This is a genomic window from Aureimonas altamirensis (assembly GCF_001463885.1).
Lineage (GTDB): Bacteria > Pseudomonadota > Alphaproteobacteria > Rhizobiales > Rhizobiaceae > Aureimonas > Aureimonas altamirensis.
This window is the reverse complement of sequence record NZ_BBWQ01000018.1, coordinates 340,059-382,702: the sequence shown is the minus strand read 5'-3', so window position 1 is coordinate 382,702 and position 42,644 is coordinate 340,059. Positions and strand designations below refer to the sequence as shown.

The following is a 42,644-nucleotide window of genomic DNA, read 5'->3' as shown; positions in this document are numbered from 1 at the left end:
ACAACAAACCAGCTTCCCAATACATCATACAGAAACACACGCATCACAAAACGCCCCGCCCCAAAGCGGGGCCGTTCGCGTTTGTACTCCATCAAAAGCCAAGACGCGAAAGCGAAGCCGTTCGCGTTGAGGTCTACCTCAAGTCGGATGCGCGAAAAGGCACCCCCTCAAATCCCGTAAGGCGGGGAAGGGACCGCGGAACCCTTCGCGTGATAGGCGAAAAAAGCTAAACGTTGGATGTAAAGACGCTATTCCGAACTGGAATGATGCGTCGCCTCTGGAGTATATCGGGCAAGCGCTCCGCGTCTCCCGAGGTCTTGTCGATGTTGCTCCCACGAAGTCTGATGCCATCCTTTCAGGAGATGCGCGCCTTCGAGGCTACAGCGCGTCACGGCAGCTTCACCACTGCCGGCAGAGAGCTGAGCCTGACCCAAAGCGCGGTGAGCAAACAGGTGCGGCAACTCGAGGATACGCTCGGCGTCCAATTGTTCATCCGCTTGCCGGGGGGCGTTGCCCTGACGCCGCATGGCGAGCGCTTTCTGCTGTCGGCGCGTCGCATCCTGGACGATTGCGAAAAGGCGACCCACGCGATCGTGTCGTCCGTGGGGAGCCAGCGGACACTGCGGATCGCCGTCCTTCCCACCTTCGCGTCACGATGGCTTATTCCGAGGCTGCCGGCTTTCATTGCACGGCATGACGGCGTGACTGTCGAACTCACCACTGAACCCAAGCCATTCGACATGGTCGAACGGTCGGTGGACGTCGCCATTCATTACGGCGCGCCGGCGTGGCCCAACGGCGATGTCACCTTTCTATGTCGCGAGCAGATCGTGGCGGTCGGAAGCCCGGCCTATCTGAGGGCAAATCACGTGAAGCATGTGGACGATCTTCAGCATGCCACGCTGCTGCAGCAGGCAACGCGTCCACACATCTGGCAGCAATGGTTTGCGTCCGTGGGCGCGGAGCATCCATACCCCTATCGTGGGCCGATGTTCGACCAGTTCGCGATGACGAGCCAAGCGGCGGTTGCCGGTATGGGCATCGCGCTGGTTCCGACATTCCTGATCGAACGGGAACTGGTCCGGGGCGAACTTCAAGCCTTGCCCAATCCACCATGGAGCGGGCCGGGCGCCTATTACCTCGTTACGCCGGTTGCCGCCGCAGGCGACGCGCTGGTTGCCGACTTCGTCGACTGGATGCTGGGTCAGGTCAGCTATCGGCCGTCCGACAAGGCGGATATGTCGTCGAGGATATCGGACCATTCTGCGTCGTCCAACGCGACGAGATCGAAGGCGCGGAGATAGAACACGCCTTCGGATGCCAGAAAGGCAAGACGCACCCGACGGGCTTCCTCACTCGCCACATCAAGGCCGGCGAGGCGGCTTGTGTACCAGGCGCGCGTTTCCGCGATCTGGGATGGCGTCTGCAGCAAGGCCGCCATCATTGCGGAGGATCGCGAATGCTCTGCCGCGTCCGTCTTCCGGTTTGCCTCGACATGGCCGCGCAAGGTGGCAATGGCATCGGCCTGCGGCCCGGCAAGCCGATGCACGGCCGCGTCGAACCCCTCGCACCACCGCTGCAACATGGCGTTGATGAGACTGTCCTTCGAGCCGAAGCAGTATTGCACGCCCCCCTTGGTGATCCCGGCTTCGCGGGCGACCGCCTCTATCGTCAATCCGGACGCGCCGGTGCGTTGAACGACGGCTTCCGCGGCGTCGAGAACCTTGTCCCTGTCGATCGTTCTGGGTCTGCCGGCCATATTGCCTCTTTATTTCCATACGCACGTATTTATATTGCCGCTGACCCGATCGCAATCCATGGCGGAGCGAGGGCATGATAAGGGTTTACCCAGATGGCTACCGGCAATCGCTGGCTTGTTCTTGCGATCGTATCCAGCGCCTTGTTCCTGATTGTCGTCGACATGACGGTACTCTACACGGCCCTGCCGCGGCTGACACATGATCTGGCCGCCAGTGCGTCTCAGAAATTATGGATCGTCAACGCCTATCCGCTCGTCGTTGCGGGCCTCCTGCCGGGGCTGGGCACCCTTGGCGACCGGTTGGGTCATCGACGGCTGTTTCTGTCGGGCCTCATCGTCTTCGGCATCGCATCCTTGTGTGCAGCCTATTCGCCGACGCCGGAAGCCCTGATCGCAGCGCGGGCGCTGCTGGCCGTCGGTGCTGCGATGATGATGCCAGCCACGCTGTCGATTATCCGCCTGACCTTTACCGATGATGACGAACGCTCTTTCGCAATCGGCATATGGGCTGCGGTTGCCTCCGGCGGCGCAGCCTTCGGCCCCGTCATCGGCGGCGTGATGCTGGAGTATTTCTGGTGGGGATCGGTTTTCCTCATCAACGTGCCGGTCGTTGCCGTGGCATTTGTCCTTGGGTACCTGATGGTACCGGCGCGGCGCGGCGATAGCAGCCGCAAATGGGATATCGTGGCATCGGCGCAGATCATGGTGGCCTTGATCGCCCTTGCCTTTGCCATCAAAGAGGCGGGCCGGCGCGAGGCAACGTGGGAAGCTGTCGTGGCGGGCGCTGTCGTTGGCGTTGTCGCCATGGCGCTCTTCGTCCGCAGGCAGCGACGCAGCCCTGCGCCGCTGATCGATTTTTCGCTGTTCCGCATCCCACGGTTCTCTGCCGGCGTTGCGACCGCAATGGCCACCGCCGCAGCACTTGTCGGAATCGAACTCATTCTCAGCCAGCGACTCCAACTCGTTCTCGGCTATTCTCCGCTGCAGGCCGGATTGCTTATCCTGCCGATCCCGGCCGCTGCCTTTATTGCAGGTCCATTGGCCGGGCTTGCCCTGCCGAAACTGGGGGCTGACCGCACCTTGTGGCTTTCCCTCGGCGTCGCGGGCCTCGGCCTGGCGCTGTACATATTCAGCTTCGGCGGTGCTGCATCCATTTGGCTTGGAGCCTTGGCGGTCATGGGGTTCGGTATCGGTGCAGCGATGACCGCGGCATCCAGCACGATCATGATGAGTGCGCCGGAAAGCCGGGCCGGCATGGCCGCATCGGTAGAGGAAGTGTCTTACGAACTCGGCGGGGCCATCGGCGTTGCGATGATCGGAAGCCTGATGTCACTGGTCTATACGGCAAGCCTGGCGCTGCCTCAGGGGCTGACCGGAGACATGACCGTCATGGACAGTCTGGACGAAGCGCTCATCGCCGCGGAGCTTCTGCCGGCGGGGGAAGCGGAGATCCTGGCCGCGCTGGCCCGGTCCGCGTTCGATAATGCCTATCTGGCCGTCGCGGCGATGGTGACCTTCCTGCTGCTTGCCACCGCGCTGGGAGTGTGGGCCATGACCCGCAATCAGGCCGCGTCGCGAACGACGACGACATAGGGGGTGGCTCCTGGAGTTCCGACCAGTTTCACCTTCCCACGTTCATGCAATCGCGCCAGGAGGCTGAGTTCATCATCCGCAAACGAGTCCAGGCTGACGGCGCCGCGTTCCAGGCCGGAACCGCTGATAAGCTTATTTTCACGGGTGGTCATACTGCCTAAACCTCCACTCCCGACTGATTTGGGCCGGGCCGCCGCCATTGTGCGGCGCAACGGGGCTTAAGCTGGGACGGGGGAGCCTGAAGACCAGCGACCGATCGTCACGCGTCAACTATAGGATGAGCAGATCGTTGATCAGAAAACCTTTTCACCGTCCTTGGTGATGCTTTCGAGACGTTGCTTCCCTGACGCGTTTTCCTTGCGGCGTCGGCCGGACCACTAACGCCTGCCAAGCGCACGGGCTTCGAGACATCGGTCTGAATACGACCGTCATCTTCGAGGCGATGAAACCTGCGTCGCTTGACGAAAAATGGGGTACGTATCCTATGCAACGCCAAGTGGCGCTTCTCGCTTTCCAAGCGAGCGGTCTGGTTTCATGGAGCAGGCAATGCAGATAGCAATGGTGGGTCTGGGCCGGATGGGCGCCAATATGGTGCGGCGGCTGATCAAGGCCGGGCACGAATGCGTCGTTTACGATGTCAGCGCGGAGAATGTCGCGGCGCTCGAAAAGGAAGGCGCGATCGGCGCCGGCTCCATGGCCGAGATGATCGGCAAGCTTGAGGCGCCCCGCGCTGTCTGGCTTATGCTGCCTGCCGCCATTACCGGGAAGATCGCCCGCGAAGTGGCCGGGCATCTGCAGCCGGGCGATACGATCATCGACGGCGGTAATTCCTACTACCGGGATGCCGTGGACCTGGCGGCCGAGTTCGCGTCCCAAGAGATCGGCTTTGTCGATGTAGGCACGAGCGGCGGGGTGTGGGGGCTCGAGCGCGGCTATTGCCTGATGATCGGTGGCCCCAGGGAAAGCTTTGCGCGGCTGGAGCCGATCTTCGCGTCGCTGGCGCCTGGCAAGGACGGCAATGGTGCCGAGCCGGGTTCGGGCGACACCGCGCCGCTCGGGTACCTCCACTGCGGGGCAAGCGGTGCCGGCCATTTCGTCAAGATGGTGCATAACGGCATCGAATATGGGCTGATGGCGGCTTATGCCGAAGGGCTCAACATCCTGAAGGCTGCCGATGCCGGCAGCAAGGCACGCGCCGCGGATGCGGAAACCGCGCCCCTTCATGATCCGCAATATTATCAGTTCGATATCGATGTCGGCGGCGTCGCCGAAGTGTGGCGGCACGCGAGTGTCATCAGTTCGTGGCTGCTGGATTTGACCGCGTCGTCACTGAAGGCCGACCCGGAGCTGGCGCAATTCGGAGGCAAGGTTTCGGACTCGGGCGAGGGGCGCTGGACGCTGCGGGCGGCCGTCGAGACCGGCGTGCCCGCGCCGGTCCTGTCCTCTGCGCTCTTCGGGCGCTTCGCATCCCGCGATGGTGACGAATATGCCAACAAGCTGATCTCGGCCATGCGCTACGCCTTTGGCGGGCACAACGAAAAGCAGTGAGGGGCAGCCATGCGCAGGACTTCCTCGGACGCCCTTGTCGTCTTCGGCGTAACGGGCGATCTCGCTCATAAGATGATCCTGCCCTCGCTCTACCAATTGGTCCGGCGCGGGCACCTCGACAAACCGGTTGTCGGGGTGGCGCTCGATGACTGGACGATCGAGCAATTGGTGGAGCGGGCGCGCGATGCGGTGACCCAGCAATTCGGCACGGTGGACGAGGCCGTGTTCGGTAAGCTTCAGGGCCTCCTGCATTATGTGTCCGGTGACTATAAGCAGGAAGCGACCTTCGAGAAGCTGCGCGCCGCTTTGGGCAACCACAAGCATCCGCTGTATTATCTTGCCATACCACCCTCGCTGTTCGGCACGGTGGCGGATGGGCTGAAGGCGGCCGGGATCGCCAAGGGCGCGCGGCTGATGGTCGAAAAGCCATTCGGCCGCGACCTGGCTTCGGCGCAAGCGCTGAACGCCACTTTGCACAAGGTGTTCGAAGAAGATGCGGTGTTCCGCATCGACCACTTCCTCGGCAAGGAAGCGATCCAGAACCTTCTCTACATCCGCTTCGCCAACGCTTTCATCGAGCCGATCTGGAACCGCAACTATGTCGAGAGCGTGCAGGTGACCATGGCCGAGAATTTCGGCGTCAAAGGTCGCGGGCGTTTCTACGACGAGGTCGGGGCCATCCGCGACGTGGTGCAGAACCATCTTCTCAACGTGCTGCTGCTGCTTGCCGTCGAGCCGCCGGTCAACAGCGAATCCGACGATCTCAGCGACGAGAAGGTACAGGTGCTGAAGGCCATTCGGCCGCTTCGGAAAGAGGATGTCGTACGCGGCCAGTTCGACGGCTATCTCAACGAGCCGGGCGTTGCGCCGAAGTCCGCGCGCGAAACCTTTGCCGCGCTGCGCTTTGCCGTCGATACCTGGCGCTGGGAGGGCGTGCCCTTCTACATCCGGGCCGGCAAGGAAATGCCGGTCAAGGCAACGGAAGTGATCGTGCGCTTCCGTCGGCCGCCGATTGCCGTCTTCGATGGTTTTCCGAAGAACCAGGCCAATTACGTGCGCTTCCGCCTGGGGCCGGAAGTGGTGACCGGCATCGGTGTCCGCCGCAAGAAGGCGGGCGGAGATATGGTGGGCGAGGCGGTGGAGCTTACCGCGCTCGACGACACGACCGACGACATGATGCCCTATGAACGGCTGATCGGCGACGCAATGGACGGCAAAAGGCAACTCTTTACGCGGCAGGACGCAGCGGAACTGGCCTGGCGCATCTTCGACCCCATCCTCGACGATCCCGAGCCACCGGCACGCTACAAGCCCGGCACATGGGGCCCAAAGGCTGCCATGCGGGGGTTCGAGCCGCCGGGCGGGTGGGTGGACCCGGAGGCATGATGATGGAGGACAAAAAAGTTCTGGCCGTCGATATCGGCGGCTCGCATGTGAAGATCCTGGCCAATTCCGGCGGCCCGGTGCGCAAGATCGTTTCGGGCCCGGCCATGGATGCCGAGACCATGTCTGCCGCCCTGGAAACCTTGTGGGATGGGCTCGATTTCGACGTCATCTCCATGGGCTATCCAGGGCCCGTGGTGCACAACAGGATCCTGTCGGAGCCTCACAACCTCGCACCGGGCTGGGTCGGGTTCGACTTCGAAACACACCTCGGCAAGCCGGTGCGGATCATCAACGATGCGCTGATGCAGGCGATCGGCAGCTATGATGGCGGCCGCATGCTGTTTCTGGGGCTCGGCACCGGGCTTGGTGCGGCAATGATCGTCGAGAATGTCGCCCAGCCCATGGAGCTGGCGCACCTGCCCTACAAGAAGGGGCGGAGCTTTGAGGACTATCTCGGCGAAGCGAGCCTGGAAAAGCGCGGGCAGAAGAAGTGGCAGCGGCATGTGTTCGACGCCGTCGAAGCGCTGACGGCGGCGCTGCAGCCGGACTATGTCGTGATCGGCGGTGGCAATGTCGACCATCTGGACGATTTGCCCCCCAAGGCCAGACGCGGCGACAATGCCAACGCCTTCAAGGGCGGGTTTGCGCTGTGGACGGATGAAAAGCTGGTTGTTTAGGCCCGGAGCGCAATGGAAAAGTCTTGCCCCTTCCACCTGCCATTGCCATCGCGGAAGGTGAAGTCGAGCGCCTTGCGCCCGGCAAGGTCGGCGGCCGTCAGCAACACGCAGTGCATACCGAAACCGTTGATGGTGGAGTCACGGTTCTGGGCCCCATCCCAACCATCGAAGCCGAAGTGCAACGTAAAGGGCGCATCGGCTTCTATGGAAATTGCCTTGCCCGCTGCGATGGACGCGAAGGGGCTTGTTTCCCGCCAGTGCCAGATTGCCGCCGCAGGCCGTTTGCCTGCGTAACGGGAAGCGATTGCGTCGAATAGTTCGGCAGGGCGGCCGGTGTTCTGCGTGACCAGCAGCTTCAGAAGCTCACCATGGGCCCAGACGAGGGGCATGGCGCTGCCCGAAGGCTTGCCGGGGATAAGGCCACGTTCGGGCATGGCTTCGCCATCCCAGACCTGTTCGGGGATCAGCCCGCCTTTACCCACCATGCGCAGCATGGAATTGAGATAGGGCATCGGGTCTTCCCCGCTCAGCGCCGCGTAGTGCCCACGCTCGCCGGCAAGCAGCGGCCAGGGGCGGCCTATGCCCAGACCATCGAATGGGGCGCCGTCCTCATGCTCGCCATAGCCGTCGCCATTGTAGCGGTAATAGGCAATGCCGGTGGGCAGTTCGACGCGCAGCCTGTCATCGATCAGCCTGACCGTATCGACGATGCGCCTGTCGTCGGCGGCACGCAGGCCGGTGCGCACCAGGTACAGGAATTCCAGGCCGATGAGATCGCCCGCAGGCGTTTCGCCGTGCTGCACATTGCGGCGGCTGATGATGCCGTCGATGCCGCCGTCGCAGGTGCGCGGGCCGAGGCGAATGTAATAGCCGGGCAGTCCGAGGTCGGCGCCGAGATGGCCATCGACCGAATAGGTCCACTCCTCGATACGCTCGTTCCAGCTATCGGCGAGGGAGAGGATATAGTCGCGATCCTCGTCGCTGAAATAGTCGGCCGAGACCACCAGTGCGACGATCAGCATGGCGAGGGTGAAGGGGCTGGCGCCGGCGTTTTCTTCCCAGCGGTCCTGATCGCTCATCGGGCCATTGTGGACGATGAAGCGTATGGCGCTGCGCACCATGGCCTCTTCGGGCGGAGAGTTGGTGAGGTGGCCGACGGCCCGCAGTTTTGCCGCCAGCATGACGGGAAGCGCAACCTCGTCCATCTGCTTGCCGCTCCAGTAGCCGCGGCCATCGGGGAAGTAGTTTTGCGCCCAACTGCCGTCTTCGGCCTGGGTGCCTATGAGGTAGTCGAGCGTCCGGCCGGCATCGTCATAGAGCCCGACGGTGATTAACGCGAAGGCGGCCTCGACAGCGTCGCGCGTCCAGACGAGGTGGTAGCCGCCGGCATCGTCGTGGCTGTAGCCCCAGGGCACGGAAAGGCTGGCCACCATGGCGCCGGCATAGGTGCGGTCTTCATGGCACTTGATGACCATGGCAGAGCGGCGGGCGGCTTCCTCGAGCTCGGGCGAGGCATAGGGGATGCGAAGGTTGCCGGCCCAGTCCTCCCAACTCGTCATGAAGATGTCGCGGCTTTCCTCGTAGGAGTCGGCCAGGCTGGACCGGGCGAGCGTGCGCGCCCCCTCGATCGTTCCGGAAAAACCGAGGGCGAGAATGCCATTGTCCGAGGCGAGTTCGCCTGTCAGCGCAACATTGCCGCCACGCGCCTCGGGATAGGTCCAGCTCATTTGGCCATTGGCTGAGAAGTCCTGCCAGCCATCGGAGGTGCCGACAAACCCGGCGCTGGTGCGCAGGAAACCACCATCGGCACGCAGGCAAAGCGACGTGGAATTGTGGCTGGCCGACAGATCGGCGCCGGCCATCGCATCGTTGTCGCGGGCGCCATCGAGATGGGGCGCAAGAAGCACATAGAGCCTCGCATCGACGCCCGACAGCGCATAGCGGATAAGGAGGCAATCGCGCAGGGGATGCGGCAGGACTTCGAGTTCGAGCCGATAATGCTCGCCCTCATGCACCACGGCCGGCAGCGGGATATAGGGTTTGGGCAGCGAGAAGAGATAGGTATCGACGCGCTTGAGTTCGGTCCAGCCACCCTTGTGCCGGACGATGAAGCCGAGGTCGCGGATCTGCGGGCGCCCGGTGGACGGCCAATAGACCTCGTTGACGATGCCGTGGCCGAGTGTGGCCCAGACCCGGCTGGCGCCGAGCCCTGTCGTGATCATGTCCTTGTCGCTGGAAGACCAGGTCGGGTCGATGCCCGGAAAACCGCCAACCTGGATATCAGCCATCTGATCCGTTTCCACCCTTTGTCGTATGGGCCGCGAACGGCGCGGCTGTCCGCCGCGCTTTGGGGAAATGCCCATATCGACAGTACATCGCCCAGAGCTACATTTTGGCAACCGCCAGGGCAACGGCCGACGTCCGGTTTTCGACGCCGAGCTTGCGGAAGACCGCTTCCAGATGCTTGTCCACCGTGCGGGGTGATAGATTAAGGATGGTGGCGATGTCGCGGTTCGACTTGCCCCGCACCAGCCAGATGAGCACTTCCGCCTCGCGCGAGGTGAGGCCGAAATCCTGCCTGAGCACCTCTTCGGGTGCAATCGCCCGCGTGGTTTCGAGAAGCTCGAACAGATATTCCGACGGACCGCATGCGCCGAGATGGTTGAGCGTCAGCCCCGCCGCCTCGACGACTGCACCCGGCAAAAGGCTGTGCGGATCGTCGACCAGCGTTGCGCCTGGCTGCAACTGGTTTCGCGCTTCGGCCGAAACCCATGTGACCCGGCCTTGCGCATCGGTGGCCACGAGGTGGCGTCCGCTGGTTTCCAGCGCTTGCTGCACAAGGCGCGAGCGGCTGGCATTGCGGCCATGGACCTTGATCCGCGCGATCACCTCGGCGACGGCGAAAGGCTTGGTCACGTAATCGACGCCGCCAACGGAAAAGGCGCGCACGATGTGCTCCGTCTCGTCCAGGCCTGTCATGAATATGACCGGGATGCCGGCGGAGCCTTCGTCCGCCTTCAGGGCCCGGCACGTCTCGAAACCGTCACGGCCCGGCATCAGCGCGTCGAGCAGGACGATGTCGGGCTTGACGCGGGCCACGATGCCAAGGGCCGCATCGCCGGACCGCGCCACCAGAACGTCCGCGCCTTCGCGCTCCAGCGTTTCGGTCAGGACGGCAAGGCTGTCCGGAGAATCGTCCACCACCAGTACGACGATGCGCGACAGGCTAGGCATCGGCACGGCCGGCGCCGAGGTCGCCGACCCCCTCGACAAGCGCAAGGCAGGCGTCGAGATCGTAGAGATCGAGGCGTGAGCGGACCTGCGCGACGAAGCGTTCGGTGCGCGGGTGGGCGAGGGCGATGGCATCGAGCTGGACATGGGCGCCTCTTGCGTGGCCGATCCGCAGTGCGTCCGCAAGTTGCGCGCGTGCCTGCGGGCCGGGAATTTCGGATGGTTCCAACGGGCTGTTCAGGATAGCGGGCGGCATTGGCAACGCTGCTTCGCACACCCATTCCAGCCGCAGCAGACGTTCGATCGAGGACAGAAGCGTTTGCAGGGACAGGGGTTTCGATACCCAGTCGTCGCACAGACGCGCGTCCGGGATGGCCGGCCGCCGGTCCGCCGAAAGCATGATTAGCTTGGCCGTGTTGCCCTGCATCCGCAGCCGCCTCGACAACTCCCAGCCGTCCATGCCCGGCATGTTGACGTCGAGGATGAAGAGGTCGGGTTCGGTCAGCTCGGCCATCTGCAGGCCGGCGGCGGCGCTGTCCACGGTGAAAAGCGTAAAGCCGAGCGGCTGGAGGATGTCCTCCAGCAATTGCCGATGCGCCGGCTCGTCGTCGACGGCAAGGATGGTGCGCCGTGGGCCGAGATAGCCTGTCGGGTGCCCCCGCAGGCTTTCGGCCATCCGCGGTGCCGTATCGCTGGCCAGCATCAGCCGCACGGTAAAGCTGCTGCCGACGCCAAGGCGGCTCTCGACCTTCATCTCGCCACCAAGAATTCCCACCAGAAGTTTGGTGATGGTCAGCCCGATGCCCGAGCCGGGCGCACCATGGTCGCCGCGCTCGAAGGGTTCGAAAATACGCTCCAGATCGTCTGCCGGGATGCCGGGACCGGTGTCGATGACGGTGAATTCCGCCGTCTGGCTGCGATAGCGAACGCGCAGGATCACCGTGCCTTCGCGTGTGAACTTGAAGGCGTTGGACAGAAGGTTGATCAGGATCTGGCGCAGCCGCTTTTCGTCGCCACGCACATGGTCGGGCACCGTCCCCTCGCGCACCAACAGGAATTCCAGTCCGACATTGCCGGCCTGCATCCGGAACATCTCTTCCAGCTCGCCCAGAAGCGCCGTCAGCGAAATCGGGTCGCGGTAGACCTGCAGCTTGCCGGCCTCGATGCGCGAAATATCCAGAAGGCCGTCGATAAGCCCGGCAAGATGCTCGCCGCTGCGGCGGATCACCTTGACGCCTTCGCGGCGGCGGGCCGGCAGCGTTGTGTCTTGCTCCATCAATTGCGCGTAGCCGAGAATGGAGTTCAACGGCGTGCGCAATTCGTGGCTCATGCCGAACAGGAAGCGCGTCTTGGCCAGGCTGGCGGCCTCGGCACGTTCCTTGGCGGCCTGCAACTCGATATCCGTCTGCCGATGCGCCTTGATCTCGCGCGTCAGCGCCCGGGTCTGCCGGCTGGTTTCCTCCTGTGCGACGCGCCGGCTGTGATGGGCCAGCACGAACAGCCAGGAAACGATGCCCTCCACGATGGCGAAGACAACGAAGACGCGGACGGCAAAGCCGGTGATGGCGTCGGTTTCCTCCGGCCGGTCTAGTGCGGCCTGAAAGGCGATGAGGGCCAGGATGCCGCCCGTCAGCGTCATCATGGTGGCGAACACGGCCAGATAGTGCCCGCGCGGAGAATCGGCGAAGGCCGCCAGCCGCCGCGAATGCGCCCGCAGCAACGAGACGATCTGCTCACGCAGGCGGCTGTCCGTCTTGCACATGTCGCGGCAGCGCGCATCGAGTGTACAGCAGAGAGAGCATATGGGGCCGGAATAGGCCGGGCAGGTGGCCATGTCCTCGGGCTCGAAGCTGTTTTCGCAGACGCAGCAGCGCAGTGATTGCGCGCCGTTCCAGCTATTGGTGGGCGCGCGTGCGATGTAGGTGCGCCCGCCCGTCGCCCATGCGATGAGCGGGGATACGGCAAAGGCCGTGACCATCGCGACATAGACATGCAGGGCCGCCAGCGTTGCGCCGAACAGGCCCAGATAGGCCAGCGTCGAAGCCAGGATGCCGGCTCCCATGGCTCCGAAGCCGACGGGGTTGATGTCGTAGAGATGCGCGCGCTTGAACTCGATCGGCTTGGGCGACAGGCCGAGCGGCTTGTTGACGACGAGGTCCGCCGTCAGCGCGAAGACCCACGACACGGCCACGATGGCATAGAGGCCGAGGATCTGCTCCAGCGCCTGGAGCACCCCCATTTCCATCAGCAGGAGCGCGATGGCGACGTTGAAGACAAGCCATACGACGCGTCCGGGGTGATGATGCGTCAGGCGGGAAAAGAAGTTCGACCAGGCGATCGAGCCCGCATAGGCATTGGTGACGTTGATCTTCATCTGCGCCACCACCACGAAGATGCCGGTGGCGGCAATGACGATGGCCGGATTGTCGAACATGGTGGCGTAGGCCACGCGGTACATTTCGGTCGGGTGCCTGGCCTCCGACGGGGCAAGGCCGTAGGACACAGCAAGGACCGCAAGGAAGGAGCCGGCAAGGATCTTGGCGGCGCCGATGACGATCCAGCCGGGACCGCCCGCCAGGAGTGCCACCCACCAGCCGATGTTGCGCTGCCCCTTTGCCCTCTCCGGCATGAAGCGGAGATAATCCACCTGCTCGCCGATCTGCGCCGTCAGCGCGAACAGGATGGCGGATGCCGCGCCGAACATGGCGACAGGCGAGACATGGGCCGCGACCGTGCCGGAATAGGCCGTCCAGTCTGCCAGGCCGATCGGCGCCGCGATGGCCAGAAACACAAACGGCGCAAGGTTGAGCACCAGCCAGAAGGGCTGGGTCACGATCTGGAACCGGCTGATCATGTTCATGCCGTGCGCAACGATGGGGATGACTGCGACCGCGCAGACGATGTAGCCCGCCCACAGCGGCAGGCCCGTCATCATTTCCAGCGCCATGGCCATGATGGCCGCCTCTACGGCGAAGAAGATGAAGGTGAATGAGGCATAGATGAGCGACGTGACGGTGGAGCCGAGATAGCCGAACCCGGCACCGCGCGTCAGAAGGTCCATGTCGATGCCATAGCGCGCGGCGTAATAAGTGATCGGCAGGCTGGCGCAGAAGATCAGCGTCGACACGGTCAGGGTGGCGGCCAAGGCGGCCCAGAAGCCGAAATGCAGCGTGATCGCGCCGCCGATCGCTTCCAGCGCCAGAAAGGAAATGCCGCCGCACGCCGTCATGGCAAGTTGCAGCGGCGACCAGCGGCGGCCGCGCTTCGCGGTGAAGCGCAGCGCGTAATCTTCCAGCATCTCGTTCGCAACCCACTGGTTGTAGCTGCGACGATTCCGGACGATGCGCTGGGGTGCTGTCATCTGCGTTCCGGACGGGGCGGAAATAACGCCGGTCAAGGATATCGCGTCGGGCGCGCCGGCGCGTGCGGAAATCAAGGGTTCGTTCTCAAACTGTCGGCATGGATCATGCCACAGCCCCGCGCGGCTGGAATACGCGATTTCACGTATTTTGCAGCGCAGCGATCCGGGCAAGGCTGCAACCCGTGATCAGCGCGGCCCGGACGCTTCATCCCTTGCGGCGGCCGCTTCTTCCAAGAGATGGGGCTTCACCATGACAGAACGGAACAAGGGGACGGCCTCGCCGTCCGTCACACGGCGACGCCTGATGTTCGGGGCCGCCGCATTGGCCATGATGGCGGCTCTGCCGACAGTCGCCTTCGCGGCGGGGCCGCCGACCGCCGAGGTGAACACGACCGGGCTTGCCGTCACCGATGACACGGTCAAGGTGGGCATCCTGCACTCGGTGTCGGGCACCATGGCGATCAGCGAGACCGGGTCGGTGCAGGCCGAGAAGCTGGCCATCGACGAGATCAACGCCGCCGGAGGCGTCCTTGGCCGCAAGATCGAGGTGATCCAGGAAGACGGCGCGTCGGACTGGCCGACCTTTGCCGAGAAGGCGCGCAAGCTTCTGGTGGAAGACAAGACGGCGGCCGTCTTCGGCTGCTGGACGTCGGCGTCCCGCAAGGCCGTGCTGCCGGTCTTCGAGCAGTATAACGGCATGCTCTATTATCCGACCTTCTACGAAGGTCTGGAAGAGAGCCCGAACGTGATCTACACCGGGCAGGAAGCGACGCAGCAGATCCTGGCAGGCATCGACTGGGTGACGAAAGAGAAGGGCGCCAAGACCTTCTATCTGCTGGGCTCGGATTACATCTGGCCGCGCACGTCCAACAAGATCGCCCGCAAGCACATCGAAAAGCTGGGGCTCGAAGTGGTCGGCGAGGATTATTATCCGCTCGGCCACACGCAGTTCAACTCGGTGATCAACAAGATCAAGCTGCGCAAGCCCGATGTCATCTATGCCATCGTCGTCGGCGGCTCCAACGTCGCCTTCTACAAGCAGTTGAAGGCTGCCGGTATCGACATGACCAAGGAGAAGCCGCTTCTTCTGACCATCTCGGTGACGGAAGACGAAATCCGGGGCATCGGCGGCGAAAACATCAACGGCGCCTACGCCGCGATGAAATATTTCCAGAGCATCGACAACGAGAACAACAAGAGCTTCGTCGACAAGTTCAAGGAAGCCTATGGCGCCGACATGGTGGTGGGCGACGTGACGCAGGCCGCCTATCTGGGCCCGTGGCTCTGGAAGGCCGCGGTGGAAAAGGCCGGCAGCTTCGATATCGACAAGGTGCGGGCCGCCAGCCCCGGCATCGAACTGGATACCGCGCCGGAAGGCTATGTGAAGATCCACGAGAACCATCATCTCTGGTCCAAGACGCGCATCGGCCATGCGCTGCCCGACGGGCAGTACGACATCGTCTACGAGACCACCGACCTGATGGAGCCCAATCCCTTCCCCGAAGGCTATCAATAAGCGTCCCAGCGTGGCCGGCCCGAACGGGCCGGCCACACGCCTTGCCTCAACGTAACGCGACGGGAGCCGACCGATGTTCGCCGACTATAGCTGGAGCGAGCTTTCTTCCATTTTCGCCATGCAGGGCTTCGCCGGGCTGACGCTGTTCTCCGTCCTGGTGCTGATGGCGCTGGGGCTGGCCATCATCTTCGGCCAGATGGGCGTCATCAACATGGCGCATGGCGAGTTCATGATCCTCGGCGCCTACGTGACCTATCTGGTCTCGACGCTTGCGCAGGCCCATGCCCCGGCGTTGATGCCAATCACATTCTTCATATCGATGGGCCTTGCCTTCATCGTCAGCGGCGCGGCCGGCATGGCGGTCGAATGGGGGCTGATCCGCTTTCTCTATCGCCGTCCGCTGGATACGCTTCTGGCCACCTGGGGCCTCTCCCTGATCATGCAGCAGGCCTTCCGCAGCATCTTCGGCGCGCGCGAAGTGGGCGTGACGCTGCCCGACTGGATGATGGGCTCGCTGGCGTTGACCGACATGGTCGAGGTGCCGATCAACGGCCTTATCGTCATGGCGATCACGCTGACGATAACGCTGGCCGTCTGGCTGCTCATGTACCGCTCCAGGTTCGGGGCACGGGTGCGCGCCGTGGTGCAGAACCGGCCGATGGCCGGCGCGGTCGGCATCGATACGGAGAAGGTCGATCGCCTTACCTTCGGGCTGGGTTGCGGCATTGCCGGCATTGCCGGCAGCGCCTTCACCATGATCGGCTCGACCGGGCCCAGCGCAGGCCAGCTCTACATCGTGGACACGTTCCTTGTCGTCGTCTTCGGCGGTGCGGCCAGCCTGATCGGCACGCTCGCTTCCGCTTTCGCCATCTCGCAAGCCCAGTCGACCATGGAGTTCTTCCTGTCGGGCTCGATGGCCAAGGTTCTTACCCTGCTCACCGTCGTCGCCATCCTGATGGTGCGGCCGCAGGGCCTGTTCACCCTCAAGGTCCGCAACTGAGGCCCGCCATGCAGAACCCGCTGAACTCCCCCATGCGCGGACAGGCCATCGGCCTTCTCATCCTGGCCGCGCTGATCCTCCTGATCATTCCAGCCGTCACCGACGCCTTCCGGCTCAACCTCGTCGGAAAATATCTCACCTACGCCTTCGTCGCCGTCGGGCTGGTCCTGTGCTGGGGCAGCGCAGGCATCCTGTCGCTGGGGCAGGGCATCTTCTTCGGCCTCGGCGGCTACTGCATGGCGATGTTCCTGAAGCTCGAGGCCTCGACGCCGGAAGCCACCGCCATCCAGTCCACCCCCGGCATTCCGGACTTCATGGACTGGAACCAGGTCACGGAACTGCCGTGGTTCTGGCAGCCCTTCCACTCGCTGCCGCTGACCCTCATCGGCATCGTGGCGGTGCCCGCCGCACTTGCCTTCGTGATCGGCTTTGCAATGTTCACCCGGCGGGTCGGCGGCGTATACTTTGCCATCATCACGCAGGCCATCGCCGCCATCCTGACCATTCTGATCGTCGGACAGCAGGGCTATACGGGCGGCGTCAACGGCATCACCGACCTGCGCACCCTTGCCGGCTTCGATATCCGCGGCGACGGCGCCAAGACGATCCTTTACTTCATCAACGCCTTCCTGCTGCTCGGCGCCATCGTGCTGTGCATGCTGGTGCGCAGTTCCAAGCTGGGGCGTATCCTGGTCGCCATGCGCGACAAGGAAGACCGCGTGCGCTTTTCCGGCTACGACACGGCGCGCTTCAAGATTTTCGTCTTCACCTTCGCGGCGGCGCTGGCCGGCATCGGCGGTGCGATGTTCACCCTGCAGGTGGGCTTCATGTCGCCGACGCTGATCGGCATCGTGCCATCCATCGAAATGGTGATCTTCTGTGCCGTCGGCGGCCGCCTGTCGCTGCTGGGTGCGGTCTACGGAACGCTGCTCGTCAACTTCGCCAAGACCTCGTTTTCCGAAAGCTTTCCCGAACTGTGGCTGTTCGCCATGGGCGCGCTGTTCATCGGTGTGACGGTGGCTTTCCCCATGGGTCTCGCCGGCCTGTGGACCACGCATGTCGAGCCGCTGCTGAAGCGTCTGACCGGGCGGCGTACGGCAGGCATCGTAACACCCGACGCAACCCCTTCCACCGCCAAGTAAGGAGCGCCTTCCATGGCGACGACCAACGATTTCCTGCTTTCGGTAGAGGCGCTGACCGTGTCCTTCGACGGGTTCAAGGCGGTCAACGACCTGTCCTTCTATGTCGACGAGAACGAGATCCGCGTGATCATCGGCCCCAACGGGGCGGGCAAGACCACGGCGCTCGACCTGATCTGCGGCAAGACCAAGGCGACGTCCGGCTCCATCCGCTTCCGCGACAAGGAGCTGACGCAGATGAAGGAGTACCAGATCGTCCATGCGGGCGTGGGGCGCAAGTTCCAGAACCCGACGATCTACGAAGACCTGACCGTCTTCGAAAATCTCGAAATTTCCTACCCGCGCGGCTGGTCGGTCTTCGGGGCGCTCGCTTTCCGCCGCGATGCCGAGGTGCGCGACCGGGTCGAGGAGATCGCCGAGACGGTCTTCCTGAAAGAACACCTGCACCGGCGCTCCGACATGTTGAGCCATGGGCAGAAGCAGTGGCTGGAGATCGGCATGCTGCTGATCCAGGACCCGGATCTGTTGATGCTGGATGAGCCCGTGGCCGGCATGAGCGTAACCGAGCGCATGCGCACCGCCGAGCTTCTGCACCGCATCATCGACGGGCGCTCGGTCATCGTGATCGAGCACGACATGAAATTCGTGGAGGACATCGCCCACCGCGTCACCGTGCTGCACCAGGGTCATGTCCTGTCCGAAGGCACGATGGAGCATGTGAAGAACGACCCGAGGGTCGTGGACGTCTATCTCGGCCATTGAGCCGCCGACCGGGCAGGAGGGTGCACTATGCTGGACGTAAACGGTTTGCGGGTTTCCTACGGATCGAGCGAGGTGCTGCACGGGCTGGATTTCCGTGTGGGCGCAGGCGAGATCGTCGCCATCATGGGCCGCAACGGCATGGGCAAGACGACGCTCATGAAATCGCTGATGGGCATCATCCCGACGCGCGAAGGGCGTGTCGGTATAGACGGTGCCGACGTGACCTCGGCCAAAAGCCATGTCCGCGTGCGCAGTGGCCTCGGCTACGTGCCGCAGGGCCGGATGATCTTCTCAACCATGACGGTGCGCGAGAACATCGAGACCGGCTTGACCGTCACGGGAGAGCGCGACGTGCCTGGCGATCTGTATGAGTTGTTCCCCGTTCTGTCCGAAATGGGCCGCCGGCGCGGCGGCAACCTGTCGGGCGGGCAGCAGCAGCAACTGGCCATCGCCCGTGCGCTGGCATCGCGCCCGAAGGTGCTGCTGCTCGACGAGCCGACGGAGGGCATCCAGCCTTCGATCATCCGCGAGATGGCGCGCACCCTGCGCCGGATCCGCGACGAAAAGGGGCTGGCCATCGTCGTATCCGAACAGGTCCTCTCTTTCGCCCTCGATATCGCCGACCGCGTGCTCGTCATCGAGAACGGCGAACTCGTCCACGATACGCCGGCGGCGTCCGTCGATGAGGCGCAGATCACCCGCTACCTGTCCGTATGACGGACGGGACCAGACCGCAGAAGAAACCGACAACAGGAGCGTCCCATGCCTGATACCCTCATTTCAGTCGACCTGTCCCGTCCGGCGACCGAGAACGAGATGCTGCACAATCGCTGGCATCCAGACATTCCGATCGCCGTCTGGGTGGAGCCCGGCGCGGACTTCCTGGTGGAGACGGTCGACTGGACGGGCGGCGCCATCAAGAACGATGACAGCGCCGAGGATATCCGCGACGTGGACCTGTCGACGGTGCACTATCTGTCGGGTCCTATCGGAGTTAAAGGCGCCAAACCGGGCGACCTGCTGGTGGTCGACATTCTCGACGCCGGTACGCTGAAGGGCCACGAATGGGGCTTCAACGGCTTCTTCTCCAAGAAAAACGGCGGCGGCTTCCTGACCGATCACTTCCCGCTGGCGCAGAAATCCGTCTGGCACTACGAGGGCCTGTTCACGCGCTCGCGGCACGTTCCGGGCGTCGGCTTTGCCGGGTTGATCCATCCCGGGCTGATCGGCACGCTGCCGGACAAGAGCCTTCTGGACAAGTGGAACACGCGCGAGCAGGCGTTGATCGATACCGATCCGGGGCGCGTGCCGCCTTTGGCCAACCCGCCCTTCGCCGCGACGGCGCATCTGGGCAAGCTCACCGGCGCCGACCGCGACCGCGTGGCGGCGGAAGGCGCGCGCACCGTCCCCCCGCGCGAGCATGGCGGCAACTGCGATATCAAGGACCTGTCGCGCGGGTCCAAGATATTCTTTCCGGTCTATGTGGACGGGGCGGGCCTGTCGATGGGCGACATGCATTTCAGCCAGGGAGACGGCGAAATCACCTTTTGCGGGGCCATCGAGATGTTCGGCGCGTGGCTGCACATCCGCGTCAACATCATCAAGGATGGCATGGCGCTGTACGGAATCAAGAACCCGATCTTCAAGCCGTCGCCCATCTCGCCGAACTACAACGACTATCTTATCTTCGAGGGTATCTCGGTGGACGAGGCCGGCACCCAGCATTACCTGGACGCCAATGTGGCCTATCGCCAGGCGTGCCTGAACGCGATCGCCTACCTCACCAAGTTCGGCTACTCGCCGGCACAGGCACATTCCATCCTGGGTGTCGCACCCGTGCAGGGGCATCTATCCGGCGTCGTCGACATACCCAATAGCTGCGCCACGCTGTGGCTGCCGACCCAGATATTCGACTTCGACATCAGCCCCAGCGCCGCAGGCCCGCAGAAATACCTGGACGGTTCGGTCGACATGCCGATCGCCCAGGATCTGTGAACGAAGACGAAAGGCGGGCATCATGCCGTTCTACGATTACGAATGCGCCGATTGCGGGTCGTTTTCCGCGCTTCATCCGATGGCGCGGGCGGCGGAACCGGCCGCCTGTCCAAGCTGCGGCGCGGCCAGCGGGCGGGTGATCCTGTCGGCGCCCTTCGTGGCAGGCATGGACTCGCGGCGGCGCAACGCCATGGCCACCAACGAGCGGAGCCGGCACGAGCCGGCCCGCTCTTCCGGCCAGCACCCGGCAGGCTGTGGCTGCTGCGGCTCCAAGTCGAAATCCGGCAAGGCCGTCCATACGGCAAGCGGAGCCAAGACATTTCCCTCGGCGCGGCCCTGGATGATCAGCCACTGAAGCGACCGGCCACTTGGCCGGCCCTGTACAACAGGGTGGCCGACTAGCTGAGACGGGGAGATTACACCGCCAGAAAGCGGATATGGGGCCGGCCGGAGGCGTCCGGCTCGCCGATCTCCGTCTCGATGCGGAACACCTCGCGCAGAAGCGAGCGGGTAAGCACCTGGGCTGGCGTGCCGCATTCGATCAACCGCCCCTCGCACATCACGGCAATGCGGTCGCAGAACATGGCGGCGAGGTTCAGGTCGTGCAGCGCCACCACGGAGGTGAGATCGAGATCGCGCACCATGCGCAGTATTTCGATCTGGTGGTGGATATCGAGATGGTTGGTCGGCTCATCCAGAAACATGATGGAGGGCGTCTGCGCCAAGGCCCTCGCGATATGCACGCGCTGGCGCTCGCCGCCGGACAGCGTCTGCCAGGACTGATCGCGCCGCCCCGTCATCTCGACGCGCGCGAGCGCGCCTTGAACCGCGGCTTCGTCGGTTTGCGACCACCCCGACAGGGCCGAGCGGTGCGGCGTACGGCCGAGTTTCACGACGTCGCGCACGCTGACATTAGTGTCAGTGCTGGCGTTCTGCTGCACGAAAGCAACATGCCGGGCGAGGGCGCGGCGTGTCACGCGCGAGACATTCCGCCCTTCCAGCTCCACCAGCCCCGAGCGGGGCGCCCTCAGGCCGGCCAGAAGGCGCAGGAGCGACGATTTCCCCGATCCGTTCGGACCGATCAGGCCCACCGTCTCGCCGCGCGCGACGTCTAACGACACGCCATGCACGATGGTCTTGCGACCGACGCCCCAAACGAGGTTTTCCGCACGGATCGTTGTCATGCCTGGGGCCGTGAGCGGAACAGGATAAGGGCGAAGAATGGCACGCCGACGAGGGCCGTAACGACGCCGATCGGCACCGTCTGCTGCTCTGCGACGACACGCGAGGCGATGTCCGCGAGCACCATGAATACGGCGCCCACCGCCGCGCAGGCCGGAAGAAGGCGCATATGCATCGGCCCCACAACGTAGCGGGCCGCATGCGGCACGACGAGGCCAACGAAGCCGATGGCGCCCACCATGCTGACGATGGTGGCGGTGACAAGAGCGGTTACGGCAAACAGGATGAGGCGGATGCGGCCGACCGGCACGCCGAGCGAGGCGGCGTCCTCGTCGCCGAAAGTGAAAGCGTCGAGCGCCCGCGCCATCAAGAGGCAGACAATGAGGCCCACCGCCACCACAGCCAGAAGCAACTGCACATCGGGCCAGCGCACGCCGCCGAAGCTGCCGAGCAGCCAGAACATGACATCGCGCGCCTGCTGCGCATTTCCCGAAGTGGTGACGATGTAAGAGGTCAGCGCATTGAAGAGCTGGGCGGTGGCAACGCCGGCAAGGATCGTATGGTTCGGCCCGCTGGTTGCCCCATTGGACAGAAGTGCCACCAGGGCGAAGGCAGCAAATGCGCCCGCGAAGGCGCCCAGCGAGAGGGTCAGGCTGCCGGCCCCGATACCCAGAACGATCACGCAGACGGCGCCGGTAGAGGCACCGGCCGAGACACCCAGTACAAATGGCTCGGCAAGCGGATTGCGCAGAAGCGCCTGCAGAATGGCGCCGCAGAGCGCCAGCCCCGCGCCGGCCAGCGCGGCCACGATGGCGCGGCTAAGCCGCAGGTTCCAGACCACGCTTTCCTGCAACCGGCTGATCTCGACAGCGGTCAGCCCCAGTCGGTTGGTGACGGCAAGAACCACCGTGCCGAGGCCGATGTTGAAATCGCCGATCGCGGTTGCAAGCGCGATCGCAAAAGCAAGCGTCAGGAGAACAAGGGCAAGAACCGCCGCGAGGCGCCCCGGCCGTTCCCACGAATGTCCCGCCTCGGCCATCACTTCAGGTCGCTGGTCCGAAGTTGCTCGGCCAACTGCTCGGCGCCGTAGAGCGTCTGGATGCTGGCATTGGTGGCCGCGCCGCTCATGGTGAAGATATGGCCGTCGCGCACGGCACGCATCTGGCTCACGGTCGGGTCGGTGGTCAGATAGGCGATCTTGGCGTCGGCCTCGTCAAGCGCCCAGCGCTTGCGGTCCACCTGGGTTGCGACGATGACGGTGGGATCGGCGGCGATGATGCCCTCCCAGCCGAGCGTCGGCCATTCGCTGGTGGTGGTGACCGCGTTGGAACCACCCAGAATGTCGGCGATGTAGGCCGAAGGCCCGTTGCCGCCGGCAAGGTATGCGTCGTCGGCGGTGGAGGGGCTGGAGAACCAGAACAGGAAGGTCAGATCCTCGCGCTTGGCGAACTCGCTGCGAAGGGCGGCTTCCCGGGCCTTGAAATCGGCTACGACCTCTTCGCCGCGATCGGCGACGTCGAAGATCTTCGCCATGTCCTCGATCTCCTTGTAGAGAAGATCCATGTTCCAAAGCTCGGCGCGCCGGCCGTATACGTCCTTGGCGTCCTCTTCCACCGTGCAGGCGCTGGGCGAAAGGTAGGTCGGAATGCCGAGCGCCTCGAAGTCATCGCGCTTGGCAACCTTGCTGTCGGGCCCCATCAGCGTCACCAGCATGGCGGTCACGAAATCGGGCTCCTTGGCAAGCACCGATTCCATCGAAGGGAACTCCACCGACAGTGTTTCCACCTTGTCGTCGGCCTCTTTGAGAGAGGGCAGGACGCGGTTCGGCCAAAAGGCCGTGCCGACCATGCGGTCTTCCAGGCCAAGCAGATACAGCACCTCGGCGCTGTTCTGGCCGAGAGCGACGGTGCGCTCGGGCGCCTTGTCGAATGTGATCTCCCGCCCGCAGTTCTCGATCGTCAGCGGGTACTTGGTCGGCTCGGCGCTCGCGGGCGCACAGAAGACAATCGTCGCCAGGGTAACCGGCACCACAACACTCAGTCTCGGCAAGGGATCGCTCCAGTTCGCAACGGCGGAAACGGCAACTCTCCTAATGCGGCGCCACAGCTTAAACAAGAGGCAAATAGTCAGGATATTGGACGCGAGTAAAAAAGAGCCGGGGAGACGGGATATCCGCCTGACGGACGCGAAGCGGCGTCAGGCGGACATTGCCGTATGTGGGACCCTATCGCTGGGCATCATGGGTGGCCGGCAAGGCCAGCCACCCATCATGGTCAGATCCAGTCAGGGACCATGTCACCGGCATAGCGGGCACCGAAAGCGCCATCAGGCAGGATCTTTGCGATGTCGGCCAGATCATCGGCCGATAGCGTCACATCCGCAGCGGCCAGGTTTTCCTCAAGCCGCTCGATGCGGCGCGTGCCGGGGATCGGCACGATGTCGTCGCCCTGGGCCAGCAACCAGGCCAGCGCCAACTGGGACACCGTGATGCACTTGGCCCTGGCCAATTCGCCGAGTTGTTGGACCGCATGGAGGTTCTTTTCGAAATTGCCCGGCTGCCAGCGCGGATCGAAGCGACGCATGTCGCTTTCTTCGTACTCAGCCGACGGCTTCGTGGCGCCGGTCAGAAAACCGCGTCCCAGCGGCGAGTAGGCAACGAAGCCTATGCCCAGCTCCCGCGTTGTTGGGAGGACCGTTTCGACATCGCGTTCGAAGACGGAATATTCGGTCTGCAGCACCGTCACCGGATGCACGGCGTGGGCCTTTCGAATGGTCTGCGGCCCGGCTTCGCTGAGGCCGAAATACTTGACCTTGCCCTCTGCGATCAGGTCCTTGACCGTGCCTGCAACGTCTTCGATCGGCACGTTCGGATCGACCCGGTGCTGATAAAGGATGTCGATTTCATCGACGCCGAGATAGCGCAGGCTGTTTTCGGTTACTTCGCGGATATGGTCCGGCTGGCTGTTGACGCCGTAATTGCCGTTGTCGAAGGTGAAGCCGAACTTGGTGGCGATGACGATATCGTCGCGAAAGCCCTTCACTGCCTTTCCGATGAACTTCTCGTTCTCACCCCAGCCGTAGAGTTCGGCGGTGTCGAAGAAGGTGACGCCTCTGTCGTAGGCGCGTTTGATGAGATCGAGGCCTGCCTGGGTGTCGGCCGCGCCGTAAGCCAGATGAAATCCCATGGCGCCGTAGCCGATGGCAGACACTTCAGGTCCGCCGGTTCCGAGTTTGCGCTTTTTCAATCGAGTATCCTTCCATCATGCGTGTGCCGGTAAAACGTAGGCACGTCACCACATGTCCGGATGTCCGATGGTCTCGAATGATTGCCCGATCCTGCCGATGGCTTGACCCTGTGTCCCAAGACCTGTGGGATGCACGCATGACAGTTTTGAACGATATCCGTGCCATCGCCCTGCGCTACGCGGGCGCGCCCAACCCGGCCATGCCGAGGCTTCACATATACTGCATCGACAACCCCACCGACGCCGCCGGGCTGATCTATGAGCCCGTGGTCTGCCTTGTGCTGCAGGGCCGCAAGCGCACCATGATCGGCAACAGCGTGCTTGAATATGGCCCCAGCGAATGCATGGTGGTGGCCGCCGAGTTGACCGCCATGGGGCAGGTTTGCGAAGCCTCGACGGACGAGCCATATCTGGCGTTCAACCTGTATATCGACCCGGCCGTGATCTCCACGATCCTGCTCGACATGAACAGATTTGCCGAGCCTGCCATCGGTTCTGGCTTCGGTGTCGCCAAGGCGGGGCCTGATCTGCTCGATGCGTGGCGCCGGCTCGCCGGCCTGCTCGACCGCCCCGACGAGATCCCCATCCTCGCCGCCAACCTGGAACGTGAGCTGATGTATCGGCTGTTGATGGGGCCGCATGGCCCTTTAATTCGCCAGATCGCCGGCGCGGATACGCGGCTATCCCATATCCGCCGGGCCATGGCCTTTGTTCGCCAGAATTATGCCGAGCACCTGAGCATCGACGCCATGGCGCGGGTGGCCGGAATGAGCGTGTCGGTCTTTCATCGCCGTTTCAAGGCGGTGACCGGCGTAAGTCCGTTGCAATATCAGAAGCATATTCGGCTGCACGAGGCACGCCGGCATCTCGTCACGCAGCAGGCGGAGGCTGCTATCGTCGGCTACGCGGTTGGATACGAGAGTGCATCCCAATTCTCGCGCGAGTACAAGAAGCTGTTCGGCGCACCACCCCGTCGCGACGCGAACCTCCTGCAGTCGCTCGCCGAAGCCGGTCCGTGACGGGCATTCCCGTTGCCCGCCCTTGTCTTACCAGAATGGAAATCGGCGTATCATCATGACCCACGAATTTCTGCCCGGCTTCGAGACAAGGGATATCGAGACCACGGGCGCGTGCATCCACCTGGCCATCGGCGGCAGTGGACCGCCGCTTCTCATGCTGCATGGCCATCCGCAGACACACCTGACCTGGCACAAGATTGCGTCTCGCCTGGCCGAGCGCTTCACCGTCATATTGCCGGACCTGCGCGGCTACGGAGATTCCAGCAAGCCCGAGGGCGGTGAGCGTCACGTTAATTACAGCAAGCGATCCATGGCGGCCGACCAGATCGAAGTGATGCGCGCGCTCGGCTTTCCCCGCTTCGACCTTGTCGGCCACGACCGCGGCGGGCGCGTGGCGCATCGGATGGCGCTCGATTATCCGGACGCCGTTCAACGGATCGCCGTCTTCGACATCGCGCCGACTTTGACCATGTACGAACGCACGAACCAAGAGTTCGCGACGCGCTATTTCTGGTGGTTTTTCCTCATTCAGCCGGCGCCATTGCCGGAACGCATGATCGCGGCCGACCCCGAATTCTTTCTCAGGCGCCACATCACCGGCCAGATCAAGGTGCCTGGCGCGACAAGCGAGGCGCTCTTTGCCGAGTACCTCCGCTGCTACCGGAACCCGGCCACACGCCACGCCATCTGCGAGGATTATCGAGCCGCCTCGACCATCGACCTCGACCATGATCGCGCCGACGGCGATCGTCGCATCGAAGCGCCGCTTCTTGCCCTGTGGGGCGCGCAAGGCACGGTGGGGCAACTTTACGATGTTCTCGAAACCTGGCGGGAAAAGGCCCACGATGTACGCGGACGTGCACTCGAATGTGGACACTCCCCACAGGAGGAATCTCCCGAAGAGACGCTACGAGAACTGTTCGCGTTCCTGTAGGTCTAGCCGCGATCGCGGAGTTCGGCCCAGCGTCCGCTTGAACGCCTGCGAGAAGGCGCTTTGGGAACTGTAGCCTACTTCCTCGGCGACGGCGGCAACGCTCGATCCGGCCTCCAACCTCTGCCGGGCAAGAACCATTCGCCAATGGGTCAGATAATCGATCGGCGGTCGACCGACCCGACGGGTGAACAGGGACGTGAACGCGGAACGAGACATGCCGACTTCCCGCGCAAGGACAGGTGCCGTCCAGCGACAGGCAATGTCGTCATGCATATGCCCGATCGCTTTCGCCAAACGGGGATCCGCCAGAGCGGCGATCCATCCGACGCTGCCGTGTGACCCGGCGGTGACGAAGGCGCGGACGGCCTCGGCGACGAGGATGTCGGCCAGGCGGGTGGCGATGAGCGAACTGCCGACGCCCGGATTTTGAACCTCCGCCCGCAACGAAGCCAGGGTCCGCGAGATCGCTTTTGCGCTCGCCGAAGCACGGTCGATCCGAAGGAAACGTGGCAGGGCCTCCAGGACGAACGGGGCGCAACCATCGGCGAAGCCGCTTCCGCCGCCGATCATCGCCGTGTCTCCCCCTTCGGCCAACCGCACCACGTCCTGTCCCGGACCGGCATAAAGCGTCATGCCGTCGATCGGTTCGATGCGGGGATCGCTCGCCACCGCGTAGCGCGTGTCACTTAAGAGAACGACGTCGCCTTCCTCCATCGGCTCCGGCTGCGCGTCCGGAAGCAGCAGCCAGCATCGACCTCGCGTCACCGCCACGAACTTCAGGCGAGCCGTGCCATCGAATGACAGTGCCCAGTCGCCGGATGCCTCGAGGCTGGTGCCGCGGACATTTTTTGTGCCGAGCAGCGACACAACATTTGAAAACGGATCGAACATGGTCTTGGCGGATCGCTACAAAGAAACGGTCGATCAAGCATAGAGCAGCCTGCGGCGCTCTCATAGCTTGGCTTCTCCACGAAGGAGACCTTCATGACCATCGAAAACAAGATCGTCGCCATAACCGGGGCCGGACGCGGGATCGGCCGGGCCACGGCTCTACACCTCGCCGCGCGTGGTGCGCGTCTCGTGCTGGGAGCGCGCAGCGAGGCCGAGATCGCCACCGTCGCCGATAGCATAGAGAAAGCGGGCGGCAGCGCCGTCTTTCGACAGCTGGATGTAACCCGCCGAGCGGATCTCGAGGCCCTTGTCGGCCTGGCACAGGATCGGTTCGGTCGATTGGACGTCATCGTCAACAACGCCGGGATCGGCCCCATATCCCGGTTCGACGCCCTGAGGGTGGAGGATTGGGACGCTATGATCGACGTCAATGTAAGAGGGGCTCTTTACGGGATCGCGGCGGTTCTTCCTATTTTCGGCGCCCAGCGGAGCGGCCACGTCGTGAACGTCATCTCGACAGCGGGGCTGAAGATCGTACCGACCATGGGCGTCTACGCGGCAACCAAGAACGCGTTACGGACGGCAACCGAAGCTCTTCGACAGGAATGCGTGCCCGGCCTGCGTGTCACCGAAGTGTCTCCCGGGTTCATCGACACGACGTTCGTCGACTCTTCCGTCACCGATCCCGCTGTTCGGGAAGCGGTCAACCGGCAAAAGCGCAAGCTTGCAATCTCGCCGGACGCCATCGCCCGGGCCATTGCCTTTGCGATCGAGCAGCCCGCCGACGTCGAGATCGGAAGCATCGTTGTCCGGCCGACCGCGCAGGATTGAGAGACCGCGACAACGGATGCAGTAACCGGGCATCGGGAAGAGCGCGGCACCGCTCATCACCTGGGCAACCAAAACCGGAGAACATACGTCTCGTGACGACACCCCATCCTTACAGACTGCCGACGCCGCCATCGACCCGCAGCTCGGTGCCGACAACGAAGGCAGATTCGTCCGAAGCGAGGAACACCGCTGCCTTGGCGAGTTCGATCGGTGTGCCCATGCGGCCGATCGGCACGAGGGCGCGGATGTCGTCGCGTAAGGCGGACTGCGCCGTTGCATCCAGCCCGAGCTTGCCCAGCGCCGGTGTCTCCGTCGGGCCTGGGCTGAGACCGTTCACGCGGATGCCGCGATGCATGAGTTCACCCGACAGCGTACGCGCGAGGGACAGGAGAGCGGCCTTGCTGGCCGCATAGGCGCTCGATTGCGGCAGTCCAATATGTGCGGACACCGAGCCGCAAAGGATGATCGAAGCCGGATTGGCGAACAGCGGCGACAACGCACGGATCAGGAAGAACGGACCCTTCAGGTTCGTCGCCATCAGCCTGTCGAAGGTCGCCTCGTCCCATTCGGCCAGTGGGCGGTGGGTGACGTCGCCTGCATTAAGGAAGAGCACGTCCAGCTTTGGCCAAGCCGCCTTCAGTTCGGTGGCAAGCACCTGCTGCCCCGCGACCTCGCCGGCTTCGCTGCAGATCGCCAGCACGCCTGCGCCCAGCTCTCGTCTTGCCGCCGCAAGTCCAGCTTCCGAGCGGCCGGTGATCGCCACCGTCGCGCCTTCCGCTATGAATTGTCGAGCCGTTTCCAGCCCTATGCCACTGGTGCCGCCGGTGATGAGCGCATGTTTGCCTTGCAGTCGCATGATACCGCTCCTTACCAGTCCAACGCGATTGCGATCTTGCCAAACTGCTCTCCGGCGAGCAGCGTCGCGTAGGCGCCCGTTATCTCTCCGACGCCGAAGGTCCGCGCGATCACCGGCTCGATACCAAGTGCGGCGATGGCATTCGTCGCGGCACGAAAATCGGCAGCCGATCCGGTGTTGCCGCCGATCAGCCGGATCGCCTTGCCAATGACGGTGAGGACATCCAGCGGCGTCTCGCGCCCGCTGACGAAGCCGATCGCGAAAACCGTGCCGCCATGACGCACGGCGGCCAGCGAACGTGCGAAGGTGTCGGCGCCAGTCGTCTCCAGCACCAGATCGGCACCGACCCCGTCGGTGAGGCGCAGAACCTCATCCTGCCACTCAGGTATGGCGCGATAGTTGATTCCTTCGTCTGCACCCATCGATCGGGCGCGACTTAGCTTCTCGTCCGACGACGAGGTGACGATAACGCGGGCACCGGCCGCCTTGGCCAATTGCAGCGTTTGCAAGGAGGTGACGCCGGTGCCGGGCAGCACCACGGTGGATCCCGGGCCTATATCGCCCGCGCGCAGTGCGTTCCAACTGGTCGTGGCGGGAATAGGCAGGCTGGCGATCGCCTCGAACCCTAGGTGAGCGGGCGCCACCACCAGCGACGCCGCATCCACCAGCGCCAGTTCCACGAGCGATCCCGGTATCGTCACGCCGCGCATGGCGCCGTTGTTACGTGCGGTGCCGGCCCCCGCGATCCACAGCGCCTTGGGGTGAACGGCAACGCGATCGCCGACGCTCACACCCTCGACGCCGTCGCCGGTCGCAATGACTTCGCCAGCGCCATCAGCCACCGGCACATTGGGATAGAGCGCGCCGGGATAGGAGCCTGTCGCGACCAGACGGTCGAGATAGTTGAATGCCGCCGCGCGCATTCGCACCAGCGCCTGTCCGTGGCCGACCGGGCCGGGCTCGGCAATGGAAACGCGCTTAATGGTCGTAACGGCTGGGCCGCCAAGTTCGATGCCGTGCATGGTCGATCTCCTTTCGACCGATTGTATGGCGATGCAGTTTCTGCTGGAATGAGCGTTTCATGCAGTTGGTAACTGTGAATCATGCAGCAATCAGCCGATCTTGAATCCCTTGAGGCATTCATAGCCCTCGCGGATGCCGGCAGCTTCGCATTGGCGGGACGGCGGCTGGGGCGTGATCCAACGATTGTGTCTCGGCGCGTCCAGGCGCTGGAGGCGCGGCTTGGTGTTCGGCTGGCGGAGCGCAGCACACGTCGCGTGACGCTGACCGAAGCGGGGCGGTGCTATCTGGATCGGGTAAGACCGCTGCTGCGCGAGTTGACCGCTGCCAATCGCGATGTCGCTACATTTGCGCAAGGTACGCCGCGGGGCCATCTGCGCGTGTCGCTCCCCACCAGCTTCGGCAGGATGTGGCTGTCGCCGATGATCGCGGGTTTTTTGAAAGCGTACCCTGAGGTGACGATCGAGGCGGAATTCAGCAATCGCTTCGTCGACATCATAGGCGAGCGGTTCGATCTGGCCGTGCGGCTCGGCGTGCTGCCCGATTCCCGGCTGGTCGCGCGGCGTTTGTTTCCCCGTCGAAGGCTGGTCTGCGCGTCACCCGATTATCTCGAGCGCGCCGCGCCCTTGCAACAACCTGGCGATATCGCGCACCACCCGTGCCTGCGCTACACCGGCAAGGTGAACCCGGCCGTGTGGGAGTTTATAGACGTCGATAACCGACTGATGACGGTGCCGATTACGGGTGGGCTGGCGAGTGACGATGCGGAGGTCCTGGTCGACTCGGCGGTCGCCGGACTTGGCCTGCTCTATGGCACCGACTGGCTTGTAGCGCGGCAACTGGCGTCCGGCGCGTTGGTGCGGGTGCTGGCGGACTGGCGCATCCCCGACGAAGGCGCGATCCACATCGTCACCCCGTCTGTTGCCGGTCTGCCCACCAAGACCCGTGCCTTTTCCGACTGGCTGGCGGCCGGGTTCCATCCCGATCCGCCCTGGGTTTGCCACGCCAGAACATAGCGAGGGCTCTCAGTAAGCCTGCTCGACCGCGTAGCTGTCCTCCAGCATGCGATAGCGGAGGATCAATCCGTCACGCACGGTGAGGTCGAAGGCGAACTCGGACTCGATCCGCCTGCCGGTGGCCTTCACCAGTGAAGCAAGACCTCCAAGAATGACGGCGTTCTCACCGGACGCCAGGATCTTGCGGACCTCGAACCGTTGCCGCTGAAGGTCAGCGCCGCTTGCGCAAGAGACGCTATCAAGCGGGTTTGCTAGCTGAAATAGCGAACCCGCACGGCGTCGATGGCCACCGCGACGAAGATCATGAAGCCGCCGATTATGCCGACATAGAAGGAGGGCACCGATATGATCGCCAGCCCGACCTGGATCACCGTCAGCAGGAGGACGCCGCCCAGTATGCCGGTGACGTTGCCGCGGCCTCCGAACACGCTGACGCCGCCGATGATGGGCGCTGCGATGGCGTACAGGAGGTAGCTGGACCCTTGGTTCGAGGTGATCGCCATCTGCCACGACGCCAGGAGGAAGCCGGCGACACCGGCAAGGAAGCCCGACAGCGTGTACGCGATAACCTTGGTGCGGGCGACGCGGATGCCCGCGGCCGACGAGGCAACGGCGTTCCCGCCGACGGCGTAGATGGAGCGGCCAAGCACGGTCCGTGTCAGCATGATGCCCATTGCGATCAATGCCACGACGAAGACCAGCGGCATGACGGGCCACCCGCCGATCGTCGCCTGGCCGATCCAGATGTAGCCGTCGGACAGGTTTGTCAGCGTCTTGCCCTGCGTCAGCGCCAGGAGAGCGCCTTGCAGGATGATCATCATGGCCAGTGTTTCGATAAGCGAAACCATCCGCAGCCGCGTGATGCACAGGCCGTTGAAGAAGCCGATCGCCGTCGCCACGCCGACGCCGATCAGCATGGCCACGAACCATGGCAGGCCGAGGTCCGAATAGGCGAGCGCGCCGATGGCGGAGGAGAACCCCAGATTGGCGGGAATGGAAAGATCGATTTCCGCCACCAGAAGCGGAAGGGCGACGGCCAGACCCAGCATGCCCAGCACCGTCGCCTGGACCATGATGTTCTGAAGGTTGAAGACAGTCAGGAAGAATTCGTTGAAGGACCCGAACAGAACGACCAGCGCAACGAGCCAGATCCAGACGACATTGTGCAGGACCCAGCCGATCAGGACATGGCCCGGGCGCGTCTTCGCAGCCGGGCTCGTCGCCGGCGCGGTGGCAGCTATTGCTTCATTCATGACGGTCTCCTGTCTGTGTTCGCCGCGTCACGTCTGCGCCAGGCGGCGCAGCGTGTCGGACGTGATATCGGCCCCCGCGACGACATGGGCGACATCGCCTCCGCCGAAGACGCAGACACGGTCGGCGGCGCGGGCAAGCTCGTCGCTGTCGGTCGATACGATGATGATGGCGACGCCGCGCCGGCTGAGCCCGTCGAGGATGCGCAGAACATCCTGCTTGACGCCGACGTCGATCCCGCGCGTCGGCTCGTCCACGATGAGCAGCCGGGGTTCGGTGGCGAGGACGCGGCCGAGGCAGACCTTCTGCTGGTTGCCGCCGCTCAACGTATCCACCGCATAGTCCGGCCCGGGCGCCTTGATGCCCATGGCCTTGAAGAAACGGTCGATGATTGTGTCTTCGGCTTTCCTGTCGATAAATCCGCTGCTGCTGCGCCGCTCGAGCGAAGACATGGCGATGTTCTGTCCGATCGGCAGTTGCCCCACGGCGCCGTCGCGCCGGCGATCGTCCGAAAGGTAGGCGATGCCGGCGTTGAACGCGTCGCGTGGGGAACGGGGCAGTGGCCTCGGCGCGTCCGAACCGAAGCGGATGGTGCCGGAAACGCCCGGCAGGAAGCCGAAGATGGCGCGGCCGAGTTCCTTGGCGCCGGAGCCCGGCAAGCCGGTGAAACCGACGATCTCGCCCGGGTGGATCGTCAGGCCGGACAGGCGCAGGCCCTTGCCTGTGACATTGTCGATGACGATGGGTGCGGTCGCCGGCACGTCTGTCCGCTGCCGCTGGAAAAGCTCGAGCCCGCGCCCCAGAACCAGCTCCGAAAGGCCGGCCGAGCTCAGGCTCGAAACGTCCTCGCTGCCGCCGGCCAGAGCGCCGTCCCGCAAGACCGAGACGGCGTCGCAGATGTCGAGGATCTCGTCATTATAGTGCGAGATGAAGACGAAGGTGACGCCTTCCTTCTTCAGCCGCCGCATGAAGTCGAAGAGTATGTCGCGGTCCGCCACGGTGAGGGCGGCGGTCGGCTCGTCGAGGATGATGACCCGTCCGCCCGAATACATGGCGCGCAGGATATTGAGCTTGCGCCGGGCCACGGCGTCCAGACGTCCTGCCATGGCGTCGGCGGCGATACCGGAGCCTTCGAGCATGCGGGCTGCCTCGGCACGCATGCGCTTCCAGTCCACGAAGCCGCGATGCTCCGGCCATATGCCCAGCATCAGGTTTTCTGCCGCAGACATGTTGTCGATGATCATCGGCTCCTGGGTCACCAGGAAGACGCCGGCTTTCTCCATGGCTTTGACGTCGGCGCCATGCACCTCCACCCCGTCCATGTAGACATGGCCGGACGTGGCCATCCTCTGCCCGGAAATGATGCCCACCAGCGTCGACTTGCCGGCGCCGTTTTCTCCGAGAAGCCCATGGATGGTGCCGCGCCGGATGGTCAGCGAAACGTTGCGGAGCGCATGGACCGGGCCATAGCTCTTGGACACGTTCTCGATCGACAGGATCGCGTCCGTATCGGCGGGGGTGGCCGCCTTTTCAACAGTCTGCATGGTCGAGCCAGTCCTTCTTCGCCTCGACGCGCCTTGTAACGGGCGCTTCCTGAAAGGGGGCGGCGGCCAAAAGCTGGACCGCCGTCCGCCAAGCCCCGGCTCAGGTATAGGCGATGCCCCAATCCTTCTCGGCGACGGTGCCCCAGTGGCGCGGGTCGGTGGCGTTGTCGCCATTGATGACGAAAGGCGGGATGATCAGCGTCGGGCCGGTCTTGCCGTCGACGATCTCGCCCTTTTCCCAGAAGTATTTCTTGTTCTCATAAGTGCCGATCGGGACAGCCTCGCCGTTCAGCGAATGCTTCAGGAGCATCTCTACGGCGATCTCGCCATAGGCGATCGGGTCCTGCGAGACGCAGGAGTCCATGTAGCCTTCCTGGATCCATTTCAGCGCCACCGGCTCGCCGTCGATGTTGACAAAGATGACATGGCCTTCCTCGCCGACCTTTTTCCAGCGATCGCGCTGCTGAAGCGCCGTCACGATGCCGCGCGACGGAGAGTCGGACGGTGCGTGCACGGCATCGAGCTGCGGGAATTCGGACAGGGTCGACAGCGTCACGGCGAGCATCTGGTCGAGCTGACCTTCCGTCGGCCGCGCAAGGTAGTTGATGTCCGGATACTGCGCGAAGACGGACTCCATGCCTTCCTTGCGCTGGCGCCAGGCAACCGATGCCAGCGCGCCGTAGCAGTTGAGCACCGTGCCACGCGGGCTGCCGTATTTCTGCTTCAGGCGCTCGATGATCTCGTTGGCGGCCATGATGCCACCCTCGAAATTGTCGAAGCTGACCGTGATGGCGACGTCGCCGCCGTCGGACGGCGTGTCGATGATCGCCACCGGAATCTTACGCTGGTTGTAGCGCCGGATCGCGCTGACGATGGCCTGGCTGTCGATCGGGTCCGCCACCAGTGCCGACGGCTGCGACAGCATGAGGCTCTGCCACTGCTCAAGCTGCCTTGTATTGTCGAAATTGGCGTTCGTTGCCTGAAACTCGAAGCTCTGCGCCTGGACGGCCCGCTTAACCGCCTCTTCCTCGATGACGAAGAAATAGTAGTCGAGGCTCTTGTTGGAGAACGGAATGAACTTCCGTCCCTGTGCGAAAGCGCCCGGCGCGGCCAGCATGCCCACGCCCAGCGCGGCGCCCATGGCCAGAATATCGCGGCGATTCATTCCCTTGATTCGCGTCATGTGTTTCCTCCCCTCAGCAAAAGCTGATCCTCATCTAGTTTTGCTACAATCCAGTGCGGTGTCAAGCGGTAGAGCTTAGGCTGGAATGATTCAACCATCGCTCCGAAAACGGGGCAGAGACTGCCTTCACGTGCCCTTTGAACAATGCTTTAGGCGTATCCGTCGGGTGTCGTGGCGCGGGGCTCCCATCCCCGCGCACGGCGCGTGGCCCATTCACCCGAAATGCAAGTTTTACTACGTCAGCGCATCTGGATGTAGGACGTGCCGTCGAAGCGACCGACAACCATGCCGGCCGCCTCCCGCGTGAAAAGGCCGTTTTCAACGACACCCGGTATCCGGTTCAGCTCCGTCTCCAGTGTGGCCGGATCCTCTATGGCGATGCATTTGCAATCCAGGATGAAGTTGCCGCTGTCGGTCACGACGGGCGTTCCATCGCGCGTACGGCGCACCATCTCGACATCGGCCAAACCATGTGCGGCAAGGATGTCGGCCACCTGGCGCTGCGTCTGCTTCCAGGCGAACTGGACCACTTCCACGGGAAGCGGAAAGCCGCCGAGCCGGTCCACGATCTTCGTCTCGTCGCAGACGCAGATCATGCGCGTGGAGGCATGGGCGATGATCTTTTCCCACAGAAGGCAGGCGCCGCCGCCCTTGATCATGTTGAATTGGCGGTCGATCTCGTCCGGCCCATCGACGGTCAGGTCGATCAGGCCAATCTCGTTCGGATCGGTGATGGCAACGCCGGCTTCGCGCGCGACGTCGTTGGTGGAGCGGGATGTCGTTGTGCAGGTCACCTGCAGACCATCGGCAACGAGCTTGCCGAGTTCGCGCACGAAGAAATGCGACGTCGTGCCGGAGCCCAGTCCGAGCTTCATGCCGTCGGTCACAAATTCCTCGATAACCCGTCGTCCTGCGACCTTCTTGGCTTCGTCCTGTGCGCTCATGCCTTCTCCTTCGTGCCGCAGCCGCGGCGCTGTCCTGCGTGGGGGTGTCAGATCTTGTCGGTCTGCCATGAATCCAGGGCAGGCAACTGATCGGGAAATTCACTGCCGCTCGTCACTGCGATGGCCGTGACGAGCATGTTGATGACGAGGTGATGGTTCAGCCGAGAGGCGAGGGGCGTCATCAACTCGGTGCGGTCGTAGGGCACGACGGCGACGGTGACATCCGAGACGCGGGCCAGTGGGCTGTCGCCGGCGGCAATGGAAACGACACGCGCGCCGCCCGCCCGGGCTGCGATCGCAACCTCGACCATCTGTTTGGTGTGGCCGGATTGCGAGAAGATCAGCGCCACTTCGCCCGGACGGGCGCTTTCCGCATGCATCCACTGCTTTTTAGGGCCGAGCAGCGCCTGGCAACGCAGGCCGAGCCGCTGGAACTTGTGCTCGGCGTCGAGCGCCGTCACCTCGGAAATGCCGGTGGCATAAATACCGATCCAGTTCGCTTCCGACAGCCGTTCGGACGCGGCGGCGATCTCCCGCGCATCGAAATCCTCCAGCAGGCGCTGGATGGCATTGAGCGAGTTACGGCAGGTCTTGCGGACGATGTTGTCGATGCTGTCCGCCGCCACGATCTGCTCGTAGGAGAAGGGCGCCGACGGCACCAGGCTCTGCGCCAACTGCAGCTTGAAATCCTGGTAGCCGTCGAAGCCGAAGCGTCGGCAGAAGCGCAGGATGGTCGGATCGCTGACGGAGCATGCTTGCGACAGGCGCGCCATGCTCATCCGCACCACCTCGGCCGGCGAGGTGCTGACGAAGGCCGCAACGCGCTGCTCTGCCGCCGCCATTGTCGGCTTTTCCACCAGGATGCGTTGCAGAAGGCTCATGCTCATGGCGCGCGCTCCCTTGGCCTATTGTGCCGCGATGGCGGTGGGGGCGATCAGGTCCGCAAGCCGGGACAGGCGGTTCTGTGCCGGCACCTCTACCCCCGGCCCGGTGCCCCACGGCACGACGAAGAAGGGGATACCGGCCGCCTGTGCCGTCGCCTGGTCGACACGCGTATCGCCGACATAGGCGTAGGTGCCGGGTTCAAGCTGCATCGCCTCGGCCACGGCCAGGAGATGGCCGGGGTCGGGCTTGCAGGCCGGCACGGCATCGGCGCCGAGCGCAACGTCGAAGTAGCGGGCAAGGTGGAGCAGATCGAGGATGCGGGCCGTCAGTTCATGCGGCTTGTTGGTGCAGATGCCAAGCCTGATGCCTGCGCCATGCAAGGCGGCGAGGTCTTCGCGCACATGGTCGAACAGCCGGCAGCGGCCGGCGGGATCCTGGCTATAGGCGTCCAGATACCCCTTCATCGCGGCATCGACCGTCTCCGGATCGGACGGTAGCCCACGATCGACCAGTATGTCGGCGATCAGCCGCCGCGGACCGTTGCCGATATAGGATTCCACATAGGCGACCTCCAGCTCCGGCCATCCCCTGGCGGCAAAGCAGGCATTGACCGCCCTGGCGATGTCCGGCGCACTGTCGATCAATGTGCCGTCGAGATCGAAGATGAGGGCGCTGTAGGCCGTCGCGGTCATGATCTTCTCCTTGGGCGTCCGGGGTCAGGCTTGCGTGTCGAGCGCGGCAAGCGCATCGAAGCTGGCAATCAGGGCGGGGTACAGGCTGCGATAGACGCTTAGCATCGCGCGCATGCGCTCGCCGGTAGCGGCGTCGGGGCGCTCGCGGGTGAGGGGGCGGCAGCAGGCTGCGGCCGTCTGCGCATCCGGCCAGACACCGATGCCCACCCCGGCCACCAGCGCAGCACCGTAGGCAGCCCCTTCGGCGGCGCCCTGCGTTGTCACGACATCGCATCCGAACAGGTCGGCCTGCATCTGCCGCCAGAGCGGCGCACGCGCACCGCCGCCGGACGCCTTGATCAGGCCACTGTCCATGCCGAGCGGCGCCATCAGCCTGTGCATGTCGGCAAAGGCGTAGGCAACGCCCTCCATGACGCTGCGGGCCATGTCGGGGCGGCCGTGACGCGCCGTCAGGCCGACGAAGGCCGCGCGCGCCGACGGATCGGGGTGCGGGCAGCGTTCGCCGTAGAGATAAGGCAGGAACAGGAGCCCGCGCGCGCCCGTCGGGCTTGCCGCTGCCTCCTCCACGATCGCCTCGAAGGCGGGTTCGTCATCCGGCCACAAGGTTTCGCGCAGCCACGACATGGCGCCGCCGGCATTCAGCGAAACCCCCATGCAGTGCCACTTTTCCGGCGCCACGTTGCAGAAGATCTGCAAGCGGCCGTCCGGATTGTCGACCGGCTTGTCGAGTGCGGCGGCCAATATGCCGGCCGTACCGATGGTAGTCTGCAACTCCCCCGGCGCGATGACGCCGGACCCGATCGTCTGGATGACGCTGTCACCGCCGCCGCCGGCGATGGGCGTTCCCTCCGGCAGGCCGAAGAGGCGGGCGGCAGAGGCGCTGACGCGAGCCGATATCACGCTGGACTCGTGGCAGGGTGGCAGCAAGGCAGGGTCGAGCCCGATCCGCTCGGTCAACTCCCGCGCCCACTGCCGGCGGCGCGTATCGAAGAGGCCCGTTCCCGATGCGTCGGACACTTCCGTCGCCACTTCGCCCGACAGGACGAGCCGAAGATAGTCCTTCGGGTTGAGCATGCAGGTCATGCGGGCGAAGAGCTCGGGCTCGTTCTCGCGCATCCAGACAATCTTGCCGCCCGTATAGCCGATCAGCATCCTGTTGTTGGTTGCAGCAAGCAGCGCTTCCAGCCCGCCGGCCCGTTCGGTGATCTCCGCGCATTCGGCGCCATTTCGCTGGTCGTTCCACAGGAGGGCCGGGCGCAGGACGCGATGGCCTTCGTCCAGCGCCACCAGGCCGTGCATCTGGCCCGACAGGCCGATGCACCGGATCTGCGTCCGGCCGGAAGCTGCCAGCGCTTCCGCCACGGCCTTGCGGGCACCCTCCACCCACAGGGCCGGGTCCTGCTCCGTCCAGCCGGGGCGCGGCCGGGCCAGCGGGTAGGTCGCCGTGGCCGAGGCGATGGGCGTGCCGTCCAGGTCCAGCACCAGCGCCTTGCAGCCGGACGTGCCGATATCGATACCGAGAAGGACTTCCGTCATGGCTCAGGCGCCGACGCCGTGGAAAAGGCGGACATGCTTGAAGTTGAAATACTCCAGAAGCCCCTCTCGCCCGTGCTCGTACCCGATGCCGCTCTGCTTACGCCCGCCATAGGGGGCGTTCATGATGCCGGCATCGACATTGTTGATGGCGACATTGCCGTAGTCGAGCCCGGCGGACACGGTCTGGATATCCACCATGTCGCGGGCATACAGGTAGGAGGCAAGGCCATAGGGCGTGTCATTGGCAAGCGCGATCGCTTCCTCCAGCGTGTCGAAGGGCATGACGCCGATCAGCGGGCCGAATGTTTCCTCCGTCATCACTTTCATGTCGTGCGTGCAGTCGGCAACGACGGTGGGCCTGAAGAAAAAACCTGCGGCATAGGCCTCGCCTTCCGGGGCTCGTCCGCCGGCCACCAGCCGTGCACCCTTGGCCAGCGCATCGGCGATGTGATCCTGCGTTTTGCCGAGCGGCTCACCCGACGCCATGGCGCCCAGATCCGCATCCGGCGTCTGCAGCCCGTCGGCGACGGTCAGCTTGTCGGCCGCGGCGCCAAGCTCGCGCACGAAATCCTCGTAGAGCGAGCGGGCCACGTAGATGCGGTTTACCGCGATGCAGATCTGTCCGGCGTTGCGGAAGCCGCGCCGCGCCGCGCCCTTGACGGCAAGCGCAAGGTCCGCGCTCTGGGTCACGATCATCGGGCAGTTGCCGCCAAGCTCCAGCGACAGCCGCTTCACCTGGGTGCAGCTCTGCTGGATATGCAGGCCGACGGCACTGGACCCCGTGAAGGCGATCTTGTCGACGTCGGGATGCTCGACGAGCGCTTGACCGACCTGCGATCCCTTGCCGGTCACCACGTTGACGACACCGGCCGGTATGCCTGCCGCCAGCGTTTTTTCGGCAATGGCAAGGGCAGTGAAGGGCGTCAGCTCTGCCGGCTTGATGACGATGGTGCAGCCGGCCGCAAGGCTTGCGCAAAGCTTCCAGCCGACAAGTTCCGCCGGATAGTTCCAGGGGGTGATGGCGCCGACGACCCCGATGGGCTCGCGCAGGACGAGGCTCTGATAGCCGTTCTGGTCGTTGGGGACGACCTCCCCGTGCACACGGGTCGCTTCCTCGGCATAGAAGTGGCACGCATCGGCAAGCTTGAGGATCTCGCCACGCGCCTCGTTCACGGGCTTGCCCTGCTCGGCCGTCATGATGCGCGCCATGGCGTCTGCATCGGCGGCAATGGCGTCGCCAAGCCGGTGCAGCGCATCCGCGCGCTTGCGGGCGTTCAGCCGCGACCAGGTCTTGAAAGCGCGCCGTGCCGCGGCCACCGCATCATTCAGCTCGTCCGGCTGCGTTGCCGGAATGGTGCCGACCTCTTGGCCCGTCGCCGGATTGACGACGGGGAGGGCGGCGCCGCTGCCCGCCCGAAACGCCCCATCGATGAAGAGGACACCGGTAAGTCTGCCGGGAACCGGGCTGTCCACTGGATTGAGCATGATTCTGTCCTCCGATATGTAGTGATACTACTAGCAAAGCGCTTTTTGGCGCGCAAGCGCCTGCCCGACGCCCATACTTGACCGTTTGGTGCAGCTTCGCGTAGTTTTGCTATAGTATCCAATCCTGCAGAGGTTCGATCTTCCTATCATGTCCAGCACGCTTGTCGATGCGCTGCGCTCCGCCGTCGGCGCGCGCCATGTCCTGACCGGGGAGACGCAGACGCGTCGTTTTCGGCGCGGTTACCGCTATGGCGGCGGGGATGCATTGGCGGTCGTGCGTCCCGGCACTCTTTTGGAAATGTGGTCGGCGCTCAAACTCGTCATCGAGGCGGGCCATATCGTCATCTTCCAGGCCGCCAATACGGGGTTGACCGGCGGCTCGACGCCGCAGGCCGAGGGGTATGACCGACCGGTTGTGATCATCAGCACCTTGCGCCTGAACCATATGGCGCTGATCCGCGAAGGTCGGGAAGTTGTGTGCCAACCCGGCGTCACCCTGGAGCGGCTGGAAGCCGCGCTTGCGCCCATCGGCCGGGAGCCGCATTCGGTGATCGGCTCCACCTGTATCGGCGCCACGGTGACGGGTGGGATCTGCAACAATTCGGGCGGCGCCCTGGTCCGGCGGGGGCCGGCCTATACGCAGATGGCTCTTTATGCCCGTGTCACGCGCGAGGGGAAGCTCGAACTCGTCAACAATCTGGGCATCGCGCTCGGCGACACGCCGGAAGAGATGCTGCGCCGGCTCGACGAAGGGCGCATCGACGAGGCCGCCATTACCGATGCGGACGGGCGCTGGGGGTCGGACAGGGACTATGCCCGCCATGTGCGCGACGTCACCGCATCCAGCCCGGCCCGCTACAATGCCGATCCGCGGCGGCTGTACGAGGCCTCCGGATCGGCCGGCCACCTGGCGGTCTTCGCACTGCGTCTCGACACCTTCGCTGCAGATCGCAAGACCCGCGTTTTCTACATCGGCAGTCGCGACCCGGCAGAGCTTGCGACGATCAGGGCCGATATCCTGACGCGCTTCGAGCACCTGCCCATTGCCGGCGAATACATGCATTCAAGCGCCTATGATGCGAGCCGGCGATACGGCAAGGACCTCTTCCTTTTCATCCGAACCTTCGGCGCACGCCATGTTCCGAAAGCCTATGCCTGGAAGGGGTGGTTCGATGCCGTCACGGCGCGGCTCGGCATGGGAACGGCCGTTTCGGACAGGATCCTGCAGTGGATCACCGACATCCTTCCCAACCATCTGCCGCCGCGTATGGAAGCATTTCGCGCGCGCTACCCCCACCATCTTCTCATAAAGGTCGGCGACGACGGCGTGTCCGAAGCGTCACGCTATTTCGCGGAGCGGTTCCCGACCGCAGACGGGGATTTTTTCGAATGCACGGAGACGGAGGCGCAGGCCGCCTTCCTTACGCGCTTTGCCGTGGGCGGGGCGATCGTGCGTTACCGGGCGGTGCACCCCAGGACGGTGGAAGATATCGTGGCGCTGGATATCGCCCTGCCACGAAACGCGACGGAATGGCTGGAAGTGCTGCCTCCGGAGATCGAGGAAAAGCTCGAGTTCAAGATGTATTGTGGCCACTTCCTGTGCCATGTGCTTCACCAGGAATACCTGGTTCGCAAGGGCGAAGATTGCGACGCGGTCAAGGATGCGATCCTGTCGCTGCTGACGCAGAGGGGCGCCAAATACCCGGCCGAGCACAATGTGGGCCATCTTTACGCCGCCGACGAAGCGCTCGCCGGTTTCTACCGCGAGCTCGACCCGACCAACTCTTTCAATCCGGGCGTCGGCAAAACTTCCAAACGCCTCCATTGGGGCTGTAGCTGCAACCTGCAACCACGGGATGCGTGAACCTTTTCAGAGTATCGGCGGTTCTCAGCGTTGCTTGATGGCGATGCGGTGATTGGCGGCAATATCGCACGATAGAGGGCAACCGGCGATGTTTGGCGGAAGGGGTGGGATTCGAACCCACGGTACGGTCTCCCGCACGGCGGTTTTCAAGACCGCTGCCTTAAACCACTCGGCCACCCTTCCGGCGTTTGTTTTCGTTCGCTTTTTCGGTTTACGCGCAGGCCAGTTCGTGACCGCTGCTACCGAATTGCTCCGAACGCCGTTATGAGGCCGTCTTTACCGCCTTGCGGATCGCTGCG

Annotated in this window: 37 protein-coding genes and 1 tRNA gene; 17 read left to right on the top strand and 21 right to left on the bottom strand. The window is 64.0% G+C overall.

Annotated features, from left to right (window positions below):
- The first annotated feature begins 344 nt into the window (after positions 1–344).
- Positions 345–1,304, top strand: coding sequence for a LysR family transcriptional regulator (locus tag AUL31_RS14585; RefSeq protein WP_060608027.1), 960 nt, complete (start codon positions 345–347; stop codon positions 1,302–1,304).
- On the opposite strand, the gene AUL31_RS20035 is transcribed toward AUL31_RS14585, so the two are convergent.
- Positions 1,214–1,759 carry a TetR/AcrR family transcriptional regulator gene (locus AUL31_RS20035; RefSeq protein WP_073469262.1) on the bottom strand — a complete coding sequence of 182 codons (546 nt, stop codon included), beginning with the start codon at positions 1,757–1,759 and terminating at the stop codon, positions 1,214–1,216. The genes AUL31_RS14585 and AUL31_RS20035 overlap by 91 nt on opposite strands.
- Before the next feature lie 93 nt (positions 1,760–1,852).
- Between AUL31_RS20035 and AUL31_RS14575 the strand changes: the two genes are divergently transcribed.
- Complete coding sequence (locus AUL31_RS14575) at positions 1,853–3,352, top strand: MFS transporter (protein ID WP_060608021.1); 1,500 nt, start codon at positions 1,853–1,855, stop codon at positions 3,350–3,352.
- Here AUL31_RS14575 and AUL31_RS20355 read toward each other — a convergent pair.
- Complete coding sequence (locus tag AUL31_RS20355) at positions 3,322–3,504, bottom strand: hypothetical protein (RefSeq protein ID WP_143190216.1); 183 nt, start codon at positions 3,502–3,504, stop codon at positions 3,322–3,324. The genes AUL31_RS14575 and AUL31_RS20355 overlap by 31 nt on opposite strands.
- A gap of 394 nt (positions 3,505–3,898) precedes the next feature.
- On the opposite strand from AUL31_RS20355, the gene gnd reads away from it, so the two are divergent.
- From gnd to AUL31_RS14560, 3 genes are read left to right on the top strand one after another with little or no spacing between them, the layout of a single operon-like run.
- Positions 3,899–4,900 (top strand): phosphogluconate dehydrogenase (NAD(+)-dependent, decarboxylating), encoded by a 1,002-nt coding sequence (gene gnd / locus AUL31_RS14570; RefSeq protein ID WP_060608188.1) that lies wholly within the window; start codon positions 3,899–3,901, stop codon positions 4,898–4,900.
- Between the two features lie 9 nt (positions 4,901–4,909).
- Positions 4,910–6,286, top strand: a complete 1,377-nt coding sequence (gene zwf / locus AUL31_RS14565) for a glucose-6-phosphate dehydrogenase (RefSeq protein ID WP_060608018.1) — start codon at positions 4,910–4,912, stop codon at positions 6,284–6,286.
- Positions 6,286–6,963 carry an ROK family protein gene (locus AUL31_RS14560; protein ID WP_409359972.1) on the top strand — a complete coding sequence of 226 codons (678 nt, stop codon included), beginning with the start codon at positions 6,286–6,288 and terminating at the stop codon, positions 6,961–6,963. Before zwf ends, AUL31_RS14560 begins: the two co-directional genes overlap by 1 nt.
- Here the strand turns inward: AUL31_RS14560 and AUL31_RS14555 are convergent.
- The 3 genes from AUL31_RS14555 to AUL31_RS14545 form a co-directional block, all read right to left on the bottom strand.
- Positions 6,960–9,251: a glycoside hydrolase family 15 protein gene (locus tag AUL31_RS14555; protein WP_073469264.1), complete on the bottom strand. Its 2,292-nt coding sequence runs from the start codon at positions 9,249–9,251 to the stop codon at positions 6,960–6,962. The two genes, AUL31_RS14560 and AUL31_RS14555, sit on opposite strands and share 4 nt — an antisense overlap.
- 97 nt (positions 9,252–9,348) lie before the next feature.
- Positions 9,349–10,197 carry a response regulator transcription factor gene (locus AUL31_RS14550; protein ID WP_060608012.1) on the bottom strand — a complete coding sequence of 283 codons (849 nt, stop codon included), beginning with the start codon at positions 10,195–10,197 and terminating at the stop codon, positions 9,349–9,351.
- Positions 10,190–13,555 (bottom strand): hybrid sensor histidine kinase/response regulator, encoded by a 3,366-nt coding sequence (locus AUL31_RS14545; RefSeq protein ID WP_060608185.1) that lies wholly within the window; start codon positions 13,553–13,555, stop codon positions 10,190–10,192. The genes AUL31_RS14550 and AUL31_RS14545 overlap by 8 nt, the downstream gene beginning before the upstream one ends.
- 250 nt (positions 13,556–13,805) lie before the next feature.
- Between AUL31_RS14545 and urtA the strand changes: the two genes are divergently transcribed.
- The 7 genes from urtA to AUL31_RS14510 all read left to right on the top strand — a co-directional run bounded on the left by urtA (position 13,806) and on the right by AUL31_RS14510 (position 20,322).
- Entirely contained in the window at positions 13,806–15,071 is a 1,266-nt protein-coding gene (urtA, locus tag AUL31_RS14540; protein ID WP_060608182.1) for an urea ABC transporter substrate-binding protein, read from the top strand.
- Positions 15,072–15,144: 73 nt separating this feature from the next.
- Positions 15,145–16,071, top strand: coding sequence for an urea ABC transporter permease subunit UrtB (gene urtB / locus AUL31_RS14535; RefSeq protein ID WP_060608009.1), 927 nt, complete (start codon positions 15,145–15,147; stop codon positions 16,069–16,071).
- A gap of 8 nt (positions 16,072–16,079) precedes the next feature.
- Positions 16,080–17,213 carry an urea ABC transporter permease subunit UrtC gene (gene urtC, locus AUL31_RS14530; RefSeq protein ID WP_060608006.1) on the top strand — a complete coding sequence of 378 codons (1,134 nt, stop codon included), beginning with the start codon at positions 16,080–16,082 and terminating at the stop codon, positions 17,211–17,213.
- Positions 17,214–17,225: 12 nt separating this feature from the next.
- A complete protein-coding gene (urtD, locus tag AUL31_RS14525; RefSeq protein ID WP_060608002.1) occupies positions 17,226–17,972 on the top strand; it encodes an urea ABC transporter ATP-binding protein UrtD in 747 nt (248 codons plus the stop codon).
- A gap of 27 nt (positions 17,973–17,999) precedes the next feature.
- The gene (urtE, locus tag AUL31_RS14520) at positions 18,000–18,689 is read left to right on the top strand and encodes an urea ABC transporter ATP-binding subunit UrtE (RefSeq protein WP_060607999.1); all 690 of its coding nucleotides are present in this window, start codon (positions 18,000–18,002) and stop codon (positions 18,687–18,689) included.
- Between the two features lie 45 nt (positions 18,690–18,734).
- Positions 18,735–19,967, top strand: a complete 1,233-nt coding sequence (fmdA, locus tag AUL31_RS14515) for a formamidase (RefSeq protein ID WP_060607996.1) — start codon at positions 18,735–18,737, stop codon at positions 19,965–19,967.
- 22 nt (positions 19,968–19,989) lie between these two features.
- Positions 19,990–20,322, top strand: a complete 333-nt coding sequence (locus AUL31_RS14510; RefSeq protein WP_060607993.1) for an FmdB family zinc ribbon protein — start codon at positions 19,990–19,992, stop codon at positions 20,320–20,322.
- Between the two features lie 61 nt (positions 20,323–20,383).
- Here AUL31_RS14510 and AUL31_RS14505 read toward each other — a convergent pair whose 3' ends face one another.
- From AUL31_RS14505 to AUL31_RS14490, 4 genes are all read right to left on the bottom strand, one after another.
- The gene (locus AUL31_RS14505) at positions 20,384–21,151 is read right to left on the bottom strand and encodes an ABC transporter ATP-binding protein (protein ID WP_060607990.1); all 768 of its coding nucleotides are present in this window, start codon (positions 21,149–21,151) and stop codon (positions 20,384–20,386) included.
- Complete coding sequence (locus AUL31_RS14500) at positions 21,148–22,188, bottom strand: FecCD family ABC transporter permease (protein WP_060607987.1); 1,041 nt, start codon at positions 22,186–22,188, stop codon at positions 21,148–21,150. Before AUL31_RS14500 ends, AUL31_RS14505 begins: the two co-directional genes overlap by 4 nt.
- Positions 22,188–23,198, bottom strand: coding sequence for an ABC transporter substrate-binding protein (locus AUL31_RS14495; RefSeq protein ID WP_060607983.1), 1,011 nt, complete (start codon positions 23,196–23,198; stop codon positions 22,188–22,190). Before AUL31_RS14495 ends, AUL31_RS14500 begins: the two co-directional genes overlap by 1 nt.
- Positions 23,199–23,422: 224 nt before the next feature.
- A complete protein-coding gene (locus AUL31_RS14490) occupies positions 23,423–24,394 on the bottom strand; it encodes an aldo/keto reductase (protein WP_060607980.1) in 972 nt (323 codons plus the stop codon).
- Positions 24,395–24,411: 17 nt separating this feature from the next.
- Between AUL31_RS14490 and AUL31_RS14485 the strand changes: the two genes are divergently transcribed.
- Both AUL31_RS14485 and AUL31_RS14480 read left to right on the top strand, forming a co-directional pair.
- On the top strand, positions 24,412–25,413 hold the full coding sequence (locus AUL31_RS14485; RefSeq protein ID WP_244489415.1) for an AraC family transcriptional regulator: 1,002 nt from the start codon (positions 24,412–24,414) through the stop codon (positions 25,411–25,413).
- A gap of 55 nt (positions 25,414–25,468) precedes the next feature.
- The gene (locus AUL31_RS14480) at positions 25,469–26,347 is read left to right on the top strand and encodes an alpha/beta fold hydrolase (RefSeq protein ID WP_143190218.1); all 879 of its coding nucleotides are present in this window, start codon (positions 25,469–25,471) and stop codon (positions 26,345–26,347) included.
- On the opposite strand, the gene AUL31_RS14475 is transcribed toward AUL31_RS14480, so the two are convergent.
- The gene (locus AUL31_RS14475) at positions 26,321–27,238 is read right to left on the bottom strand and encodes an AraC family transcriptional regulator (protein ID WP_060607975.1); all 918 of its coding nucleotides are present in this window, start codon (positions 27,236–27,238) and stop codon (positions 26,321–26,323) included. The genes AUL31_RS14480 and AUL31_RS14475 overlap by 27 nt on opposite strands.
- 93 nt (positions 27,239–27,331) lie before the next feature.
- On the opposite strand from AUL31_RS14475, the gene AUL31_RS14470 reads away from it, so the two are divergent.
- Positions 27,332–28,069 (top strand): SDR family oxidoreductase, encoded by a 738-nt coding sequence (locus AUL31_RS14470; RefSeq protein WP_060607972.1) that lies wholly within the window; start codon positions 27,332–27,334, stop codon positions 28,067–28,069.
- Positions 28,070–28,178: 109 nt separating this feature from the next.
- On the opposite strand, the gene AUL31_RS14465 is transcribed toward AUL31_RS14470, so the two are convergent.
- Entirely contained in the window at positions 28,179–28,928 is a 750-nt protein-coding gene (locus AUL31_RS14465; protein ID WP_060607959.1) for an SDR family oxidoreductase, read from the bottom strand.
- A gap of 8 nt (positions 28,929–28,936) precedes the next feature.
- The gene (locus tag AUL31_RS14460; protein WP_060607956.1) at positions 28,937–29,947 is read right to left on the bottom strand and encodes a zinc-dependent alcohol dehydrogenase family protein; all 1,011 of its coding nucleotides are present in this window, start codon (positions 29,945–29,947) and stop codon (positions 28,937–28,939) included.
- An 81-nt stretch (positions 29,948–30,028) separates the two neighbouring features.
- Between AUL31_RS14460 and AUL31_RS14455 the strand changes: the two genes are divergently transcribed.
- On the top strand, positions 30,029–30,961 hold the full coding sequence (locus tag AUL31_RS14455; protein ID WP_060607952.1) for a LysR family transcriptional regulator: 933 nt from the start codon (positions 30,029–30,031) through the stop codon (positions 30,959–30,961).
- Between the two features lie 251 nt (positions 30,962–31,212).
- On the opposite strand, the gene AUL31_RS14450 is transcribed toward AUL31_RS14455, so the two are convergent.
- The 8 genes from AUL31_RS14450 to AUL31_RS14415 form a co-directional block, all read right to left on the bottom strand.
- A complete protein-coding gene (locus AUL31_RS14450) occupies positions 31,213–32,214 on the bottom strand; it encodes an ABC transporter permease (protein ID WP_060607949.1) in 1,002 nt (333 codons plus the stop codon).
- 27 nt (positions 32,215–32,241) lie between these two features.
- On the bottom strand, positions 32,242–33,756 hold the full coding sequence (locus AUL31_RS14445) for a sugar ABC transporter ATP-binding protein (RefSeq protein ID WP_060607945.1): 1,515 nt from the start codon (positions 33,754–33,756) through the stop codon (positions 32,242–32,244).
- 100 nt (positions 33,757–33,856) lie between these two features.
- Entirely contained in the window at positions 33,857–34,939 is a 1,083-nt protein-coding gene (locus AUL31_RS14440) for a sugar ABC transporter substrate-binding protein (RefSeq protein WP_060607942.1), read from the bottom strand.
- A 239-nt stretch (positions 34,940–35,178) separates the two neighbouring features.
- Positions 35,179–35,883, bottom strand: coding sequence for a ribose-5-phosphate isomerase RpiA (gene rpiA, locus AUL31_RS14435; protein WP_060607938.1), 705 nt, complete (start codon positions 35,881–35,883; stop codon positions 35,179–35,181).
- A 47-nt stretch (positions 35,884–35,930) separates the two neighbouring features.
- Complete coding sequence (locus AUL31_RS14430; RefSeq protein WP_060607935.1) at positions 35,931–36,770, bottom strand: MurR/RpiR family transcriptional regulator; 840 nt, start codon at positions 36,768–36,770, stop codon at positions 35,931–35,933.
- Between the two features lie 18 nt (positions 36,771–36,788).
- Positions 36,789–37,460, bottom strand: a complete 672-nt coding sequence (gph, locus tag AUL31_RS14425) for a phosphoglycolate phosphatase (RefSeq protein ID WP_060607932.1) — start codon at positions 37,458–37,460, stop codon at positions 36,789–36,791.
- A gap of 24 nt (positions 37,461–37,484) precedes the next feature.
- Positions 37,485–38,996 carry a xylulokinase gene (xylB, locus tag AUL31_RS14420; protein ID WP_060607927.1) on the bottom strand — a complete coding sequence of 504 codons (1,512 nt, stop codon included), beginning with the start codon at positions 38,994–38,996 and terminating at the stop codon, positions 37,485–37,487.
- 3 nt (positions 38,997–38,999) lie between these two features.
- On the bottom strand, positions 39,000–40,481 hold the full coding sequence (locus AUL31_RS14415; protein ID WP_060607924.1) for an aldehyde dehydrogenase family protein: 1,482 nt from the start codon (positions 40,479–40,481) through the stop codon (positions 39,000–39,002).
- 148 nt (positions 40,482–40,629) lie between these two features.
- On the opposite strand from AUL31_RS14415, the gene dld reads away from it, so the two are divergent.
- Positions 40,630–42,345 carry a D-lactate dehydrogenase gene (gene dld / locus AUL31_RS14410; RefSeq protein ID WP_060607919.1) on the top strand — a complete coding sequence of 572 codons (1,716 nt, stop codon included), beginning with the start codon at positions 40,630–40,632 and terminating at the stop codon, positions 42,343–42,345.
- 93 nt (positions 42,346–42,438) lie between these two features.
- Here dld and AUL31_RS14405 read toward each other — a convergent pair.
- Positions 42,439–42,528: transfer RNA gene (locus AUL31_RS14405), tRNA-Ser, on the bottom strand.
- Positions 42,529–42,644 lie beyond the last annotated feature (116 nt).

Excerpts from the sequence above, each read along its gene's own strand:
- AUL31_RS14455 (WP_060607952.1), top strand. The coding sequence starts at position 30,029 with ATGCAGCAATCAGCCGATCTTGAATCCCTTGAGGCATTCATAGCCCTC.
- rpiA (WP_060607938.1), bottom strand. The coding sequence starts at position 35,883 with ATGAGCGCACAGGACGAAGCCAAGAAGGTCGCAGGACGACGGGTTATC.
- urtD (WP_060608002.1), top strand. The coding sequence starts at position 17,226 with ATGGCGACGACCAACGATTTCCTGCTTTCGGTAGAGGCGCTGACCGTG.
- AUL31_RS14450 (WP_060607949.1), bottom strand. The coding sequence starts at position 32,214 with ATGAATGAAGCAATAGCTGCCACCGCGCCGGCGACGAGCCCGGCTGCG.
- AUL31_RS14460 (WP_060607956.1), bottom strand. The coding sequence starts at position 29,947 with ATGCACGGCATCGAACTTGGCGGCCCAGCCGTTACGACCATTAAGCGC.
- AUL31_RS14445 (WP_060607945.1), bottom strand. The coding sequence starts at position 33,756 with ATGCAGACTGTTGAAAAGGCGGCCACCCCCGCCGATACGGACGCGATC.
- urtA (WP_060608182.1), top strand. The coding sequence starts at position 13,806 with ATGACAGAACGGAACAAGGGGACGGCCTCGCCGTCCGTCACACGGCGA.
- AUL31_RS14545 (WP_060608185.1), bottom strand. The coding sequence starts at position 13,555 with ATGACAGCACCCCAGCGCATCGTCCGGAATCGTCGCAGCTACAACCAG.
- AUL31_RS14485 (WP_244489415.1), top strand. The coding sequence starts at position 24,412 with ATGCGTGTGCCGGTAAAACGTAGGCACGTCACCACATGTCCGGATGTC.
- gph (WP_060607932.1), bottom strand. The coding sequence starts at position 37,460 with ATGACCGCGACGGCCTACAGCGCCCTCATCTTCGATCTCGACGGCACA.
- AUL31_RS14585 (WP_060608027.1), top strand. The coding sequence starts at position 345 with ATGCCATCCTTTCAGGAGATGCGCGCCTTCGAGGCTACAGCGCGTCAC.
- AUL31_RS14430 (WP_060607935.1), bottom strand. The coding sequence starts at position 36,770 with ATGAGCATGAGCCTTCTGCAACGCATCCTGGTGGAAAAGCCGACAATG.
- AUL31_RS14470 (WP_060607972.1), top strand. The coding sequence starts at position 27,332 with ATGACCATCGAAAACAAGATCGTCGCCATAACCGGGGCCGGACGCGGG.
- AUL31_RS14550 (WP_060608012.1), bottom strand. The coding sequence starts at position 10,197 with ATGCCTAGCCTGTCGCGCATCGTCGTACTGGTGGTGGACGATTCTCCG.
- AUL31_RS14560 (WP_409359972.1), top strand. The coding sequence starts at position 6,286 with ATGATGGAGGACAAAAAAGTTCTGGCCGTCGATATCGGCGGCTCGCAT.
- urtE (WP_060607999.1), top strand. The coding sequence starts at position 18,000 with ATGCTGGACGTAAACGGTTTGCGGGTTTCCTACGGATCGAGCGAGGTG.
- urtB (WP_060608009.1), top strand. The coding sequence starts at position 15,145 with ATGTTCGCCGACTATAGCTGGAGCGAGCTTTCTTCCATTTTCGCCATG.
- AUL31_RS14480 (WP_143190218.1), top strand. The coding sequence starts at position 25,469 with ATGACCCACGAATTTCTGCCCGGCTTCGAGACAAGGGATATCGAGACC.
- urtC (WP_060608006.1), top strand. The coding sequence starts at position 16,080 with ATGCAGAACCCGCTGAACTCCCCCATGCGCGGACAGGCCATCGGCCTT.
- AUL31_RS14510 (WP_060607993.1), top strand. The coding sequence starts at position 19,990 with ATGCCGTTCTACGATTACGAATGCGCCGATTGCGGGTCGTTTTCCGCG.
- gnd (WP_060608188.1), top strand. The coding sequence starts at position 3,899 with ATGCAGATAGCAATGGTGGGTCTGGGCCGGATGGGCGCCAATATGGTG.
- AUL31_RS20355 (WP_143190216.1), bottom strand. The coding sequence starts at position 3,504 with ATGACCACCCGTGAAAATAAGCTTATCAGCGGTTCCGGCCTGGAACGC.
- dld (WP_060607919.1), top strand. The coding sequence starts at position 40,630 with ATGTCCAGCACGCTTGTCGATGCGCTGCGCTCCGCCGTCGGCGCGCGC.
- fmdA (WP_060607996.1), top strand. The coding sequence starts at position 18,735 with ATGCCTGATACCCTCATTTCAGTCGACCTGTCCCGTCCGGCGACCGAG.
- AUL31_RS14555 (WP_073469264.1), bottom strand. The coding sequence starts at position 9,251 with ATGGCTGATATCCAGGTTGGCGGTTTTCCGGGCATCGACCCGACCTGG.
- AUL31_RS14500 (WP_060607987.1), bottom strand. The coding sequence starts at position 22,188 with ATGGCCGAGGCGGGACATTCGTGGGAACGGCCGGGGCGCCTCGCGGCG.
- AUL31_RS14575 (WP_060608021.1), top strand. The coding sequence starts at position 1,853 with ATGGCTACCGGCAATCGCTGGCTTGTTCTTGCGATCGTATCCAGCGCC.
- zwf (WP_060608018.1), top strand. The coding sequence starts at position 4,910 with ATGCGCAGGACTTCCTCGGACGCCCTTGTCGTCTTCGGCGTAACGGGC.
- AUL31_RS14440 (WP_060607942.1), bottom strand. The coding sequence starts at position 34,939 with ATGACGCGAATCAAGGGAATGAATCGCCGCGATATTCTGGCCATGGGC.
- AUL31_RS14475 (WP_060607975.1), bottom strand. The coding sequence starts at position 27,238 with ATGTTCGATCCGTTTTCAAATGTTGTGTCGCTGCTCGGCACAAAAAAT.
- AUL31_RS14505 (WP_060607990.1), bottom strand. The coding sequence starts at position 21,151 with ATGACAACGATCCGTGCGGAAAACCTCGTTTGGGGCGTCGGTCGCAAG.
- AUL31_RS20035 (WP_073469262.1), bottom strand. The coding sequence starts at position 1,759 with ATGGCCGGCAGACCCAGAACGATCGACAGGGACAAGGTTCTCGACGCC.
- AUL31_RS14415 (WP_060607924.1), bottom strand. The coding sequence starts at position 40,481 with ATGCTCAATCCAGTGGACAGCCCGGTTCCCGGCAGACTTACCGGTGTC.
- xylB (WP_060607927.1), bottom strand. The coding sequence starts at position 38,996 with ATGACGGAAGTCCTTCTCGGTATCGATATCGGCACGTCCGGCTGCAAG.